44 protein-coding genes and 1 pseudogene (1 of these 45 cut by a window edge) are annotated in these 46,643 nt (G+C 64.1%); 21 read left to right on the top strand and 24 right to left on the bottom strand.

What is annotated here, in order from left to right:
• Nucleotides 1–242 precede the first annotated feature (242 nt).
• The 5 genes from AC0J5K_RS19240 (at nucleotide 243) to AC0J5K_RS19220 (ending at nucleotide 7,341) form a co-directional block, all read left to right on the top strand.
• Nucleotides 243–1,346, top strand: coding sequence for an ABC transporter ATP-binding protein (locus AC0J5K_RS19240; RefSeq protein WP_048532124.1), 1,104 nt, complete (start codon nucleotides 243–245; stop codon nucleotides 1,344–1,346).
• Nucleotides 1,347–1,489: 143 nt separating this feature from the next.
• Nucleotides 1,490–2,347 carry an ABC transporter permease gene (locus AC0J5K_RS19235; RefSeq protein WP_371398972.1) on the top strand — a complete coding sequence of 286 codons (858 nt, stop codon included), beginning with the start codon at nucleotides 1,490–1,492 and terminating at the stop codon, nucleotides 2,345–2,347.
• Between the two features lie 13 nt (nucleotides 2,348–2,360).
• Nucleotides 2,361–3,242: a carbohydrate ABC transporter permease gene (locus AC0J5K_RS19230; protein ID WP_420398591.1), complete on the top strand. Its 882-nt coding sequence runs from the start codon at nucleotides 2,361–2,363 to the stop codon at nucleotides 3,240–3,242.
• A gap of 111 nt (nucleotides 3,243–3,353) precedes the next feature.
• Nucleotides 3,354–4,925, top strand: coding sequence for an extracellular solute-binding protein (locus AC0J5K_RS19225; RefSeq protein ID WP_244526490.1), 1,572 nt, complete (start codon nucleotides 3,354–3,356; stop codon nucleotides 4,923–4,925).
• Between the two features lie 85 nt (nucleotides 4,926–5,010).
• Entirely contained in the window at nucleotides 5,011–7,341 is a 2,331-nt protein-coding gene (locus tag AC0J5K_RS19220) for a DUF4962 domain-containing protein (RefSeq protein ID WP_274565304.1), read from the top strand.
• 129 nt (nucleotides 7,342–7,470) lie between these two features.
• Here the strand turns inward: AC0J5K_RS19220 and nqrF are convergent, their stop codons facing one another.
• Genes nqrF through AC0J5K_RS19190 form a run of 6 tightly spaced genes read right to left on the bottom strand, consistent with a single transcriptional unit; the run spans nucleotide 7,471 to nucleotide 13,337 of the window.
• Nucleotides 7,471–8,694, bottom strand: coding sequence for an NADH:ubiquinone reductase (Na(+)-transporting) subunit F (gene nqrF, locus AC0J5K_RS19215; protein WP_048534285.1), 1,224 nt, complete (start codon nucleotides 8,692–8,694; stop codon nucleotides 7,471–7,473).
• Nucleotides 8,695–8,709: 15 nt separating this feature from the next.
• Nucleotides 8,710–9,318 carry an NADH:ubiquinone reductase (Na(+)-transporting) subunit E gene (gene nqrE / locus AC0J5K_RS19210; protein WP_048534283.1) on the bottom strand — a complete coding sequence of 203 codons (609 nt, stop codon included), beginning with the start codon at nucleotides 9,316–9,318 and terminating at the stop codon, nucleotides 8,710–8,712.
• A complete protein-coding gene (locus AC0J5K_RS19205) occupies nucleotides 9,318–9,971 on the bottom strand; it encodes an NADH:ubiquinone reductase (Na(+)-transporting) subunit D (protein WP_048534282.1) in 654 nt (217 codons plus the stop codon). Before AC0J5K_RS19205 ends, nqrE begins: the two co-directional genes overlap by 1 nt.
• Complete coding sequence (locus AC0J5K_RS19200) at nucleotides 9,971–10,783, bottom strand: Na(+)-translocating NADH-quinone reductase subunit C (protein ID WP_048534534.1); 813 nt, start codon at nucleotides 10,781–10,783, stop codon at nucleotides 9,971–9,973. Before AC0J5K_RS19200 ends, AC0J5K_RS19205 begins: the two co-directional genes overlap by 1 nt.
• A gap of 7 nt (nucleotides 10,784–10,790) precedes the next feature.
• Nucleotides 10,791–11,990 (bottom strand): NADH:ubiquinone reductase (Na(+)-transporting) subunit B, encoded by a 1,200-nt coding sequence (locus tag AC0J5K_RS19195; protein ID WP_074839691.1) that lies wholly within the window; start codon nucleotides 11,988–11,990, stop codon nucleotides 10,791–10,793.
• 3 nt (nucleotides 11,991–11,993) lie between these two features.
• Nucleotides 11,994–13,337, bottom strand: a complete 1,344-nt coding sequence (locus tag AC0J5K_RS19190) for a Na(+)-translocating NADH-quinone reductase subunit A (RefSeq protein ID WP_074839693.1) — start codon at nucleotides 13,335–13,337, stop codon at nucleotides 11,994–11,996.
• 165 nt (nucleotides 13,338–13,502) lie between these two features.
• On the opposite strand from AC0J5K_RS19190, the gene AC0J5K_RS19185 reads away from it, so the two are divergent.
• Together AC0J5K_RS19185 and nqrM are read left to right on the top strand one after the other, a co-directional pair.
• Nucleotides 13,503–14,522 carry an FAD:protein FMN transferase gene (locus tag AC0J5K_RS19185; RefSeq protein ID WP_274565914.1) on the top strand — a complete coding sequence of 340 codons (1,020 nt, stop codon included), beginning with the start codon at nucleotides 13,503–13,505 and terminating at the stop codon, nucleotides 14,520–14,522.
• A 9-nt stretch (nucleotides 14,523–14,531) separates the two neighbouring features.
• A complete protein-coding gene (gene nqrM / locus AC0J5K_RS19180) occupies nucleotides 14,532–14,780 on the top strand; it encodes a (Na+)-NQR maturation NqrM (protein ID WP_074839698.1) in 249 nt (82 codons plus the stop codon).
• 8 nt (nucleotides 14,781–14,788) lie between these two features.
• Here the strand turns inward: nqrM and AC0J5K_RS19175 are convergent, their stop codons facing one another.
• A complete protein-coding gene (locus tag AC0J5K_RS19175; protein WP_074839701.1) occupies nucleotides 14,789–14,968 on the bottom strand; it encodes a hypothetical protein in 180 nt (59 codons plus the stop codon).
• A gap of 86 nt (nucleotides 14,969–15,054) precedes the next feature.
• Here AC0J5K_RS19175 and AC0J5K_RS19170 point away from each other — a divergent pair, with 86 nt between their 5' ends.
• Complete coding sequence (locus tag AC0J5K_RS19170) at nucleotides 15,055–15,576, top strand: CBS domain-containing protein (RefSeq protein WP_274565913.1); 522 nt, start codon at nucleotides 15,055–15,057, stop codon at nucleotides 15,574–15,576.
• A gap of 19 nt (nucleotides 15,577–15,595) precedes the next feature.
• Here AC0J5K_RS19170 and AC0J5K_RS19165 read toward each other — a convergent pair whose 3' ends face one another.
• The 3 genes from AC0J5K_RS19165 to AC0J5K_RS19155 form a co-directional block, all read right to left on the bottom strand.
• A complete protein-coding gene (locus AC0J5K_RS19165; protein ID WP_274565912.1) occupies nucleotides 15,596–16,402 on the bottom strand; it encodes an SDR family NAD(P)-dependent oxidoreductase in 807 nt (268 codons plus the stop codon).
• A gap of 127 nt (nucleotides 16,403–16,529) precedes the next feature.
• Nucleotides 16,530–17,534, bottom strand: a complete 1,005-nt coding sequence (locus AC0J5K_RS19160) for a zinc-binding alcohol dehydrogenase family protein (protein WP_074839706.1) — start codon at nucleotides 17,532–17,534, stop codon at nucleotides 16,530–16,532.
• 115 nt (nucleotides 17,535–17,649) lie between these two features.
• A complete protein-coding gene (locus tag AC0J5K_RS19155; protein ID WP_074839709.1) occupies nucleotides 17,650–18,690 on the bottom strand; it encodes a LacI family DNA-binding transcriptional regulator in 1,041 nt (346 codons plus the stop codon).
• A gap of 294 nt (nucleotides 18,691–18,984) precedes the next feature.
• On the opposite strand from AC0J5K_RS19155, the gene AC0J5K_RS19150 reads away from it, so the two are divergent.
• The 6 genes from AC0J5K_RS19150 to AC0J5K_RS19125 all read left to right on the top strand — a co-directional run bounded on the left by AC0J5K_RS19150 (nucleotide 18,985) and on the right by AC0J5K_RS19125 (nucleotide 25,096).
• Entirely contained in the window at nucleotides 18,985–20,253 is a 1,269-nt protein-coding gene (locus AC0J5K_RS19150; RefSeq protein ID WP_274565911.1) for an ABC transporter substrate-binding protein, read from the top strand.
• A 112-nt stretch (nucleotides 20,254–20,365) separates the two neighbouring features.
• The gene (locus AC0J5K_RS19145; protein WP_048534266.1) at nucleotides 20,366–21,211 is read left to right on the top strand and encodes a carbohydrate ABC transporter permease; all 846 of its coding nucleotides are present in this window, start codon (nucleotides 20,366–20,368) and stop codon (nucleotides 21,209–21,211) included.
• Nucleotides 21,208–22,053 (top strand): carbohydrate ABC transporter permease, encoded by an 846-nt coding sequence (locus AC0J5K_RS19140; protein ID WP_048534265.1) that lies wholly within the window; start codon nucleotides 21,208–21,210, stop codon nucleotides 22,051–22,053. The genes AC0J5K_RS19145 and AC0J5K_RS19140 overlap by 4 nt, the downstream gene beginning before the upstream one ends.
• A 26-nt stretch (nucleotides 22,054–22,079) precedes the next feature.
• Nucleotides 22,080–23,123 (top strand): ABC transporter ATP-binding protein, encoded by a 1,044-nt coding sequence (locus AC0J5K_RS19135; protein WP_274565910.1) that lies wholly within the window; start codon nucleotides 22,080–22,082, stop codon nucleotides 23,121–23,123.
• 9 nt (nucleotides 23,124–23,132) lie between these two features.
• Entirely contained in the window at nucleotides 23,133–24,413 is a 1,281-nt protein-coding gene (locus AC0J5K_RS19130; protein ID WP_074839714.1) for an amylo-alpha-1,6-glucosidase, read from the top strand.
• Nucleotides 24,410–25,096, top strand: coding sequence for a D-lyxose/D-mannose family sugar isomerase (locus tag AC0J5K_RS19125; RefSeq protein WP_074839717.1), 687 nt, complete (start codon nucleotides 24,410–24,412; stop codon nucleotides 25,094–25,096). The genes AC0J5K_RS19130 and AC0J5K_RS19125 overlap by 4 nt, the downstream gene beginning before the upstream one ends.
• Nucleotides 25,097–25,144: 48 nt before the next feature.
• Here the strand turns inward: AC0J5K_RS19125 and AC0J5K_RS19120 are convergent, their stop codons facing one another.
• The 9 genes from AC0J5K_RS19120 to AC0J5K_RS19080 form a co-directional block, all read right to left on the bottom strand.
• Nucleotides 25,145–26,089 (bottom strand): formylglycine-generating enzyme family protein, encoded by a 945-nt coding sequence (locus AC0J5K_RS19120; RefSeq protein ID WP_274565909.1) that lies wholly within the window; start codon nucleotides 26,087–26,089, stop codon nucleotides 25,145–25,147.
• Nucleotides 26,090–26,278: 189 nt separating this feature from the next.
• Nucleotides 26,279–27,022, bottom strand: a complete 744-nt coding sequence (locus tag AC0J5K_RS19115; RefSeq protein ID WP_274565908.1) for an SDR family NAD(P)-dependent oxidoreductase — start codon at nucleotides 27,020–27,022, stop codon at nucleotides 26,279–26,281.
• Nucleotides 27,019–28,692 carry an SMP-30/gluconolactonase/LRE family protein gene (locus AC0J5K_RS19110; protein ID WP_274565907.1) on the bottom strand — a complete coding sequence of 558 codons (1,674 nt, stop codon included), beginning with the start codon at nucleotides 28,690–28,692 and terminating at the stop codon, nucleotides 27,019–27,021. The genes AC0J5K_RS19115 and AC0J5K_RS19110 overlap by 4 nt, the downstream gene beginning before the upstream one ends.
• Nucleotides 28,693–28,696: 4 nt before the next feature.
• Nucleotides 28,697–29,821 carry an ABC transporter ATP-binding protein gene (locus AC0J5K_RS19105; RefSeq protein WP_274565906.1) on the bottom strand — a complete coding sequence of 375 codons (1,125 nt, stop codon included), beginning with the start codon at nucleotides 29,819–29,821 and terminating at the stop codon, nucleotides 28,697–28,699.
• Between the two features lie 13 nt (nucleotides 29,822–29,834).
• Nucleotides 29,835–30,668, bottom strand: coding sequence for a carbohydrate ABC transporter permease (locus AC0J5K_RS19100; protein ID WP_048534253.1), 834 nt, complete (start codon nucleotides 30,666–30,668; stop codon nucleotides 29,835–29,837).
• Nucleotides 30,669–30,678: 10 nt separating this feature from the next.
• Nucleotides 30,679–31,626, bottom strand: a complete 948-nt coding sequence (locus AC0J5K_RS19095; RefSeq protein WP_244526597.1) for a carbohydrate ABC transporter permease — start codon at nucleotides 31,624–31,626, stop codon at nucleotides 30,679–30,681.
• 60 nt (nucleotides 31,627–31,686) lie between these two features.
• Nucleotides 31,687–32,949 carry an ABC transporter substrate-binding protein gene (locus AC0J5K_RS19090; protein WP_274565905.1) on the bottom strand — a complete coding sequence of 421 codons (1,263 nt, stop codon included), beginning with the start codon at nucleotides 32,947–32,949 and terminating at the stop codon, nucleotides 31,687–31,689.
• 27 nt (nucleotides 32,950–32,976) lie between these two features.
• Nucleotides 32,977–34,149, bottom strand: a complete 1,173-nt coding sequence (locus AC0J5K_RS19085; RefSeq protein WP_274565904.1) for a mandelate racemase/muconate lactonizing enzyme family protein — start codon at nucleotides 34,147–34,149, stop codon at nucleotides 32,977–32,979.
• The gene (locus AC0J5K_RS19080) at nucleotides 34,142–35,047 is read right to left on the bottom strand and encodes a dihydrodipicolinate synthase family protein (RefSeq protein WP_074839736.1); all 906 of its coding nucleotides are present in this window, start codon (nucleotides 35,045–35,047) and stop codon (nucleotides 34,142–34,144) included. Before AC0J5K_RS19080 ends, AC0J5K_RS19085 begins: the two co-directional genes overlap by 8 nt.
• A 101-nt stretch (nucleotides 35,048–35,148) precedes the next feature.
• On the opposite strand from AC0J5K_RS19080, the gene AC0J5K_RS19075 reads away from it, so the two are divergent.
• The 5 genes from AC0J5K_RS19075 to AC0J5K_RS19055 all read left to right on the top strand — a co-directional run bounded on the left by AC0J5K_RS19075 (nucleotide 35,149) and on the right by AC0J5K_RS19055 (nucleotide 39,268).
• On the top strand, nucleotides 35,149–36,057 hold the full coding sequence (locus AC0J5K_RS19075) for a 2-dehydro-3-deoxygalactonokinase (protein ID WP_274565903.1): 909 nt from the start codon (nucleotides 35,149–35,151) through the stop codon (nucleotides 36,055–36,057).
• Nucleotides 36,054–36,425, top strand: coding sequence for a VOC family protein (locus tag AC0J5K_RS19070; RefSeq protein WP_274565902.1), 372 nt, complete (start codon nucleotides 36,054–36,056; stop codon nucleotides 36,423–36,425). The genes AC0J5K_RS19075 and AC0J5K_RS19070 overlap by 4 nt, the downstream gene beginning before the upstream one ends.
• Complete coding sequence (locus AC0J5K_RS19065; RefSeq protein ID WP_083416177.1) at nucleotides 36,422–37,291, top strand: DMT family transporter; 870 nt, start codon at nucleotides 36,422–36,424, stop codon at nucleotides 37,289–37,291. Before AC0J5K_RS19070 ends, AC0J5K_RS19065 begins: the two co-directional genes overlap by 4 nt.
• Nucleotides 37,288–38,715, top strand: coding sequence for a sulfatase family protein (locus tag AC0J5K_RS19060; RefSeq protein WP_274565901.1), 1,428 nt, complete (start codon nucleotides 37,288–37,290; stop codon nucleotides 38,713–38,715). Before AC0J5K_RS19065 ends, AC0J5K_RS19060 begins: the two co-directional genes overlap by 4 nt.
• A gap of 304 nt (nucleotides 38,716–39,019) precedes the next feature.
• Nucleotides 39,020–39,268 carry a hypothetical protein gene (locus tag AC0J5K_RS19055; protein ID WP_274565900.1) on the top strand — a complete coding sequence of 83 codons (249 nt, stop codon included), beginning with the start codon at nucleotides 39,020–39,022 and terminating at the stop codon, nucleotides 39,266–39,268.
• Between the two features lie 389 nt (nucleotides 39,269–39,657).
• On the opposite strand, the gene repC is transcribed toward AC0J5K_RS19055, so the two are convergent.
• From repC to AC0J5K_RS19035, 4 genes and pseudogenes are all read right to left on the bottom strand, one after another.
• Nucleotides 39,658–40,737, bottom strand: coding sequence for a plasmid replication protein RepC (gene repC / locus AC0J5K_RS19050; RefSeq protein WP_274565899.1), 1,080 nt, complete (start codon nucleotides 40,735–40,737; stop codon nucleotides 39,658–39,660).
• Between the two features lie 231 nt (nucleotides 40,738–40,968).
• Nucleotides 40,969–41,934 carry a plasmid partitioning protein RepB gene (gene repB, locus AC0J5K_RS19045; RefSeq protein WP_074839759.1) on the bottom strand — a complete coding sequence of 322 codons (966 nt, stop codon included), beginning with the start codon at nucleotides 41,932–41,934 and terminating at the stop codon, nucleotides 40,969–40,971.
• Complete coding sequence (repA, locus tag AC0J5K_RS19040) at nucleotides 41,934–43,136, bottom strand: plasmid partitioning protein RepA (protein WP_048534232.1); 1,203 nt, start codon at nucleotides 43,134–43,136, stop codon at nucleotides 41,934–41,936. The genes repB and repA overlap by 1 nt, the downstream gene beginning before the upstream one ends.
• A 385-nt stretch (nucleotides 43,137–43,521) precedes the next feature.
• Nucleotides 43,522–43,710 (bottom strand): annotated as a pseudogene (locus tag AC0J5K_RS19035) (recombinase family protein); the annotation flags it as partial.
• Nucleotides 43,711–43,762: 52 nt separating this feature from the next.
• Between AC0J5K_RS19035 and AC0J5K_RS19030 the strand changes: the two are divergent.
• Together AC0J5K_RS19030 and AC0J5K_RS19025 are read left to right on the top strand one after the other, a co-directional pair.
• A complete protein-coding gene (locus AC0J5K_RS19030; RefSeq protein WP_274565897.1) occupies nucleotides 43,763–44,839 on the top strand; it encodes a hypothetical protein in 1,077 nt (358 codons plus the stop codon).
• 527 nt (nucleotides 44,840–45,366) lie between these two features.
• The gene (locus tag AC0J5K_RS19025) at nucleotides 45,367–46,101 is read left to right on the top strand and encodes a ferric reductase-like transmembrane domain-containing protein (RefSeq protein ID WP_053083403.1); all 735 of its coding nucleotides are present in this window, start codon (nucleotides 45,367–45,369) and stop codon (nucleotides 46,099–46,101) included.
• A 355-nt stretch (nucleotides 46,102–46,456) separates the two neighbouring features.
• Here the strand turns inward: AC0J5K_RS19025 and AC0J5K_RS19020 are convergent.
• Nucleotides 46,457–46,643, bottom strand: a protein-coding gene (locus AC0J5K_RS19020; protein ID WP_203277091.1) for an IS3 family transposase (it continues 973 nt past the right edge of the window). Within the gene, nucleotides 46,457–46,643 belong to an annotated coding region that runs on past the window's edge; the region does not span the whole gene.

The following is a 46,643-nucleotide window of genomic DNA, read 5'->3' as shown; positions in this document are numbered from 1 at the left end:
CCCTCGGGTCTCCCTGTGCGGGGCCGGCGGCTGCCCCCTGATGGCTGTGGCTGCGGCGCCGGCCCCCTGGGGGGTCTGGCGGGCGCCCTGCCGAACTTCATACTAGTATTCCAGATTTGTTACTAGTATACCAGTCTCAAGTTAGCCCCGAATCGCACCGCCATGCAACTGATTGGGGGCGGCATCCGCACAGGCGGGACCGGCGGGGGCCGGGCGCCGGCAACTTTAACGGAGGAGAGGACATGTCGGGAGTTCGTTTGGAGGGCATCGTCAAGGCCTATGGCGCGGTGCAGGTGGTGCATGGCATCGACCTCGAGGTGGCGGAGAAGGAGTTTGTCGTGCTGGTCGGGCCCTCGGGCTGCGGCAAGTCGACGACGCTGCGGATGATCGCCGGGCTGGAAGAGATCAGCGACGGCGATCTGACGATCGACGGCCGGCATGTGAACCGGGTGGCGCCGAAGGATCGCGACGTGGCGATGGTGTTCCAGAACTACGCGCTCTACCCGCATCTCAACGTCGCCGACAACATCGCCTTCGGGCTGCGCATCCGCAAGGAAAGCAAGGACCACATCGCCGCCTCGGTCGACGAGGTCGGCGGCATCCTCGGGCTCACGCCCTATCTCGAGCGGCGGCCGGCGGATCTCTCGGGCGGCCAGCGCCAGCGGGTCGCCATGGGCCGTGCCATCGTGCGCCGGCCCAAGGTCTTCCTGTTCGACGAGCCGCTGTCGAACCTCGACGCCAAGCTGCGCACCCAGATGCGGGCCGAGATCAAGCGGCTGCACAAGCGGCTCGGCGCGACCTCGATCTATGTCACCCACGACCAGGTCGAGGCGATGACCCTGGCCGATCGCATCGTGGTCATGCACGACGGGCGGATCGAGCAGATCGGCAGCCCGATGGAGCTCTTCCTGAACCCGGCCAACACCTTTGTCGCGGGCTTTCTCGGCTCGCCGCCGATGAACATGATCCGCGCGCAGGTGGTGGCCGGCGATCGCGGCCCGGTGGCCGAGTTCGACGGCCAGCGCATCCAGCTGCAACCGATCCCGTCGTTGCAGAACGCGGTCGGCCAGACGGTCATTCTCGGCATCCGGCCCGAGTTCGTCGCGGTCGCCGGTGCCTCCGACCCGACCCGGGTCGGCCTCGATGTCGATCTGGTCGAGACCCTGGGCTCGGAGGCGCTGATCCATGCCAGCCTGCAGGGCGAGCCCTTTGTCATCCGCACCGAGACGGTGGGCCAGATGCACATCCTCGACGGCATCTCGGGCTTCACCATCGCGCCGCATCTGATCAAGGTCTTCGACGCCGAGACCGGCCGGACGCTGCCCGGGCAGGTGCTGGAACAATGAGCAACGATCCCAACTTCACCGGCGCCGCCGGCCCGGCGACCGAAGAGCTGATCTTCGACGCCTCCGAGGCGCGGCGCGCGCGCCGGCCGAGCCGCATCCAGAGGGTGGGCGACCACCTGCGCCGGGAATGGCAGCTCTATGTCATGCTGATCCCGACCATCCTGTGGCTGGCGGTCTTTCTCTACAAGCCGATGTACGGGCTTCAGATCGCCTTCAAGGATTACTCGATCTTCCGCGGCGTGGCGGCCAGCCCCTGGATCGGCTTCGAGCACTTCCAGACGCTGTTCGGCAACGACCAGTTCCTGCGGGCGCTGAAGAACACCATCATCATCTCCTTCTACGGGCTGCTCTTCGGCTTTCCGATGCCGATCATCCTGGCGCTGATGTTCAACGAGATCCTCAAGCAGAGCTTCAAGAAGACGGCGCAGACCATCGTCTATCTGCCGCACTTCATCTCGAGCGTGATCATCGCCGGCATCGTGATCACCGCCTTCAGCCCCTCCGCGGGCATCGTCAACACCTTCCTCGGCTGGATCGGGGTGGAGCCGATCTACTTCCTGACCAAGCCCGAGTGGTTCCGGCCGATCTTTGTCGGCACCGGCATCTGGCAGGAGGCGGGCTTCCAGTCGATCGTCTATCTGGCGGCCATCGCCGGGGTCTCGCCGACGCTGTATGAATCGGCCGTGGTCGATGGTGCCAGCCGCTGGCAGATGATGTGGAAGATCACCATTCCCTCGATCCTGCCGACGATCATCATCATGCTGATCATCCGCATCGGCAACATGCTCGAGATCAGCTTCGAGATGATCATCCTGCTCTATCAGCCGGCGACCTACGAGACGGCGGATGTGGTCAATACCTTCATCTACCGCCAGGGCATCCAGGGCGGGCAATACGATCTGGCGGCGGCCGCGGGCCTGTTCAACGCGGTGGTGGCCTTCGTGCTGGTGATGACGGCGAACACGATCTCCAAGCGCTATTCGCGCACCTCGCTCTGGTAAGGGAGGACCGGACATGACCAACATGAACCTCTATTCGCGCGGCGACAGGCTCTTTGTCATCGTCAACATGGTGCTGATCGGCCTGTTCACCATCTCGACGCTCTATCCCTTCATCTACATCGCCTCGATGTCGATGAGCACCGGCTTCGAGGCCCGCGCCGGCAATGTCATCCTGACCCCGGTGGGCTTCACGCTGGAGGCCTACAAGCAGGTGCTCTCCGAGCCGCTGTTCTGGTCGTCTTACGCCAACACCTTCATCTACACCATCGGCGGCACGCTGATGAGCCTGGCCTTCATCATCCCCGGCGCCTATGCGCTGTCCAAGCCGCAGCTCTACGGCCGGCGGTTCTGGAACCTGGTGGTGGCCTTCACCATGTGGTTCAACGCCGGCCTCATTCCGTTCTTCCTGAACATGCGCGATCTGGGCCTGCTCGACAGCTACTTCGGCATCATCATCGGCTTTGCGGTCAACGGCTTCAACATCATCCTGCTGCGCAACTTCTTCGAGGGCATTCCGCGGAGCTTCGAAGAGGCCGCGCGGATGGACGGCGCCAACGAGTTCCAGGTGCTGTGGAAGGTCTATGTGCCGCTTTCCAAGCCGGCGATCGCCACCGTGGCGCTGTTCTGCATCGTGTCGCGCTGGAACGGCTTCTTCTGGGCCATGGTGCTGCTCCAGGACGAGGACAAGATCCCGCTCCAGGTCTATCTGCGCAAGGTGATCGTCGAGCTCTCGGACGACGAGGAGTTCGCCACCTCGCTGCTGACCGCGGCCTATTCGGTCGAGACCGTGACCGTGGCGATCATCGTCTGTTCGATCATCCCGATCCTGATGATCTACCCCTTCCTGCAGAAATACTTCTCCAAGGGCATCCTGCTCGGCGGGGTGAAGGAGTGAGCGGCGCCCGGACAGGGCTCCGGTGGAGCCCTGTCCGGGCGCGAACGCCCGAGGCCCTCCCGAGGGCCTGGCAACCGAATACCGAATGAATTCGCATAAAGGGAGGACACCATGCGAAACCTGTCACTGACCATGCTGGCGACGACGGCCTTGACGGCGGCCATCGCCGTGCCGGCGTCTGCCGAAAGCCATCTGCCGATCACCGAGGAGCCGCTCGAGCTGACGATCCACATGCATTGGCCGCGCGCCCAGGGCTATGGCCCCGGCGGCGACACCTCGAAGCTCTACCCGGTCGAGGAAGTGGCCCGCGAGAAAACCAATATCCACCTGATCGATCAGACCTCGGGCCGCAACACCAAGGACAACAACGAGGCGATGAACCTGCTGCTCGCCACCGGCGATCTGCCCGACATCGTCGGCGGCAACCTGATCAAGCAGCCGGTCAACCAGTACGGCCCCGAGGGCGCCTTCGTGCCGCTCAACGATCTGGTCGAGGACCATGCGCCCAACATCAAGGCCTGGTTCGACGACCATCCCGAGATCTGGGATGCGATCAAGGCCTATGACGGCAATGTCTATTACATCCCCTATCTGCCGGACGGCAAATACGCCCGCGCCTGGTTTGTCCGCCAGGACTGGCTCGACGCGCTGGGGCTGGAAGCGCCCGACAACGTGGAAGAACTCTACGACGTGCTGGTGGCCTTCCGCGATCAGGACCCCAACGGCAACGGCGTGCAGGACGAGATCCCCTTCTTCGTGCGCGACTGGGAAGAGGTGCTGCGGCTGCTGACGCTCTGGGATGCGCGTTCGACCGGGGCGGATGTCTATCACCAGTTCTACGTCAAGGACGGCCGCGTGGTGCATCCTTACGCCCAGGAGGCCTATCGCGACGGTCTGGCCAATATCGCGCAATGGTACGAGGAAGGCCTGATCGACCCCGAGGTCTTCACCCGCGGCTCCTCGGCGCGCGACTATCTGCTGGGCGAGAACCTGGGCGGCATGACGCACGACTGGTTCGCTTCCACCTCGGGTTACAACGTGGCGCTGGAAGACAAGGTCGAAGGCTTCAACTTCATCCCCTTCCTGCCGCCGAAATCGGTCTCGGGCGTGCGCATCGAGGAAAACCGCCGCATCCCGATGAAGCCCGACGGCTGGGCGATCTCCTATTCCAACGACCATCCGGTCGAGACCATCAAGTACTTCGACTACTGGTTCTCGGAAGAAGGGGCGCTGCTCGCCAACTTCGGCGTCGAGGGCAAGACCTGGGACATGATCGACGGCGCGCCGGTCTACAAGGACGAGGTGCTGAGCTCGGGCCAGCCGGTCAACAGCCAGATGTATCTCGAGGGCGCGCAGGTCTATCGCGGCTACCCGCAGGACTACCGCTACGAATGGCAATGGACCCGCGACAGCGCGCGCAAGGGCATCGAGCTCTATGACACCGAGGACCTGCTGATCGAGCAGTTCCTGGGCGTCGCCTTCAACAAGGAGGAGCAGGAGGTCTACGACCGGTACTTCCCCTCGATCCAGACCTACATGCTGGAGCGCCAGCAGGCCTGGATTCTCGGCTCCGGCGACATCCAGGAGGACTGGGACAGCTACATCGAGACCCTGAACAAGATGGGTTACGAGGAGGTGCTCGAGGTGATGAACTCGGCCTACGAGCGCCAGTACGGCGGCTAGGCCAGAGCCCCCCGGACAGACCCGCCTGCGGCCGTCGCCGGCCGCAGGCCCCCCGAATCTTCCCCGCAAGCAACAGGATATCCCGATGCCCGGCGCCACCGCCCCCACGCTCGACGAACCCAGAACCGGCCGCCTGACGATCCAGTATGCGCCCGACGCGGAGACCCCGATCGTCGAGAACCCGCCGCGCTTCACCTGGCTGCCGGTGATCGAGGACGAGGCGCTCTATCTGCTGCGCCTGTCGCAGGACCCGGCCTTTCCCGCCGCCGAGACCCGAACCCACGGGCCGGTGCCGCTCAACTTCTTCACCCCCGACCGGGTGCTCGAGCCCGGCACCTGGCACTGGGCCTATGCGGTCTGCGACGCCGAGGGCCAGCCGGTCACCGGCTGGAGCGCCACCCGGCAGTTCACCCTGGCCGAGGGCTTGCCGGAAACCCCGCTGCCCGGCCGCGCCAGCCGCTTTGCCGAGGCCCCCGAAAGCCACCCGCGGCTCTGGCTCGACGCCGCCCGGCTCGAGACCTTCCGCAAGGCGGTGAAGGCCGATCCCGACCATTGCACCTGGGCGCGCTTCTACGAGAAATCCGTCCTGCCCTGGATGGACCGCGAGATCACCCGCGAGCCGGCGGGCTATCCCGGCCACCAGCGCACCGCGCCGGTCTGGCGCCAGACCTACATCGAGTTGCAGGAGGTGATCTATGCCATCCGTCACCTCGCCATCGGCGGCCAGGTGACCGGCGACCAGGCGATGCTCGACCGCGCCAGGGACTGGCTGCTGGAGGTGGCTTCCTGGGATCCGATGGGGGTGACCAGCCGTGCCTATACCGACGAATGGGCCTACCGCGTCACCAATGCCCTGGCCTGGGGCTACGACTGGCTTTACGACCAGCTCTCCGACGACGAGCGCAGGCTGGTGCGCGACGCGCTGCACGAACGCACCCGCGACATTGCCGAACACGCCATCCTCAACGCCAAGATCCACCTCTTTCCCTATGACAGCCATGCCGTGCGCTCGGTCTCGCTGACCCTGGTGCCGGCCTGTATCGCGCTCTTGGGCGAGGACGAGGGCGAGAACGGCAGCGGCGAGGCCCGCGACTGGCTGAACTACTGCATCGAGTTCCTCGCCACGGTCTATTCGCCCTGGGGCGATGCCGATGGCGGCTGGGCCGAGGGCACCAACTACTGGATGATGGGCATGGCCTATCTGATCGAGGCCGCCAACCGGCTGAAGAGCTTTGCCGGCATCGACCTCTACCAGCGCCCCTTCTTCCGCAACACCGGCGACTTCCCGCTCTATTGCAAGGCGCCGAACACCCGCCGCGCCACCTTCGGCGACGACAGCACCCAGGGCGATCTGCCCTGCATCAAGACCGGCATCAACCTGCGGCAATACGCCGGCGTCACCGGCAATGGCGCCTATCAATGGTACCATGAGGAGCTCGCCCGGCTGAACCCCGGCACCGAGGGCGCCTTCTACAACTGGGGCTGGTGGGACACGCATTTTGACGAGCTGACCTATCTCACCGACTTCCCCCTTGTCGAAGCTACGGATCCGCCCTCGGGCATGCGCCACTTCAAGGGCATCGGCTGGGTCGGCATCCAGCACGAGATGGCCGACCCCGACCGCCATATCCAGTTCGTGTTCAAAAGCAGCACGTTCGGCTCGATCAGCCACAGCCACGGCGACCAGAACGCCTTTTGCCTGGCCGCCTTCGGCGAGGACCTGGCGGTGCAATCGGGCTATTACGTCGCCTTCAACTCCTCGATGCACCGCAACTGGCGGCGCCAGACCCGGTCGAAAAACGCCATCCTGATCAATGGCAAGGGCCAATATGCCGACAAGGACAAGGCCCGCGCCATGGCCGCCACCGGCACGATCCTCGCCGCCGAGCAGCGCGACGACCACATCTACATCCACGGCGACGCCACCGCCGCCTATCGGAGCCTCTCGCCCGAGGTCACCCGCGCCGGCCGCGAGGTCTACTTCGTGAACGGCAGCTACTTCGTCATCGTCGACAGCGTCGATGCCGACGCAGCCGTCACCATCGACTGGCTGCTGCATGCCAACCAGCCCTACGACCTCGGCCGGACCTCCTTCCGCATGACCGGCGAGACGGCGGGCTTCTACGGCCAGGTGGTCTGGTCCGAGGCCGGCAAGCCCGAACTCAGCCAGGTCACCGGCTTCCCCGGCGTCGACCCGGCCGATTACGCCGGCCTGCCCGAAAGCACCTGCCTGCACGCGACATACCCCGCCGCCAGACGCCATCGCATCGCCACCCTGCTGGTGCCCTACCGGCGCTCCGAACCCAGGCGCATCTTCAACTTCATGGACGACCAGGGCTACGACGCCGACCTCTACTTCACCGACCCGGACGAAAACACATTCAAAATTACCCTCAAAAAACTCGCAAAATCATGAGCCGAGCACGAGGGACCCCAACGACACGGAGATGAGACGGCGAAAAGCCGCGGGGGATGCCCGCGGCTTTTCGCTTTTCTGTCGGTATGCTGGGCCGGGACGGCCCGCCCCATGGGGCGGCGCCAGCGCTCAGCCGCCGAAATCGTCGAGCATGATGTCTTCGCGGTCGACGCCCAGCTCGAGGAGCATGTTGATCACCGACTGGTTCATGATCGGCGGACCGCACATGTAGTATTCGCAGTCTTCCGGCGCCGGGTGATCCTTGAGGTATTCCTCGTAAAGCACGTTGTGGATGAAGCCGGTGTAGCCCTTCCAGTCGTCCTCGGGCAGCGCATCCGACAGCGCGACATGCCATTCGAAGTTGGAAAATTCCTCGGCCAACTGGTCGAAATCCTCGACGAAGAACATCTCGCGCTTGGAGCGGGCCCCATACCAGAAGGTGATCTTGCGGTCGCGGTTCTCGAGGCGCTTGAGCTGGTCGAAGATATGGCTGCGCATCGGTGCCATGCCGGCACCGCCGCCGATGAAGACCATCTCTTTCTGGGTATCACGGGCAAAGAACTCGCCGAAGGGACCGGAGATGGTGACCTTGTCACCGGGTTTCAGGTTGAAGATGTAAGACGACATCTGGCCCGGCGGAATGCCCTCGGAGCCCGGCGGCGGCGAGGCCACCCGGACGTTGAGCATGATCAGCCCCTTTTCGTCGGGGTAATTGGCCATGGAATAGGCCCGTTCGATCGGCTCTTCGACGTGGGAGTCATACTGCCAGAGATCGAACTTGTCCCAATCCGGCCGATATTCTTCCTCGACGTCGAATTCCTTGTAGGACAGCTTGTGCGCCGGGGCTTCGATCTGGATGTAGCCGCCGGCGCGGAAGTTCACGTCCTCGCCCTCGGGCAGTTCCAGCACCAGGTTCTTGATGAAGGTGGCGACGTTTTCGTTGGAACGCACGGTGCATTCCCATTTCTTCACGCCGAAGACCTCTTCCGGAACCTCGATTTCCATGTCCTGCTTGACCGCTACCTGGCAGGACAGGCGGTCACCGCAGGATGCCTCGCGCTTGGTGATATGCGATTCCTCGGTCGGCAGGATCGAGCCGCCGCCGGAGTGGATGCGGACCCGGCATTGCGCACAGGTGCCGCCGCCGCCGCAGGCCGACGGGACAAAGAGTTTTTCCGCCGCCAGAGTCTGGAGCAGCTTGCCCCCGGCCGGCACCGAAATGGTCTTTTCGCCGTTGATGGTGATGTTGACGTCGCCCGAGCTGACGAGCTTTGACCGCGCCGCCATGATGATCATCACCAGCGCGGTGACGATCAGGGTAAAGAGAAGGACGCCAAGTCCGAAGGTTTCCATGGTCCGGGCCTCTCCTTACAGTTTGACGCCGCTGAAGGACATGAAGGCCATGGCCATCAGTCCGGCAGAGATGAATGTGATGCCGAGGCCCTGAAGTCCGTCGGGAATATCGGAATACTTGAGCTTTTCGCGCACCCCCGCCATGGCGGTGATGGCCAGCGCCCAGCCGAAGCCCGACGAGGCGCCATAGGTCAGCGCTTCGGGGAAATCGTAGCTGCGTTCGACCATGAAGAGCGAGCCGCCGAGGATGGCGCAGTTCACCGTGATCAGCGGCAGGAAGACCCCGAGCGCGTTGTAGAGCGGCGGGAAGTACTTATCGAGCACCATCTCGAGGATCTGCACGAGCGCCGCGATGACGCCGATATAGGAGATCAGCCCGAGGAAGGTCAGGTCGATGTCGGGGAAGCCGGCCCAGGCCAGCGCGCCGGGGGCGAGCAGATAGGTCAGGATCAGATTGTTGGCCGGCACGGTGATCGACTGCACCACCATGACCGAGATGCCGAGGCCGATGGCCGTCGAGATCTTTTTCGACACGGCGAGAAAGGTGCACATGCCGAGAAAGAATGCCAGGGCCAGGTTCTCGACAAAGATCGCCTTGACCGCGAGAGATACGAGACCTTCCATCAGTGTGCCTCCACCGCTTGAATGCGGTATTCCCGCTCTTCGACCTGCCCCGGTTTCCAGGTGCGGACCGCCCAGATCAGCAGACCGATCACGAAAAACGCCGAGGGCGGCAGCAGCAGAAGGCCGTTGGGCACATACCAGCCGCCATTGTTCACCGTCTCGAGGATGGTGACGCCGAACAGCGAGCCCGAGCCAAACAGTTCGCGGAAGAAGGACACCACCATCAGCAGCAGCCCGTAGCCCAGGCCGTTGCCGACACCGTCGATGAAGCTCGCCACCGGCGGGTTCTTCATCGCAAAGGCCTCGGCCCGGCCCATGACGATGCAGTTGGTGATGATCAGGCCGACAAAGACCGACAGCGTCTTGGAGATCTCGTAGGCATAGGCCTTGAGCACCTGATCGACGAGGATCACCAGCGAGGCGATGATCACCATCTGCACGATGATCCGAATCGAATTGGGGATCTGGTTGCGCAGCATCGAGATGAACAGCGACGAGAAGCCCGTCACCGCGATCACCGCCAGCGACATCACGAAGGCCACCTGCATCGAAGAGGTCACCGCCAGCGCCGAGCAGATGCCCAGCACCTGAAGGGTGATCGGGTTGTTGTCGACCAGCGGGTCGACGAGTTGCGAACGATAGGTCTGTGCCATCAGCCAACCTCTCCTGCTTTCAGCCGTTCAAGGAAGGTGCCGTAACCGGCCTCGCCCATCCAGAAACGCACCAGGTTGTCCACGCCCACCGAGGTCAGCGTCGCCCCGGCCAGTGCATCCACGAAATGTTCCGCGCCCTCGGGCGGCGGGGCCTTGGCGACGGTGATCGCCAGGTCGCCATCCTCGGCAAAGAGCTTCTTGCCGTTCCACAGCGCTTTCCAGCGCGGGTTGTCCACCTCGGCACCCAGGCCGGGGGTTTCGCCGTGCTGATAGAATTGCAGGCCATAGATGTCGTTGCCGTTCTCTTCCAGCGCGATGAAGCCGTAGAGCGTCGACCACAGACCATAGCCTTCGATCGGCAGGATCACCTTGTCGAGCGCCCCGGCCTCGTCACGCAGCAGATAGATCATCCGAAAGGCGTCCATCTGGCCGCCCAGACCGGCCGGGTCTTCGTCCAGCGCGCGCACGATCGCCGGGTCGTCGGCGGCGGCCAGGTCGTCGAAGGTCTCGATGTCGAACTGATCGGCATAGGTGCCGCTGTCGAGCTCGAGCACATGCGGCTCGAAGGCTGCGAAAGCCTCGTTCACCGGCACGGTCTCGTCATAGACGCCGGCGACCTGAAGGATGTTGACCCGCTTGTCGACCAGGCGGTTGGCTTCCTGCACCGGGCGCAGGGCCACGGCGGCGGCCGAAACCACCATCGAGGCGACCAGACAGAGCGCCACGGCGACAAAGACCGTCTTGCCCACGCTGTCGGGCGGCGCATCGAGAAAGCGGCGGATCGGGCCCTTGCGCCCGTTTTCGTCAGGCATGTTGTCCTCAGGCATGGCGCTTTGCCCTCCGTTTGATATTGGCCTGGATGACGAAATAATCGATCAGCGGCGCAAAGACGTTGCCGAACAGGATGGCAAGCATCATGCCTTCGGGGAAGGCCGGATTGATCACCCGGATCATCACCACCATGAAGCCGATGAGCGCGCCGTAGATGTAGCGACCCAGGTTAGTGTGGCTGGCCGAGACCGGCTCGGTCACCATGAAGACCAGGCCGAAGGCATAGCCGCCCACCACCAGATGCCAGTGCCAGGGCATGGCAAACAACGGGTTGGTGTCGGAACCGATCACGTTCAGCAGGGTCGAAAAGGCGATCATGCCCCCCAGACAGCCGACGATCAGCCGCCAGTTCGCGATCTTGGTGAACAGCAGAAAGCCCAGCCCGACCAAAATCATCAGCGTCGAGGTCTCGCCGAAAGAGCCCTGGATCGTACCGACAAAGGCATCCATCCAGGTAATGCCGTTCTCGGGCAGGACCTGATGGCCGTCGGCGGCCGAAATCGCCAGCGCGGTGGCGCCGGAAAAGCCGTCGACCGGGGTCCAGATGCTGTCACCGGACATATAGGCGGGATAGGCGAAATAGAGAAAGGCGCGGCCGACCAGCGCCGGGTTGAGGAAGTTCTTGCCGGTTCCGCCAAAGACCTCCTTGCCGATCACCACACCAAAGATGATGCCGAGCGCCACCTGCCAGAGCGGCGTCGAAGCCGGCAGGATCAGGGTGTAGAGCATCGAGGTGACAAGAAAGCCCTCATTGACCTCATGCTTGCGGACCACCGCAAAGATCACCTCGAAGATGCCGCCCGCGACCAGGGTGACGATATAGATCGGCAGGAAATACAGCAGCCCGTGGGCCATGTTGGCCAGCGGGTTGTTGAAGTTGAAGCCGATGCCCAGCGTCTCGATGATCGCCGCGCGCCAGCCCGAAGGGCCGAATTCGGCGATCGCCATGTTGGTCTGCAAGCCGGTGTTGTAGAGCCCGAAGAGCAACGTCGGGATCGTCGCCAGAACCACATAGGTCATGATCCGCTTCATGTCGATGTAGGAGCGGGCATGCGGGGCGACGGTGGTCACCGTGCGCGGGGTATAGATAAAGCTCTCGACCATCTCGTAGAGCGGGAAGTACTTTTCGTACTTGCCGCCCTTGACGAAGCTCGGCTCTATCCGGTCGAAGAATGCGCGAAGACCCATGGCCTACCCTTCCTTCTCGATCTTGGTGAGGCTGTCGCGAAGCGCGATGCCATATTCATACTTGGCGGGGCAGGCAAAGCCGCAGAGCGCGACGTCTTCCTCATCCAGTTCCAGAACGCCAAGCGCCTGGGCGCTGTCGGTGTCCATCACCAGCAGCGCGCGCAACAGTTGCGTCGGCAGGAAATCCTGCGGCATCAGCTGTTCAAAGGTGCCGATCGGCACCATGGCGCGGCGACCGCCGTTGAGGTTGGAGGTCAGGTTGTAGAGTTTCTTGCTCAGCGCCGATCCCAGCACCGGCTGAAAGGCGTATTTCGACGGCATCGGGCGAATCCAGCCCAGCGGGATCTGCTCGCGGTCTTCCTCGATCAGGGTGACCTGGCGGGCATAGCGGCCGAGATAGGCGGTCGGCCCGGCGCCGGCGCGTCCGCTGAGGATCGAACCGGAAATCACCCGAACCGGGGTGTCGGTCTGCAAATCCGCCTCGCAGAGCTCGAGCATCGAAGCGCCATCGATCGTGCGCACCAGACGCGGATTGCGGCACATCGGGCCGGTCAGCGCGACAATGCGGTCGGCGCTGATGCGGCCGTCGCGCAAAAGGCGGCCGATGGCGATCACGTCGTGATAGCCGATGGTCCAGACCATCTTGTCCTCGCGGGGCGGCTCGAGGAAATGCATGTGCGTCCCGGCCAGACCGGCGGGGTGCGGGCCCGAGAAGCCCGCCGGGGTCACGCCCGCCACATCGGCCCCGGGAATCTCGGCGCCGATCTCCTGGCAGAGATAGGTATTGCCCTCGGTCAGCAGCGCCACGGCGGCCAGGCCGCGGGCAAAGGCCTCGGCGTCGTCGTTGATGATGACGGCGGCATCGGGCGACAACGGCTCGCTGTCCATCGCGGTGACATAGATCGCCGCCGGTTTGCTGTCGGGATCGGGCACCTTGGAATAGGGACGGGTGCGGAACGCCGGCCAGAGCCCGGCGGCGCAGAGACGTTCTGTCACACCTTCAGGGGTGCTGACATCGCCCACCTGCGAGAAATCCACCGGTTCGGCAGCCGCGTGATCGACCTCGATCTCGACGCTGACCAGGACCCGTCGCGCACCGCGGTTGATTGCCTTGATTCGGCCCGAAACCGGTGCCGTGACCAGCACTCGAGGCGTATCCTTATGCGCCAGAATCGGCGCGCCAGCGGCGATAACATCGCCTTCCTGAACCGCGAGTCGAGGCTTCAGGCCGATGTAATCCTGGCCAAGAATTGCTGCGGTTCGGACGGGGGCGGCGTCATGGATCGTCATGTCCGGTGCGCCCAACACCGGCACGTCCAGACCTTTTTTCAACGGAAATTGCTGCACGTCTTTCGTCCTGTCTTCTGTCCCGCCGCCTTATGCGACACTGCGGCTGGGTTTTAAAGCCGGTTTAGGCGCGTTTTCGCGATTCCCAGTTGAACCCAGTCCCGATCTGTCACAGAAGCTCATCAAACGATCACCGGACCAGATTGCAGCCAGCGGAGCCGTCCCATGTCAGACCCTCTTCTTCTTACCCGCCGTAGCGTCTTTGCGATGCCGCTGTTTCTCATGGCGTGCAAGAAAGGCTGGTCGGTGCTGGAGCTGACCGGGCTGACCATGGGCACCGGCTATTCCATCATCGCCGTCGATCACAGCCGCAATGTCGACCAGGCCGAACTTCAGGCCGCCGTCGATGCCGCTCTGGACCGGGTCAACGTGCAGATGTCGAACTGGGACGCCGGCTCCGAGATCTCGCGCTTCAATGCAGCGGCACAGGGCGAAAGCCTGAATGTCTCGCCAGAGCTGGCGCAGGTGATGCAGGCGGCACAGGACGTCCATGCCGCCAGCGAAGGCGGCTTCGACGTGACCGTCGGCGCGCTGATCGATCTCTGGGGCTTCGGCGCCGGCCAGTCCCGTCGCGACATGCCCGCCGAATCCGAGATTGCCGAAGCCATGGCCTGCTGCGGCCAGGCGCGTTCGGTCGACCTGCAAGGCAGCCAGCTCACCAAGCTCACGCCGGGCGCCGAGGTCTACCTTTCGTCGATCGGCAAGGGCTTTGGCGTCGACCAGGTGGCCAAGGCAATGGCCGGATTCGGCATCACCGATTACATGGTCGAGATCGGCGGCGATCTCTATGCTTCCGGCCGCAACCCCGACGGCCAGCCCTGGCAGATCGGCATCGAGACGCCGCAGGCCTATGACCGCGGCATCAGCCAGGTTGTCGGCCTCTCCGGCATGGGCATGGCGACCTCGGGCGATTACCGCAATTATTTCGACGTCGATGGCCAGCGCTTCTCGCATATCATCGACGCCACCTCCGGCCGGCCGGTGACCCATGACACCGCCTCGGTCACCGTGCTGACCGACACCGCCATGCTGGCCGACGCCTGGGCCACCGCCCTGCTGGTGCTGGGCCGCGAACGCGGGCTGGAGATCGCCGAACGCGAAGGCATCGCCGCGCTGTTCATCGATCGCGGCGCCGACGGCTTTGTCACCACCGCCTCCAAGCGCTTTGCGACGGCCACCGCCTAAGAGGACGCCATGTCGACCTTTCTGCTCGCATTCGGACTGCTCTTGCTGGTCATGTTGGGGATGGCGCTTGGCGTCATCCTGAACGGCCGCACGATCAAGGGCAGCTGCGGCGGGTTGAATGCGATTTCCGACGCGGATCAATGCCTGGTCTGCAAGAAGGACATCGACCCCGACAGCCCCCTGCGCGAACGGCTGCAATGCCCGCGCGCACGCAAGATGCTCGATCAGATGCAGGCCGAGGAACGGCCGGCGGGCTGACCCCCGGATCAGCCACGCATCGGCACGAATCCCAGCACCAGAAGCGCCACCGCGGCGATCACCCCGTAAAGCCAGAGCCGGCTGCGGGGCCCTTCCGCCTTCCAGATATTCCGGTAGCGCATGCCGGCGAGGCAGGCGACGACAAAGAGCGCCGTCGCGGTGACGGGGGTGAGCGTGACATCAGGCAAGCGAGGCTCCTCTCTGCGTGTGTTGGAACCCATTTACACAGGCACGAATTCCTATAGCGTATAGTGTGAAACAGGGAGAATACACCATGGTGGCGTCGTACCAGCCCAAGACCCGCGACTCGGCAACGCACGAAAAGACGTCGAGCCAGTCGATCCAGACCAACATGTCGGCCGCGCAGGCCACCGTGGCGCATGTGCTGGAAAGCAAGAGCGACGACATGTTCTGGATCGCGCCCGAGGATACCGTCGGCCATGCCGTCGAAGTGCTGCGCGACAAGAAGATCGGCGCGCTGATGGTCAAAAATCCCCAAGGCGAGCTGGTGGGCATCCTGTCCGAGCGGGACGTGGTGCGCCGGCTGGCCGACACGCCCGGCCATACCCTGCCGCAGAAGGTCGCCGACCTGATGTCAACCGAGGTCAAGACCACCACGCCCAACGAATCCCTGGTTACGGTGCTGCGCCGGATGACCGATGGCCGCTTCCGCCACATGCCGGTGATGCAGGAGGGCCAGCTTGTCGGCCTGATCTCGATCGGCGACGTGGTGAACTATCGCCTGACGGCGCTGGAATACGAAGCCTTGCAGCTCAAGCAGCTGATCGTCGGCTAGGTGACGCCGACGGCCCGCGTCAGAGGTATTCCGCGATACGCTTTTCGATGGCCGCGACCACTGCCGCGGCCTTCGTCTTGTCCGCCGCTGCGGAATGCGGCGCCGCGAACCGCCCGCTGTCATTGTCGAAATAGAGGCCGGAAGCCTCCGCAAAATCCGCCGAGAGCGCGGCCCGGCTCAGAATTTCCGCGCCGATGCCGATATCATTTCCGGCGACGCCAAAACCCTGTTTGACCATCTTGGTCGCCAGCAGCGAGCCGGGGTTGACCGCAACCGTGACCGGCCCGTCCGGCCCCAGTTCCCGGGCCAGTGCCGCGCTCCACATGGTCAGCGCCAGCTTGCTCTGGGCATAGGCCTCCATCGCCTCGAGCGGACGCTCGCCGGCCATGGCCGCCAGGTCCACCGGCGCCTGGGCGGCCGAGGACAGATGCACCAGCCGCCCCTCCGCCGGGATCGCCGGCAGCAGCAGCCGGCTCAGCAGCGCGGGTGCGAAGGTGTTGACGACAAAACGGAGATCCTCGCCGCGGGCGGTGGTGGCCGGGTCTGCCTTGAGAACGCCGGCATTGTTGATCAGCACGTCGATCCCGCCCTGCTCGGCCAGCAGCCCCTCGGCCATCATTGCCACATCGTCGAGGTCCGAGAGATCGCCCCGCACCGTTCCGATCACCCCGACACCCGGCAGGGCGCGCAGCTCTTCGGCGGTGATGGCAAGTTTCTTGACGTTGCGCCCATGCAGCAGAAGGGCATGGCCTTGTTTCGCCAGATGGGTGGCAGTGGCATGTCCGAGGCCGTCTGTGGCGCCGGTGATCAGGATGGTCTTGGTCATGACAGGTCTCGCAATTCGGGGTCGCAAAGGTGCTTTGGTGACAAAGCGGTCGGCGTGGTCAAAGGCGCGGGGGCGCCAGGCCGGTGCAGATAGTGCGCAACCGGCCCGGTGCCACGGAAATTTCGGATCAGAACCCCGAAAGCACCTGCTTGCCGATCACCTTGCCGCTTTCCTGGCGGGCATGGGCGGCGCGCAGCGTCTCGACGCTCAGGGCCCCGGCGCGTTCGGTGACGGTCGAACGCAGCGTGCCGGTGTCGATCATCTGCGACACGCGGTTCAGCAGGTCGCGCTGCGCGGCAATGTCCTCGGTCGCGAACATCGGGCGCGAAAACATGAATTCCCAGTGAATGCTGAGCGCCTTGGGCTTGGCGGGCTTGATATCAAGCGCGGCGGGATCGTCGATCAGCGCGATCTGCCCACGCGGCGCGATCAGCTCGAGGATGGCGGGCCAGTGCTGATCGGTGGCGGTGAGCGCCGCGACATAGGCCGGCGCCTGACCGAGCGCCGCGACCTGTTCGACCAGGTTGCCACGATGGTCGACCACGTGATCGGCGCCCATGTCGCGCACCCAGTCCCGGGTTTCCTCGCGCGACGCGGTGGCGATCACCGTCAGGCCGGTGAGCGTCTTGGCAAGCTGGATCAAGATCGAGCCGACGCCGCCGGCCCCGCCGATCACCAGAAGGCTCTGGCCCGCGCCGCCGCCTTCCGTCAGACGGAAGGAATCGAACAGCATTTCCCAGGCGGTGATCGTGGTCAGCGGAAGGCCGGCGGCCTCGGTGAAATCGAGCCGCGAGGGTTTGCGCCCGACAAGCCGCGCATCAACCGCCTGAAGCTCGGCGTTGCTGCCGGCGCGGGTGACGTCACCCGCATAAAACACCTCGTCGCCGATGATGAAATCGCTGACCTCGGCGCCGGCCTCGACAACCACCCCCGCCGCGTCAAAGCCCAGCACCCGCGGCCCACCCTCGGGCTGCGCATTCTGGCGCAGTTTGACGTCGACCGGGTTGACCGACACGCCGCGCACATCGACGAGGAGATCCTGCGGCCCGATCTCGGGCCGGGGTGCGTCAAATGCCCGGAGCGCATCGGGCGCATCCACCGGTCCTGCCGTCTCGTAGCCAATCGCTTTCATCTCTTGCTCCAATCCAAGCGCTGTGTTGCGACCAGAGGTAACCTTGGCGCATATCCGAATAAACCGGAGATTTCGGATTTCATTATTCCGATTCGCAGGATAATCGCAGGTGTGTTCAGCGTGCCCGGGTCGAGGCCGCCGCATCGGAGGACTGGGGCGCCGGCCCGGTGGTTTCGCGAATCACCAGTTCGGCAAAAACCTCAGAGAGGCTCACCGGCATTTCCGGCTCGCGGATGCGGTTGAGCAGCACCTGCGCCAGCTTGCGCCCCAGCTTTTGCGGCGAAACCGCCATGGTCGTAAGCGGCGGCGTCGCCACGCTGGCATCCTCGATGTCGTCGAAGCCGATGACCGAGACGTCCTTGCCGGGCTGCAACCCGGCCTTGACCAGCCCGAGACAGGCGCCGAGCGCCACCATGTCGCCGTTGCAGACCACCGCCGTCACCTTCGGATGCGTCCGGTAAAGCTCCAGCATCGCCTCCATCCCGGCGCGCTTGGTGTCGATCGATGGCCAGACGATCGCCGGTCCGAGATCCTGCGCCGCCAGGGCCCGCTCATAGCCGGCGATGCGGCGGCGGCGCACCGCGGTCATCCCGGTCCCGCCGAGATAAGCGATGTGCCGGTGGCCAAGATCGACGAGATGACGGGTCGCAGCATCGGTGGCAACGGCATTGCGCACGCCGACATGGTCGAAATCATCGCCGGCCGGCCGCAGGAACGTCACCGTCGGAATGCCCTGCGCCCTCAGCAGTGCGACGGTCTCTTCCGGGGTGTCGAGCGCCGGCACCCACATCAGCCCGCCGCGCCCGTTGCGGATGAAGGCCTCGAGCTGGCGGCTCTGTCGGGCGGCATCGTCGCGGGTGTCGAGGATCGACACCAGGTAGCCTTCGCCATCGAGCAGATCGACCGCGCCAGACACGACCTCGGCGTTGAACGGGTTGGCGAACTGGTTGATGACAAACCCGATTTCCCGGTTCTCGCCAGACCGCATCGCCGCCGCCCGGCTGTCGGGCACATAGTGCAGCTTGCGCGCCGCCTCGAGCACCTTTTCGCGGGTCTGTTCGGAAATGCGGCCGGTGCCGCGCATGACCTGGCTGACCGTGGGAATCGAGACCCCGGCTTCCTGCGCGACACTCCTCAGGGTGGGTTTTCCGGCCATGCTCCTCACATCGAAGATATAACGATTAGCCGAAATATAGAAAGCAGCCGCGCGAAAAGATCAAGCATATTCAACAGAACCGCCGATTTAGGCGAAAGCGACGCGTAAAAAGGATTTGACAGTTGATATATCGTTACATCATGGTACTGCCATCGCCAAGGCGAGTCGTGCGCCGCATGATCCCGCCAACAGCGCGACGGCAGGCTGTCACAGGGTCAGGAGGCCCGGGCAGGCTGTGACCGGGCGGGGCAGGCCGAGAGGCTTTGCGTCCGTGTTTCAATTCGGGAGGAACTTATGTCACTTCACTTCAAACTCGCCGGCGCCGTGTCCGGTATCGCGCTGGCCCTGTCGGCGGGCGTGGCCCAGGCCGAAATCCTGTTCTGGTCGACCCAGGCCAAGCCGGTCGAAGAAGCGCAGGCCATGCGCGAACAGGTGCTTGCCGGCTTCGAAGATGCCGTCGACTATCAACCCAACGACGCCGGCCCCTGGCTGACGCGGCTGAGCGCGGAAATCCAGGCCGGCACGGGCACCATCGGTCTGCTGGGCGCGCTGCACGGCGATTTCTCGGCGATGGATCCCGGCACGCTGGTCGATCTGGGTGACACCGGCACGATGTCCGCTTCCGACACGTTCAACAGCCTTGCCAAGCTTGGCACCGACAGCATGCAGTACATGCCCTGGATGCAGGCCAGCTATATCATGGCGGCCAACCGCGAGGCGCTGCAATACCTGCCCGAAGGCGCCGACATCGATGCGCTGACCTACGACCAGTTGATCGCCTGGGCGGCCAATGTGCACGCGGCCGAGGGCGAACCCAAGTTCGGCTTTCCGGCCGGCCCCAAGGGCCTGAAACACCGCTTCTTTCAGGGGTATCTCTATCCCTCCTACACCGATGGCGTGGTTCGCACCTTCGCCTCGGACAAGGCGGTGACCGCCTGGGAAAAGTTCAAGGAGCTCTGGTCCCACACCAACCCCGGCTCGACCAATTTCTCCTTCATGCAAGAGCAGCTTTTGTCGGGTGACGCCTGGATCGTGTTCGACCACACCTCGCGCCTGGCCAATGCCTTCAACGAGCGGCCCGACGATTTTGTCGCTTTCCCGGCGCCGGCCGGCCCCGAGGGCCGTGGCTTCATGCCGGTCCTGGCCGGCATCGCCATCCCGGAAACCGCGCCTGACAAAGACACGGCCAAGGCGCTGATCGACTATCTGATGCAGCCGGAGACCCAGATCGCCACGCTCAAGGCGACAAATTTCTTCCCGGTGGTCGATATCGACCTGCCTGACGATCTGCCGCCTTCGGTCAAGGCCGCCGGTGATGCCGTGGCCAAGATGTCGGGCTCGGCCGATGCCAACCCGGGGCTTCTGCCCGCCGGGCTCGGCGACAAGGGCGGCGATTTCAACCGGGTCTTTGTCGACAGCTTCGAACGTATCGTGCTGGCCGGTCAGCCGATCGAAGCGGTGCTGCAAGATCAGAAAGGCCGGCTCGAGGCCATCATGAACGAAACCGGCGCGCCCTGCTGGGCCCCGGACGCCCCCTCGGACGGCGCCTGCCCGGTGGAATGATCCGCCGGGGTCAAAGCGCCCCTCCCCGTCCGGGCCTTCGGGCCCGGACATCCCCCTTGCCCCCAGATCCCACCCCAAGCGCGCGCGACGCGCCGGAACAAGGAGCGATTCCATGAACGCTCGACTTTTGCCTTATATGCTGATCCTGCCGGTGACGCTGTTTCTGTGCCTGTTCTTCCTCTACCCCTTCGTGCTGGTCGCGAAACAGGCCTTCACCACCGGCGCCGGCTTTACCCTCGACAACTTCCGCGAGGTGGTCAGCTACTGGAAATTCCCGATCTCGCTGAAAAACACGCTGCTGCTGGCCGCCGCCGTGGTGCCGATCCAGCTGGCGCTGTCGCTGCTGATGGCCACCATGGTGACCCGGATGGAAAAGGGCCGCGACCTCGTGCTCTATGTCTGGACCATTCCGCTGGGCATCTCGGATCTGGCGGCGGGGCTGATCTGGCTGGCGATCTTCGAGCAGTCGGGCTTTCTCAATTCGATGATGCACGGCATGGGTATCGTCGACAAACCGGCCAACCTGCTGACCTTCCAGAACCCCGGGCTGGTCTTCGTGGCCATCGCCCTGGCCGAGATCTGGCGCGCGACGGCGATCATGCTGGTGATCCTAGTCGCCGGCATCGGCCTGATCCCCAAGGAATATTACGAGGCGGCCGAAGTCTTTGGCGCCAGCCCCTGGAAACGTTTCGTCCGCATCACCCTGCCGATGCTGCGACCCAGCTTGCAGACCGCGCTGGTGCTGCGGGTGATCATGGCCTTCGAGGTCTTTGCCGTGGTGGCAGCGCTTGGCGGCACGCTCTTCCCGGTGCTGATGGGCGAGACCTATGCCTATCAGTTCGACCTTCTCAACAGCGGCGCCGCCGCGGCCATGGCGCTGGTCATCCTCGCCATCTCGATCGCCGCGACGCTTGTCATCCTGCGCGCCCTGCGCGTCCCGAAAGGAGCAACGATATGACCGATGCAACCGTTGCCGAAGCCCCCGCCGCGCCCTCGACCCGCAGCGCCGGCCGCTTCCTCTACATCTCCGGCGTGGTCCTTCTCTGCGCCTGGGTGCTGGTGCCGATCTACTTCCTGCTGGTGAACACCCTGTCCTCGCCGGATACCGTCAACAGCTTTCCCAAGCCGCTCTTCCCCGAATTCGACTTCGGCTCGCTGGCCTTTTTCGCGCAGTTCGCAGGGATGCTGACGGCGCTCAAGAACTCGGTGCTGACGGCGGGGATGACGATGATCATGTCAATCCTGATCGGCGCGCCGGCGGGCTATGCCCTGTCGCGCTTCGATTTCCGCGGCAAGGAGCTGTTCCGCCTGCTGATCCTGCTCACCCGCGCCTTTCCGCTGCCGCTGCTGGCGCTGCCGCTGGCGGTGATGTTCATCCAGACCGGGCTTGACGACACCACCTTCGGCCTCGCGCTGGTGCACACCACGCTGGCCATCCCCTTTGCGGTGCTGATCACCTTCTCACTGTTCTCGGGCATCCCGCTCGAACTGGAAGAGGCCGCCTGGACGCTGGGCTGCACAAGGCTCACCGCCTTTACCAAGGTGGTTCTGCCGCTGATCCTGCCTGGCATCACGGCGTCGGCGATCTTTGCCTTCGTGATCTCCTGGAACGAGGTCTTCGCGGCCGCCGTGCTGACCATCGAGAACCGGACGCTGACCGCCTTTCTGCTGCAAAACCTCGACACCTCGCCGCTGCACCTGAAGTTCGCCGGCGGCTTCATCCTCGTCGTGCCCGCGCTGATCTTTATCTTCGCGGTGCGCAAATACCTCTTCGCCATGTGGGGCATCGCCAACCGCTGAGGCGGTTCATGAAAGGAACCAGAAAAATGGCTGAAATTCAGATCAAGAACGTCGCCAAGAAATTCGGTGCCTATCAGGCGCTGCACGACATCAACCTGACCATCGCCGACCAGGAATTCATGGTCCTGCTCGGCGCCTCGGGCTGCGGCAAGACCACGCTGCTCAGGATCATCTGCGGCCTGGAAACCGCGACCGAGGGCGAAGTCTGGATCGGCGGGCGCCGGGTCGACCACCTCGCTCCCAAGGATCGCGGCATCGCCATGGTGTTTCAGAACTACGCCGTCTTTCCGCATCTGACGGTGTTCGAGAACATCGGCTTTGGCCTGCGGATGCAGAAGCTGCCCGATGACGAGGTCAGGCGCCGGGTCGAACGGGTGGCCTCGCTGATGCATATCGAGATGCTGCTCAAACGCTATTCCGGCGAGCTTTCCGGCGGCCAGCGCCAGCGGGTTGCCGTGGCCCGGGCGCTGGCAATGGAGCCCGATGTGATCCTGATGGACGAACCGCTTTCGAACCTAGACGCGCTCTTGCGGATGGAGATGCGGGCCGAACTGAAAGGCGTGCTGGCAGAGAGCAAGACCACCGCTGTCTATGTGACCCATGATCAGGTCGAAGCCATGTCGATGGCCGACCGCATCAGCGTCATGCACCAGGGCGAGATCGTGCAGGCCGCCTCGCCGATCGAGGTTTATCGCAACCCGGCGGCCGAATTCGTCGCCAGTTTCATCGGCAACCCGCCGATGAACTTCCTGCGCGCCGAGGCGGCGGGCGACGGCAAATGGAGTGTGGCTGGCAACGTGATCGACGGGCCGCGCTATGGCAAGTCGCCGCTGCAATTCGCCATCCGCCCGGAAGACATGCAGCCGGCCGGCGACGGGCTTGAGGCAAAGGTGAAGATCGTCGAACCGCTGGGCGCGCATCTCCTGGTGACCTGCGAGGTCAACGCCACGTTGTTCCGCGCGGTGCTCGACAGCGACATGGAGGTCAAGCGCGGCGATATGCTGACGCTGGCCCCGCAAACGGACCGGGTGCGCTGGTTCGATCCCGAAACAACCCTGGCCGTGGCGTGAGGCAGACCAATGAACCATGACGAAATGATCCGGCACGCCCGGCAAGTCCTGAGCGACAATGACCGTGGCGCCTATACGGTGCCGACCCACGGGCTCTATCCGTTCCAGTGGAACTGGGATTCCGCACTCAGCGCGCTGGGCTTTGCCCATTACGACGAGCCGCGCGCCTGGACCGAGATCGAAACCCTGCTCGATCATCAATGGGATGACGGGATGGTGCCGCATATCATCTTTCACGCACCCGACGACGGTTATTTTCCCGGCCCCGAGGTCTGGGGCACCGGCCGCGCCGTTCCGACCACCGGCATCACCCAGCCGCCGGTTGCGGGCTTTGCCGTGCGCCGCATCCATGACCGGGCCCGCGACAGCGCGCTGGCCGGCAGACAGGCGCGCGCGCTGCTGCCCAAGATCCACGCCTGGCACCAATGGTTCTACCGCTGCCGCGACCCAGAGGGCACCGGGCTGGTCGCGCTGCTGCATCCCTGGGAATCCGGCCGCGACAATTCCGTCGACTGGGATGATGCCTTTGACCGGGTGCCGATCGACGGCGTCGGCGAATTCACCCGGCGCGACACCGCCCACGCCAACCCGGCGCACCGGCCGACCGACGGCCAGTACAAGCGCTACATCTGGCTGGTGCAGAAGTTCAAAAGCCTCGGCTGGGACAACACCAAGCTGCACGATGCCTCACCCTTCAAGGTGGTCGATCCGGGCTTCAACGCCATCCTGATCCGCGCCTGCGAGGATGTGGCCGATCTCGCCGCGCGTCTGGGGATGGAGGAGATCGCCAAAGAATCCCGTGCCATGGCCGACAAGGGCGTCGCGGCGATGGAAAGCCTGTGGAGCGACGAACTGGGCCAGTACCTGTGTTACGACCGGGCCGAAGGCAAGCTGATCCCCAGCGCCTCGATCGGCGGCGTCCTGGCGGCCTTTGCCCCGATCCCGAAACACCGCATCACGGCACTGGTGCGGCGGATCGAAGAGTTGGGCGAGGTCTGCAACTACCTGATCCCCAGCCATGACCCCCGCGCGCCCGAATTCGACGGGCTGCGGTACTGGCGCGGTCCGGTCTGGCTGATCGTCAATTTCATGGTCGCCGACGGGCTGCAACGCGCCGGAGAACGCGAAATCATCGACCGGATCATGGGTGATTGCCTGCGACTGATTGAAACCAGCGGATTTGCGGAATATCACGACCCCGTTACAGCCGAACCTTGCGGCGGCGCGCATTTCACCTGGACCGCTGCAATGATCATCGAGATTCTTCACACCTTCGAGGTTGCCGCATGAAACGATCCCGCATCAACGACATCATGGCACAGGCGGACGATATGATCCGCAGCCATGGCTTTGCCCTGCCCCCCTTTGCCTATTGGACACCCGACGAATTCAAATCCCGCAAGGACGACGCCCGCGCGGTGATCGAGGCACGCTGTGGCTGGGACATCACCGATTACGGTGATGGCCGGTTCGACGAGATGGGGCTGTTTCTCTTTACCCTGCGCAATGGCCGGCTGGCCGATCTGCAACGGGGCGGCGGCATGTGTTACGCGGAAAAGCTGCTGATTTCGCGGCAGGATCAGCTTTCGCCGATGCACACCCATGTGATCAAGGCCGAGGACATCATCAATCGCGGCGGCGCCACCATGGTGATCGAGCTCTACGGCTCTGACGATCAGGGCAATTTCTCCGAGGACAAGGGCGGCACCGTCTGGTGTGACGGCATCCGCCGCGACTTTGCCCCCGGCGAAAAGTTGAAATTCGCCCCGGGCGAGAGCGTCACCCTGATGCCCGGCGACTGGCATGCCTTCTGGGGTGAGGGCGGCGATGTGCTGATTGGCGAGGTGTCGACGGTGAACGACGACGAGACCGACAATATCTTCCGCGAGCCGATCGGCCGCTTCGCCGAAATCGAGGAAGACACCGATCCCACGCATCTGCTGGTCAGCGACTACAGGTCCTGGCTGGCCTGAGACCTGCGCCGGGCCACCGCCGCGCGGTGGTGGCCCGCGATCGCCCCTTCAGCCCTTGACGTCATAGACCAGGCGAAACCCCTGGTGCGACGTGGTGCTGTCAGGGGTGGAGCCGGTGCGGGCGGCGATCCGGTAACGGTAACAATAGCTTGCGTGGCAAAGGAATGACCCGCCCTTGGCCAGCTTGTAGCCGACCTTGTCGGCATGGGCCTGCTGCACCGATTTCTTCAGCGATTTCACCTTGAAGGGCTGGGCGGTGTACTGCCAGATATTGCCCACCATATGATAAAGCCCATAGGCATTGGGTGCAAAAGAGCGCGCCGGCGCGGCGCCCCGGTGCCCGTCGAGCCCGAGATCGTGCCGGGGGAACTGACCCTGCCAGATATTGCAGGGAAAGTGATCGCTGTCGTTCGGCTCTGCGTCGCCCCAGGGAAAGCGCACATCACCTTGCCCGCCGCGCGCCGCATGTTCGTATTCCGCCTCGGTCGGCAGCCGCCCCTCGGCCCAGCGGGCAAAGACCTGGGCGTCGTTCCAGCTCACATGCACCACCGGATATTCGTCGGGACAGGCCTCGCCCGAGCCCGGCCCCAGCGGCTCGGCCCAGGAGGCACCATCCACCACCCGCCACCAGGGCACCGCCGCAACCGCCTGGGTCGGCGGGAAATCCGGCGGCAGCAGATTGGCGAAGACAAAGGAATTGCCGAGCCGCTCGGCGTCGGTGACATAGCCTGTCGCCGCGATGAAACGGCGGAACCGGGCGTTGGTGACGGTGGTCGCATCCATCGCGAAGGGCTTGATCCGGGTCTGGCGAAGCGGCGCTTCGCCATCGATCGGCAATTCCGGCCGGTCGGTCCCGATCAGCCCGCGGCCGCCGGGGATCTGCACCCGTTCGGGCGGATCGCTCTCGCGCGCCATCGGGTCTTGGGCTTGCGGTCTGGCGCTGTCGCCGCTTCGGGCGGGGGCGCAGCAGCTCTTGGCAATGGTATCGGACATCACCGGCCTCCCGGACGGCAGGGCGCGGGGATCGGTGGCACGGAACGAAACACTGGCATGGTCAAGAAACCCTCCTGCGCGCCTTTCTGCCGCAAACCTGCGCCAAGTTCCATGGCGATTGCCGGGCACAGGCAGCATAAGGCGGGTGATCCGGCCCGGAAAGGGCCACCGATCAGCGGCCCGCGCCGGTCAGACCACGCCGCCATCGACGACAATACATTGCCCGGTGATCATGCGCGCGGCATCCGAGGCCAGCCACAGGACGCAATCGGCGATGTCCGACGGTTGGATCAGCTCGGGGAGACATTGCAGCGCGTGTGTCTCGGCCACCCAATCGGCGCTCACCTGTCCCGCCACCCGCTCGGTCACCACGCGGCCCGGGGCGATGGCATTGGCGCGGATGCCCTGGGCGCCGAGATCGCGCGCCAGGCCGCGGGTCAGTCCGAGAATCCCGGCCTTGGCGGTGTGATAGGCGGTCAGATTGCCGGCCAGCTTCATCCAGGCGGTGGACGAAAGGTTGACGATGGCCCCGCCGCCCGCCGCCGCCATACCCGGCGCAACCTGCGCCGCCAGCAGGGCGTGATGGTCGAGGTTGGCGGCCAGCATCCAGCGCCAATCCGCTTCGGTCTGCTCGGCAAAGGCGATCCGCCGGTCGACACCGGCATTGTTGACCAGCACCCGGATCGCGCCGTGCCGCGCCTCTGCCTCGGCGCAGAGCGCATTCAGGGCCGCGCTGTCGGTCAGATCGCAGGTGGCGGGGGTGATCGCCTCGGTCGCAGCCGCCGTCTCGGCCAGCCCCTCGGCGTTGAGATCGACAGCCGTCACCCGCGCGCCCTGGGCGGCAAAGGCCAGCGCCGTCGCCCGGCCGATGCCCGCCGCCGCACCGGTGACCATCACGTGGCGGCCGGCAAATTCCGCATGGGTGGCGCTCATGCCCGGGCCTCCGTGGCCGGCTTGCCCGGCACATCCACATCGATGGCAAACAGCGCGCCGGACAGGGGCGCCTCGTCCAGCACGCTGGCCGGCAGGCGGATCGAGGCACTGGTGATGAACAGTCGTTTCATGTCGTTGCCGCCGAAACAGCAGCTTGTCGGGCGCGGCACCGGCATGTCGATCTCGCGTTTGAGCCTGCCGTCGGGGCCGTAGCAGGCCACCCGCCAGCCATCCCAGATGGCGATCCAGAGATTGCCCTCGCTGTCGGTGCAGAGCCCGTCGGACTTGCCCTCGGCCGGATCGAAGGTGAGAAAGCTGCGCCGGTTCGACAGGGTGCCGCCGGCGGCCTCGTAATCATAGGCAAAGACGATGCCGAGCGCGGTATCGGTGAAATAGAAGGTGCGGCCGTCCGGGCTCCAGTCGAGACCGTTCGACACCTGAAAGCCGCCGTCGACCGCCCGCGCCTCGCCCGGCCGGTCGAAACGGTAGAGCGATCCCGAGGGCATCGAGGCGTCGAGGCTCATCGAGCCGCTCCAGACCCGGCCCTGCGGATCGGTCTTGGCATCGTTGAAGCGGTTCGAGGGCAGATGCGCCTCGGGGTTGTGGATCGTCTCGAGCGCCTGGGTCACCGGATCATAGCGTTCGAGCCCGTTCTGGGTGAGCGCCAGCATACCGCCGCCCTCGGCCGGCAGAACTGCCGACACGATGTAAGGCGCCTGCGACATGCGGTTTTCGCCGCGTCTGGGATCGTAGACGTGAAAGGCGGGCGCGGCGACATCGACCCAGTGCAACACCCCTTCGCGGGCGTCCCAGACCGGGCCTTCGCCGACGATGGCCCCGGTCGCGGCGAGGCATTCGAGCCCTTCCTCGACATGGGCGGTGCGGCGCGGATTGGCGGTGATGCTCACAGGGGCGCTCCCGATATTGCCCATGACCCGGCGCGCGGCTTCCATCAGGTCGCGTCCGATCACATGGCGGCGTTCATAACTCAACCGGCTGGCAAGCGCGGTGACGACGATGGCACCATGGCCCATGCCGGGCGGGCCGTTGACCGGCACGGCGATTACCACCACGCCTTCAAGGGTGCGCGAATTGGCGATCGAATAGCCGCGCGCGCGGGCGATGGCGAAATCGGCCAGCAGGGCGGATTGCTCCTCTGCCGGCAGCGCGCCGATGATGCCGTTGACCCGGTGCGGCGGCTGCGCCGAGAGAATGGCATGGCCCGAGGCGCTTTCCAGCGCCGGCAGCTCGCGGCCGATCTCGACACCGATGGCCAGCGGGTTGGAGGGCCGGCGTACGTCGACATAGATCGTGCGCTCGCCTTCCAGCACCGCCAGGCTCACCGTCTCGTTCAGCTCTTTCGACAGCCGCAGCACCTCGGTCTCGGCCGCGGTGCGCAGATCGAAAGACGCCATCGACTTGCCCGCCAGCTCGATCAGCCGATGCCCCAGCGCATAGGTCTTGAGCCGGGGATCATGGCGGATGTAGCCAAAGGCGGTGAGCGCCCCGATCAACCGGTAGAGCGTGGCCTTGGGCAGGCCGGTCTGGGCCAGAAGCTCGGCCGAGGTGGCCGGCCGGCCGATCTGATCGAGGATCTCGATGATCTGGATTCCCTTGACCAGCGTGCCGGCGCCGGGAAACCGCTCTGCAATGTCGTCGAACCTGTTCAAGCGCTCATCCTGCCGCCGCCTCATGGGTGTCGGGATCGAATACATGAAGTTTCTCCACCGGGAAAGCGAGCGCGAGGGTCTCGGCCTCGCTGTAGCGCCGATCGTCGATCACCCGGATCAGCATGGTCTGGGCATCGCGCTCTTCATCGGCGCCGACCTGCGCGCGGTCCAGCTCGAGCACGTTTTCGCCCGGCGTGTGGAAATGCAGGATCTTTTCGGTGCCGAGGTTCTCGACCAGCGACAGCGCCACGCCGGGGCCGTCTTCGCCCACCCGGATATGCTCGGGACGGATGCCGAAGATCATGTCGCGCCCCGACATGCCGGCGCATTTTGCCGGCAATGGGATGTCGTGACCGCCGAACCGGGTCACCGGGCCCTGCGCGCCGCTTTCGACCTTGCCGTGAAAGAAGTTCATGCCGGGCGAGCCGATGAAGCCTGCGACAAAGACATTGACCGGGGCGTGAAACAGCTGTTCGGCGCTGCCCACCTGCTGGATCTCGCCGCCCTTCATCACCACGATCTTGTCGGCCATGGTCAGCGCCTCGGTCTGGTCGTGGGTGACATAGATCGTCGTCACCCCCAGCCGTCTTTGCAGCTTGACGATCTCGGAGCGGGTCTGCACCCGCAGCTTGGCATCGAGGTTCGACAGCGGCTCGTCCATCAGAAAGGCCGCCGGTTCGCGCACGATGGCCCGGCCCAGCGCCACCCGCTGGCGCTGTCCGCCAGAGAGCGCGCGGGGCTTGCGATCGAGATAGGGGGTCAGCTCCAGCACCCGCGCGGCCTCTTCGACCTTGGCGTTGATGTCGTTCGCCGGCAGGCCGTGCATCTTGAGGCCGAAGCCGATGTTCTTGCGCACCGACATATGCGGATAAAGCGCGTAGTTCTGGAACACCATGGCGATGTCGCGCTTGCCGGGGCCAAGCTCGGTCACGTCGCGACCGCCGATGCTGATGGTGCCGCCCGACGTGGCCTCGAGCCCGGCCAACATCTTGAGCGCGGTGGATTTGCCGCAGCCCGAGGGGCCGACGAAGACGCAGAATTCGCCGTCTTCGATATCGAGGTTGAAATCGCGGATCGCCTTGACGGCGCCATAGCTCTTGGTGATCTGATCGAATTGTACGGTTGCCATTGGTTTTGCTCCGTTACTTCTCGGATCCGGCGGCCAGGCCACCGACGAGGAAACGTTCAAGGAAAAGATAGACGATGATGATCGGGATCGAGGCCATGATCGACCCCGCCATGATGACATTCCATTCGGTCACGAACTCGCCCTTGAGTGAGGCGATGCCCATTTGCAGCGTCCAGCTTTCATCATTGGTGGTCAGGAAAGTGCGACCAAAGAGGAAATCCGACCAGCTGACGACAAAGGCGTAAAGCGCCGTCGCCGCCAGCCCCGGGGCCGCCACCGGCAACACGATGCGAAAGATCGTGCCCAGCGGCGAACAGCCATCGACCAGCGCCGCCTGCTCGAGTTCGGGCGGCATGGTGTCGAAATAGCCTTTCAGCATCCAGGTACAGAACGGCACGATCAGCGTCGCCTGGGCGATCACCACCGACCACAGCGACCCCACCAGCCCGGTCGAGCGGAAGATCGCAAAGAGCGGGATGATCAGCAGCGTCGCCGGCAGCATCTTGGAGGTCAGGATGAACAGGCCCAGGCCCTGCCCGCCGCGCAGCCGGAAGCGCGAGAGCGCATAGGCCGCCAAGATCGAGACCGCCAGCGAGATGGTCATCGTGGCAAAGGCGATCAGGATGGTGTTCGAGAACCACAGCATGAAGGGGTGTTTTGCCAGCAGGTCGGCAAAGACGTTCCATTGCGGATCGGCGGGCCAGAACTGCGGCGGATAGGCCCGCAGGTTCGACGCGGGTTGCAGCGCCGTCACCACCATCCAGTAGATCGGAAAGAGCAGCAGCCCGCAGGTCACGAGGACCGTGAGATAGAGGGCAATGGTGTTCAGCGGATGTCTCTGTTGCATCGTATCCCCCTCAGTGCACCGATTTCGCCATGCGCCCGACAAGCGCCCGGCTGATGATTGCGCAGAGCACCATGGTCAGCACGCCGACGGCGGCCCCCTGCCCCATGCGGAAGAATTCAAAGCTCTGTTCGAAGGTCAGGATCGACAGGGTCGTCGTCGCGCCCAGCGGACCGCCCTGGGTCAGCACGTGGATGATGGCAAAGTCGCGGAACACCCAGAGCGTGGTCATCACCATGGTGACACCGACCACCGGCAGCATGTTCGGCAAGGTGATGTACCAGAACCGTTGCCAGACTCCGGCGCCATCGACCTTGGCCGCCTGGTATTGCTCTTCCGGGATCGATTGCAGGCCGGCCAGAAGCATGATCGACATCAACGGATAGCCTTTCCAGATCATCACGAAACAGACGGCGGCAAAGGCGGCGGTCGGGTTCGAGCCGAAGGCGATCGGCTCGCTCACCAGGCCCGAGGTCAGCAAGACCCAGTTCACCAGGCCGAAAGAGCTGTCCAGCATCCAGGCCCAGATCACCGTGGCCACCACCTCGGGCACCGCCCAGGGCAGCGCCACAAAGAGGCGCGCCGCCGCCCGGCCGCGGAACTTCTGGTTCACCAGCATCGCCGTAGCAAAGCCGATGATGACCGAGAGACCGCCCACCACGGCCACAAGCTTGAACGTGACCCAGAGCGCGTGCCAGGTTTCGCCCGAGCCGAACAGCCATTGATAATTCTCCAGCGTCCAGGGTTCGCCGCTGTCGCCGATGCGCGCGATGCGCACATCCTGCATGCTGATGCTGACGGACAGCAGGATCGGATAGACGATGATCACGGCCATCAACAGCACGGCAGGCGCCAGCAGTAGATAGCCGAACTTGGCGCGGTGGCGCGGGGCGCTGAAATCGATGGTCGGGATCATCCAGCCTCCAGTTCTGCCGCGATGATGTGTGGTTGTGTCGGTCATGAATGTCTTGCCCTTGTGCGGCCGGGCCCCGGGCGGGGCGCCGGCCAGTTGGCTGAAAGGTCAGTCCTTGATGCGCGAGACCTGCTCTTGCAGGCGCTTGGCGGCCTCGGCCGGATCAAGATCCTGCAAGATCATCTGCTGGGCAACCTTGTAGAACACCTTGACGACCTCGTTGTTCTCGAGCTCCAGGCCCTTGGGCAAACGGTCGACATTGGCTGCCGCCGCATCCGCGGCCGCCTTGGCCAGCACCTCGAACGACGGGTTTTCGGCCATCAGCTCGGAGTAATCGAGGCCCGGGCGCGGTGCCGGCGTCTTGGCCCATTCGGCAAATCGCTGCTGGTATTTCTCGGATGCGGTCAGGGCGATGAAATCCCACACCAGCTCCTTTTTCTCGTCCGAGATATCCGACGGCATGCCCAGCACGTTCGAAGTGCCCCCCAACGGCGGCGAGAACGGCGACTGCGTGATCTTCAGGTGCTGCTGCACCTCGGGCGCGGCGCTGCGGAAGGTGTTGTTGATCCAGCCGCCATCGACCGTCATCGCCAGCCGCCCTTCCAGCAGCAATTGCCGGACATCGGCCGAAGACAGCTCTTTCGGCGTCAGGTTTTCGGTAAAGAGCTGCTTGTAGCGCGCCAGCCCCTCGACCACCTCGGGCCGGTCGAAGGCGGGCTCGCCGTCCAGGGTCCAGGCGCCGCCGGTGTCGAGCACGAAGTTCTGCGCCTCCTGCATGACGCTGGCCGGATCGTCGAACGGCAGCGCGATGCCGTATTGATCGAGGATGCCGTCGCCATCGGTGTCCTGGCGCAGTTCGCGTGCGGCATGCAGATAACTGTCCCAGTTGGTCGGCACCGGAATGCCGGCATCGGCAAAGATCTTTTCGTTATAGGCCAGCACGAAACCGGTGTAGAGCAGCATGATGCAGACCGTTTCGCCCTCCCATTCGCAGGTCGTCTGCCCGGCCCAATTACTCAGGTCGATGCGTTCCTCGGCAATGCGCGCGTCCAGCGGCTCCATCCAGCCCTCGTTGGCGAAAGGCTGAAATTCGAAGGCGGCAAGATGCACGATGTCGGGCGGGTTGCCACCGGCGAACATGGTGAACATCGTGTCGGCATATTCCGCCCGCGACACGCGGCTCATGTTGATGGTGGTGCCGGGATGGGTCTCTTCGAACTCGGCAATGATCTCATTCCACCAGTCGCCGTATCCCGGCTCGTCCTTCATCCAGCTGACAAAGGTCAGCGTTTCGGCGCTGGCGGGCAGCGCGGTCAGCATGGTGCTGGCGGCCAGCAGCGCGCCGATGGCGGTTTTTCTCAGGGTTGTCATAACGGGTCTCCTCCTCGTTGGTCTGTTCTAAAGGCTCAGTAGGGGTTTCAGATGCGCCATCCCCGCCGCGTTGGGGATGCTGCCGTGGCCGGCGCTGTCCGGGATCCTGAACGCCCCGTTTTCGCAATCTGCCGCTCCGTCGAGCAGAGCGGCATTCGCCGGATAGATGGTGTGCTGGAACTCATGCGCCTCGGCGCCGGTGGCCAGACCGGCGCGCAGGCTGGCATTGGCAAAGAGCCCCAGCCCGATGGTGGCATGCGGAATGACCTGCGCGCCGTCCTTGCGTGCGCGCGCGGCGATGCGGGCAAACTGGGTCACGCCGGTGTGGCCCATCTCGGGCTGCACGATCGCTGCGGCGCCGGCGCGCGGGTGATAATCCCATTCGCTGCGCCATTCCTCGCCAAGCGCCAGCGGGCAGGCGATGGACTTGCCCACCGCATGCTGCGCCGCGATGTCCTCGGAGGCGACCGGCGCCTCGAAGAACCAGGGATCGAAGGGGCGCAAGCTCTCTGCCATGGCGATGGCCTGATCTGCGGTGCAGGTCCAATGCACATCGACCGCGATCTTCTGATCGGCGCCCAGCCCGCTGCGCAGGCTGTCGAATTCGCCGGCGATGTCGCCATCGTCGCTGTGGCTCACCGGGATTTTCACCTTGTCGAAGCCGCGCGCCTGCCAGCTCTGCGCCAGTTCCAGCCGCGCCGCCCTGGTCGCCTCCGGCAGCCCCGAGACATAGGCCGGAAGAGCGCCGGCGCCGGGCCGGCCAAGCGCCGCTTGCAGGCTCTCTCCCCGGCTGCGCGCATAGAGATCCCAGAGCGCGATATCCAGCGCCGCCAGCGTGTCGGCCAGATAGCCGCCCCAATAACCCCGCACCCGCTGCAATTCGTAGAGCGCATCCCAGGTGGCATCCGGGCGAGCCGGATCCAGCATCATCAGATAGGGGCCGAGCAGATCCTCGATCAGTGCCGCCACCGCCTTGGGCGCCACCAGCCCATAGGTCTCGCCCCAGCCGATGGCGCCATCGGCATCGGTCAGCCGCACCACCACCGAACGGTCGAAGCGCGGATAGACCGTGCCATTGAAGCGCCGCACGATGTGGCTGTCGCCGAGAGCAAATTCGCCGTCTCCCAGATAGCCGAGATAGGCCGCCTTGCGGTTGCGCTCGAAGACACAGACGTCGATGCGTTCGATCCGCTTATGCATCGGCCAGCTCCCGCGTCAGGCTGGCGCGTTCATAAAGCTCCAGCACCAGCTCGGTCAGCTCGCCATCCATTTCGGGCAGCGGTTCGCGCACGTCGTCGCATTCGATCAGGCCGCGATGCTTGAGGATCAGCTTGGTCAGCCGCATCCGGTACGGCGCCTGGATCAGCAAGAGCGGCAGGCTGCGTTCGTAAAGGCGCAGCGCCTCGGCCCGGTCATGCGCCGCATAGGCGCGGTAGAGCGCGACATGCAGATCGAGCAGTTCGATCGCCGGCATGGTGGCCATCGCCCCCCGGTCGAGCTCTTCCAGCAGGTAGCGCGCGCCGCCGCCGCCGATCACCCCGTCGAGATCCGGGCCGCACCCGGCGACCAGCCGCGAAACCTTGGGTCCCGAGGGGATGCCTTCTTCCTTGACGTAGCGAATGGCCGGCACCTCGGCGGCCAGCGCCAGCATCTCGTCGGCACTCAGATCGGCGCCGCGCGGCTTGAACAGGTTTTGCAGGATGATCGGCCGGCCCTCGCCAAGCGCGGCGGCAATGCGGCCGAACCATGTGCCGCAATCGCCCTCCATGCCGGGTACGGCCATCGCCATGATGCCATCGGCGCCGGCCTCGACCGCCATGCGGGTGATCTCGACCATCTCGGCCGGATCGGAAGAATTGACACCGGCGATGACCGGCAGCCGGCCCCGGGCCACATCGGCCACGAGGCCCAGCGCGCGGCGGCGCTCTTCGGCGCTGAGGTAAAGATCTTCGCTGGCGACGCCGGGAAAGACCAGTGCCGCCGCGCCCGCCTCGATCGCATGAGCCGCGACTTTCCTGAGCGAGACCTCGTCGACCTCGCCGCTTTTGGCAAAGGGGGTCGGGACGATGGGCAGGACACCCTTCAGCGCAGCTTTCATCTTGTGAGTCTCACTATTTGCAATTGCCGTTTCATAGTTGAAACTTACCGAGGCCCATCGTAACCTGTCAATGCGTTTTTGCAGCACGAGGAGCATTCACCATGGCGCAGCCATCCTTCATCGCGGTCGATTGGGGCAGTTCGTCCTTTCGCGCTTGGGCCGTCAGCACAGCCGGCGAGGTGATCGCCGCGCGCAGCGGGCCGGACGGGCTCAAGTCCGTGAAAGACAGGGATTTCGAGGCGGTGATCCGCCGCCATTGCGGCGACTGGCTCGAGGCCGATCCGACCCTGCCGGTGCTGACGCAGGGCATGGTGGGCGCGCGCGGCGGCTGGCAGGAGGCGCCTTATGCCGCCTGCCCGGTGCGGTTTGCCGATCTTGCCGCCAATGCCGGCCGGTTTCACATCGGGGCGCATCCGGTGGTGATTCTGCCCGGCGCCTGCATGAAGACCGACACCGGCGGCGACGTCATGCGCGGCGAAGAGGTGCAGATCCTCGGTGCCGCCATACTTACTGGGCGCGACGAGGCGGTCATCTGCATCCCCGGCACCCACAGCAAATGGGCCCGGCTCGCGGCCGGCACGCTGAGCGGATTTCAGACCTTTGTCACCGGCGAGCTGTTCCAGCTCTTGTTGAACTCCAGCCTTGTCGGCGCGCTGGCCGAGGGCGACGAGATGCAGGAGGCGGCCTTTCGGCGCGGGCTCGACCGTGGCGCGGCGCTGCCGCTCTCACATGCGGTCTTTGCCGGTCGCGCCTCGGTGCTGACCGGGCAGATGCCCGGCACCGAGGTTGCGGCCTTTCTCTCGGGCGTGCTGATCGGGGCGGAATGCGCCGCCCAACCCGCCGATGACAGCCCGGTTCTGCTTCTGGCCAGCGGTGTGCTGGCCGACCGCTATGCCCGCGCGCTCGATCATTTCGGCCGTGCCCATCTGCCGGTGGACGCCGATGCCGCCAGCCTCGCCGGGCTGACCCGGGTGGCGCAGGATCTCTGGCCGAGACGGGTGGCCGCATGAGCACGCCCGCCGTCGCCCTCAATCATGTCGCCCTCGCCGCGCCCGATCCCGAAGCCAGCGCCGGCTTTTACCAGGCGTTCGGCTTTGTCTGGGGGTTCACCCGCCATGACGCCGCCGGCCGGATCGCGCTGCTCCAGATGCACCGGGCCGGCGGCTTTATCGAGCTTTTGGCCGATACCGAGGGAGTCGCGCCGGGCCATTTCGGCCTGCACACCGCCGAGATCGCCCCAATGCTCGAGCACCTTGCCGCCCAGGGCATTGCGCCACTGCATCCGCCGCGTCAGGGCGCCTCGAGCGTGATCTGGACCTTCTTTGCCGATCCCGCCGGCAACCGGGTCGAGCTTACCGCCCCCTGCCCGCGCGCATGAAACCGGGCCCCACAGCCTCGGGCCAATTGCTGGCCCTGGTGGCGCTGTTCAGCGGCGTCGCCTCGGGCGTGGTGCTCAAGGCGATCGGCGCCACGCCGCCGGGCGAGGCCATCGCGCTGCGCTCGGCCATGGCCTTTGCGGTGCTGGCGCTGGTGGTGCTGGCGCGGCGACGCGGCGAAGCGCGGCTGATCGGCCCGCGCGGCGGGCTGCGGGCCGTGCTCGACGCGGTGGCGGCACTGTGCTTTTCGCTGGCGATCTTCGAGATTCCGCTGGCGCTGCTTGCCGCGATCCACGCCACCCTGCCGATTGTCTCGGTGATCCTTTCGGGCGTTCTGCTGAAAGAGCGGTTGCGCGCGCTCAACTGGCTGGCGCTTGCCCTGGCCTGCGCCGGAACGCTGCTGATCCTGCAACCCGGCCTGGCGTTTTCGCCGCTGGGCATCGGGCTGGCCCTGATTTCGACCTTGGCCTATGCGCTGCGCGATATCGTTACCCGGCTGCTGCCACCCAGGACCGATACAATTCGCATCGCGCTGGTCTCGCTGGCGCTGGCCGGAAGCCTGGCCGCGCTCCTGCCGGGACAGGCCGGGTGGGTGATGCCGCCGGCGCGGGACCTCAGCCTGATCGCGGCCGCGGCGGCCGGGTTCATCGGCGCCAATGTATTGATCATCGCTGCCCTGCGGCGCACCGCACTCAGCCAGATCGCCCCGCTGCGCTATTCCAGCGTGCTCTGGTCGCTGGGGTTCGACGCCCTGCTCTGGGGCTACCTGCCCGATCTCGCCGGCTGGACCGGCATCGGCCTCATCCTGCTGGCCGGGGCGGTGCAGATCCGCGCCGGCCGCCCGACGTTTCACAAGGACCTGCCATGACCCGCAAACCCAACATCCTCTTTTTGCTGCCCGATCAGCTCCGCCACGACTTCCTGGGCTGCTATGGCGCCGGTTTCCTGCGCACCCCGGCGCTCGACAGTCTGGCTGCCGCCGGCACCCGGTATGAAACCGCAATCTCGCCGGCGCCGATCTGTGTGCCGGCGCGCGCCTCGATGCTGACCGGCCAGCCGGCGCATGAGACCGGCATCCTGCATAATCTCTGCTGGCTGCGCCCCGACCGCCGCGCCATGGGCATTGCCACCTGGCCCGAGTTGCTGGCCCGGGCCGGCTATCACACCGCCGCCATCGGCAAGATGCATTTCTATCCCTGGGACCGCGCCGAGGGGTTTCAGCACCGGGTGATTTCCGAGGACAAGCGCCATATCCATGTGCGCGACGATTACCACCACGCGCTGACCGCCGAGGGCCATGGCAAGCTGCACGGCCATCAGATGGCCGGCTATGCCGCGACCAAGGGCGCGGCGATCAATCCCCTGCCCGATCATCTGCAACCCGACCGCTGGGTGGCCCGACGCGCGGCCGCGCATCTGCGCGGCATGACCGGCGACCAGCCCTTTGCCATGATGGTAGGCTTTCCCGGTCCGCATTGCCCCTATGACCCGCCCGCCACGGCGCTGGACCGGGTTGATCCCGCCGGCCTGCCGCCCGCCCTGCCCCGCACCGAGGAAAGCGCGGTCCTGTTGCCCGAACTGGTGGCCGGCTATCGCCGCGACTGGGCCGAACTGGATTATTCCGAACTGACCGAGGCGCAGATCCGCACCATCCGCCACCATTACGCCGTGTCGGTCGAACGGCTGGATGAGGATGTGGCGCTGCTGATCGAGACCCTGCGCGAGACCGGCAAGCTCGACAATACCGTTGTCGTCTTCTCCTCTGACCACGGCGATTACCTCGGGGATTTCGGACTGATGGGCAAAGGCTTCTTTCACGAGCCTTCGATTCGCGTGCCGCTGATCGTGGCCGATTTCCGCCAGCCCGAGGCGAAGGTCGAAACCCCGCCGGTGACGCTGGTCGATCTCTTCCCGAGTTTCCTGGCCTGGGCGGCTCTGCCGCCGGCCCCGCAATCGCGCGGCGCTGTGCTTGGCACCGCGACGCCCGACCGCGCGATCTTTGGCGTCACCTCGCGCGGTGTGATGCTGCGGCAGGGGCGCTGGAAACTGGCCCGCTATCACGCCGGAAGCGAGGCGCTGTTTGAACTGGGCGCCGATCCCGGCGAGCAGGAGAACCTGATCGAGGCGCGCCCCGACATCCGCGCCCGGCTCGACGCCCTGCTCACCGCCGAAATGTTGCGCGGGATGACCGCCGGCCATGCTGACAAGACGGTGGCAGCGGCCAAATCGCCACCCGAAGGCGCCTTTCACGAGCGGTTCTGGCACCGCCCCTACCCTGCGCCCGCCGGTTGACGCGAACAATTTTCTCGCGATATTGCGGATTTCATGGCGTCAGGTGATGACCGCGGCGGCGCGTTGCGCTAGGATTTCAGTACTCGGCGCCTGGGTTGAGACTGGCTGATACCGGGATCGACGGCCGCCGGGCAGGGGCGCTTTCTGGCTGGTTCTTGCCACATAACCGCCCCTATCTACCTGCTCCAGCTACGTCCGATAACTCTGAAGTGTCAGATGGTGGCCTGTCGTGCTGCCTGCCGGTTCAGCCGGCCATGGAAACTTCCTTCGAAATGCAACTGTCCTGGTCTGGTAAGCGCCCGCCATGCCCGCCCCAGCCAAGGTGCTGGTGGGCGCAAAAGGCTTTCGGTTTCTCGGAGTAAACTTTGCCGAAACTGTCTGGGCCGACCACCGGTTCGCGGACAATTGGCGTGTCGAGGAGGTCGTCACCGCGATAAACGGGGAAAAGCTCTGGAGCGCTGGCGATGTCGAGGGGAATGTCCTCGGCGTCCGGTTCCAGAGGCACCGCCGCGCCAAGGCCGGCGAGTGGATTCTTACGGGCCTGATCGGGTGAAGCTCATGCATTCCCGCACCATTGCTCGCCGGTTTGGCAATACAACCCAAGCCGCACCAGCGCCGCCGTATTCTCAGCGACAAGATTGGGAAGGGCAGGGGCGACTGCGACAAGTCTTGGAGCGGCTCAACCAACCGGAGCGTCGCAAACACGAAAAGCGGATCGAGCGCGTGACATTCAGCGACCTGAACTCTGAACCGCGTTGCTTGCTGTAATGCCCCAGCCCAGAGCCCTGATGTGCGGATCGGCGTCAACGAACTGTTCTTTGAAAAAGTCCTGCCCGTGACTTCGGACAAAATTGTCCGCGGACAACGGCTGGGCTCCATCGCGCGATCATTGCGAAAACCGCGAGAGAAACTGGCGGGGTCGATGGCCCGAGATTGCCCAGGTCATGTCCGTGACAATCGGCGCACAAGTTGCTCCGGGACAAAGCCATCGCTGTTCTTTCCTGACGTTATCGAGCGAAAGTAGGCGCCGACCTTCTGGATTTTCTCATGGAATTGCATGACGGCCCAAACAGTCAGTGCCGCGCCTTCTATGCCCAGTCGCTCCTGAGCATCCTGGTAGTTTCGTGAATCGATCCCGAGCATTGGGGCAAGAGTTCGGGCATGGGAAACCACGTCGGACATGGTCTTCACTGGTGACAGTGAAAATTGCGCGGCTTCGGGGCAGGCGCTCAGGATTTCCTGAATGGTGATCTTTGGCGCTTCGGAACGTGATGGAGGCACTTTGGGTTGGCTCGGGTCTTTAATATCAATATTTTCTTTATTTGAGTTATGATGGTGCCGGACATTTTGGCCGTGGCTGTCGGACATTTTTTCTTCTCTGGTGTCGGTGCATTCGCACGGTTGTTCAATGTCCATGGCTTCGATGTCTAGGCTGGCCAACAGGTTTTGGCTTTCCTCCAGTGAAAGATTTCTGCGAAGCGCGCGGATAGCCATTGTGGCACCACTGTTGTCGGGATCGGATCGCAGGATTTCATTTGCGGCGGCGCGTATCTTGGCTTTGAGATAGGCGATCTGATCGTTCTTGCGAACGGCCTCGGCGGCAAGATCAACAAGCTCGCCAAAGCGCTGGAACAACGGTGACAGGTCGAATCCGAACCGAAGTGCGGTTCCCTCCGTCCTGTTCTGTCGGCAGAACCGTTTCCGATTGGAACTGTCGCGCCGGACGAGAAGGCCGCATTCCTGAAGGATGGCGGCATGGCGCCGAATGGTCCGGTCAGAGATTCCGTTCCGGCGGAAGGCAAGCGTGGCATTCGATGCGAAAACGGTGTTGTGGCGCCGCTTCGGGGGAAGACAAGACAGCATCGCGTCGAGCGTCGCAATGACCGACGCTTTCAGCCCCATCAAAGGGGCCGCCTGGCGCAGCGTGTCGATGACGATGTGCCGTTCGGGGCGGGCGTTGTCCGCGGACAACAGTTCCCGGTTCCGCTCTCCTACGGAGGCGGATGCTTGCGTAAATGCCATGAATTTTTCACGACAACCGGTCGGGAAAGGGCCCAGCCCCCCGTTTTCTTGAGAAAAGGCAACAAAAAACCGTTCAACCGAATCGGTTGTTGTTGACTGTTACGGAGAAGCTGGTAAATCTGAGGGTGCTAAGAACAGATTGGGCTCTCCAGGGGTGACCTTGGGGGCTCTTTCTTTTTTTGGCTGTGTGTCGTGCTCCTTGTGGTTTTTGTTGCTCTGCTCGCCTGTGTATCAGTCGGATTGCCTGTCCGACTTCCACGCCTCATAGAGACGCTTCAGCTCAATTTCGGCATTGTCCCGCATCCATTGAGTGAATTCCGGGGCGTCGACCTTGGACATCTTCACGGTCAGTGCGCGTGGGCTGTCCTTGATCTCAGCCAATGTTTTGCCGTCGTTCGCCATGACCTTTTGTGCCGCGGGTTTTGTGGCTTTGGCGGCCTTGGCGCTATTGGATACAGCGTCGCTGACACGCGCAAAGCGGTCGTCCGAGGCAGGGATCTTGTCGAGTGCCAAGTCCGAGGCCACTTGAATAAGGTCAGAATTGCTGCCCTTCACCTTGTCGGCGAGGTCTTCCCACCGGCGGCGACCGACACCATGCGCCGAGCCGATCATCTCGATCACCGGTTCGGGGATCGATCGCGCCACCTTGGTCATGCGCGACAGCATCGGTTTGTCGATGGCCAGGGCGTCGAGGATCACGGGCTGTTCATAGCCCGTGTCGCTGAGCTGTGCCGCGAAAAGAGCCTTTTCGATAAAACTCGGGTCCAGCCGATGTGAGTTTTCCTGGCCTTGCGCCAGGATCGCCTCTTCGTCGGAAAGCGTGCGCACCAGGGCTCTGGCCGCCAGTCCGATCGATTGCAGTGCCCGCAACCGGCGACGACCGTAAACGATCTTGTAGCGCCCGGGCTTTTCCGCAAGCGGACGCACCATGATCGGCACCTGCTGGCCGTGTTCCTTGATGCTTGCCGCAAGCGTGACCACGTCGGCGTCGGAAAAGGCAAGGCGGTCCTTTGGCCCGTCTTCCTCGATCAGGTCGACGGGAATTTCCCGGACCGCATTGCTGGAGAGATCCTTGAGCGTCGATTTTACGCCGCTCATCGCGCCCGTGTTCGGGAAGCGGGGCTTCGAATCCTCGGAGGAAACAGCAGCGGCGGCATCCGGCGGGGGCGGGGGCTGGAACAGGTTTCTACGTGCCATCAGTCGACGGTCCTCCCCCAGGATTGTTGGATTGTTTTCTCGAATTCGTCCGCGACGCCGTTCACACTTTCCATGATCCTGTCCAGGGTCTTCTTGACCACCTGGCTCGGTTCCAGCTCATAGATTGTCTGCTGCGTCATCCCGGCGTCGGAAATCGCGGTGGATTTCAGCATCGGCGTGGCAAGCACCTGGTCGAGCAGAATGGACCTGAGGAAACCCGCCATCTGCGATTGCGGCACGTCGGTCGGCTCGAACCTCGCAACGAGGTATTTGAGGAACGACCAGTCGATCGGCCCCGTCGCTTCCTCAAGGGTGCGAACAGTCTCTCCGGCCATCTCAAGGAATTGCGCCATCGAAGCAACATCGAGCATGCTGGGTACGACGGTTATCAAGAGACCTGTGGACGCCAGCAAGGCAGTCATTGTCGTGAAGCCCAGCTGAGGCGGACAATCGATAATCACCAGATCGTAATTGGCTTCGATTTCATCGAGTGCGATGGCCAGTCTTTGCGTAAAGGGCGGGTCGACCTTGTGCTGAAGTGCATAGGCGGTTTCGGTTTCATACTCGGACAGCAACAGCCCGGCAGGTGCCAGGTCGAGGTTGTGAAAGTAAGTCTTGCGCACCACCTGGCTCAACGGCACAGGGTCTTCGTACTTCAGCGCATCGTATATGGTTCCGCTCTCGGCAAACTCGATTTCCGGGCGATAGCCGAACATCGTCGTCAGACTGGCCTGGGGGTCCATGTCCACGGCCAGCACGCGATAGCCCCTGAGGGCGTATCGCTGGGCCAGGTGGATCGCGGTTGTCGTCTTGCTGGACCCGCCCTTGAAATTCACGATGGAGAGGATCTGAAGCGCGTCACCGTCCCGCCGACCTGGCAAGTAGGCGTCGCCGTTGCGACCGGTTTTTGCCATCACCTTGCGGATCTGGTCGATTTCTTCCGCAGTATAGAGGCGTCGGCCTCGGGAATCCGTCTCGACGTCGGGAAAGTCACCCTCCTGGTGGCGCGTTCGGAGGTTCGACATACTGATGCCTGTCAACTCGGAAACTTCGGCAGGGTGGAATTTGCGCAGGGTCTTTCTGCTTTCCGGTTGAAAGCTGTTGCGCATATGGTGGTTCAGGGCTTCCGAAAGTCGCGCCGCATCCGTGGAAATGGATCCTGCAATAGACTTTGTGCCGGGGAAATCCGCCTTGCTGTTCATGCTGCCCTCGTGACCTCTTGGTGGGTCGATTATGTTTCGTCGCTAAAGTGCGTGATTTTCGCGTTCTTGCGACTAGAGCACTCATCGCACGCAACTTATCCCCAGACAACAATTTTTTTAAGCTGGTGGATGGCGGAATTCCGATAGCGGTTGGGGGTGCAGTATGGTGGTATGGCGTAAGTATTTGGAAAATAATGATAACCTCTGCGAGAAGGGGCTGTTCGCGAATAAGTTGCCGTGTTGCCTTTGCCTGCCCCCGGGGGACACGGCAAGCTTTGTCTGCGAATCGTGGCACTTACGAAACGCATGACGGCAATCTGGGGCCCGCTCAGATAGGCCCAAGGCGCTTGGCCCGCGCCAGCAACATTCCGACCGAGGACGACTGTCAACGGGTGTGGCAATGCAGCGTGAATTCGTGCCTCGCCTCCGGCCGGCCGCAGATTGCTTGCAACGGAATGCCCGCGTCCGCGTCCTTGATCGCGGCGACATTGGCGGGCAGGCGATCGTCACGCACACAGGCTTTCACGGCGCGTAGCGGGCGGCTGTGCATCCCGTGTTGATCCTGGGGCAGGGGCATGGACGCAAAATCGCTTGGGTAATGTGCAAAAGCCACGTATTTTGCACATATGAAACCGCAAGAATCTACCTTTAATGACCTTTCCGACGATCCTCTCACCACCACCGAAGAGGATGAGGAGACTTCAGAAGAAGATCTCTGGTTCCTGCCGGGGCCGCTCGAAGAAGACCCGGATGATTTGCCTCCCGGGCCACGCGCGCAAACGTCCGAAAAGTCCGTCATCGACGACTGGGCAATGGCGGAAGGCGCCCAGGCTGCGCTTCTGGCAAGGGTGGCCGGGCGCATGGGGGCGCTGGATGACCGGCTGGAGCGCGGCCCGAAAGGCTGGCGGCACAGACTGGCTCTGATCGAGGCGGCGGACCTCAGCTGGTATGCGGGTGATCGGGTGAGCCCCGATCGTCTGGCACTGTGGACCTCCATGCGGCTGTCAGGTGTTCAGGATGATTCAAATGCCTTGGCCCGGATTGGGTGGGCTGTTCGTCGCCTGACCGGTGGCCCGGGCCCGATGACCGATCTGGCGGCCTTCCTGGACCGCCGTGATCCCGAGACCATCGAGGACACTGCCGAGCGGTTCGAAGATCGCGCGGGCGGATGGATAGACGTGATGACGGCAGCGGCCGATCTGCACCCGATCACGCGCGCCTGCATGGGCTTTCATCTCTGGAGCCTGGCGGGCCTCGGCCAACACGGCGACCAGATCGAGGCAACCGTCACAGCAGCTCGGATCGCGGCCGGTGACGGACGCGGTGCGATCTTCGCGCCAATCGCCAAGGGTGGGGCAGGCGGGCTGCGGGCCGCTGGCCTGCCGTTCGAGCGGTTGACCCGCTGGCTGGATGGGATGAACAACGCCATTCTGACGGCGATACGCCATCTGGACGACATCGAAGCCTGGGATGCACGGGCAGACGCCGCGATGGCTCGGCTCTCCGGGCGCACACCGGCCGGTCTCCGCTCTGTATTGACCGAATGGCCTTTGGTGTCGGCCCCAATGGCGGAAGCCTTGACCGGCGCAAGCCGCGCTGCTGTGCAGCGCAACCTGGCCTGGATGGAAGACCGGGGCCTGATTCAGGAAGTGACCGGGCACGGGCGCTACAGGATGTGGCGTATCGATATCCAGGTGAGTTGAAGGAAGCCGCGCCAATCTGTCTTCCGACAGACCTCCGCAACAGACGTTCTGCCCTCCGCCTGCCTGAAGCCGAACACCTTTTGTGCGTCCGGGAACTTCGATGCTTTGATGCGTTTCCGCTCCTCTCCCGGCCAAGGCCTCCATGCGGAAAACGCGATCCAGAAACGAGGGCTTTCCCGGGGATCATATCAGCCCGGTCCGCGGCCACACCCTGGTCTACACCGTGGTTCCTGCCTCGGTTCTCGTAGTGTTTTCTGACCTCAGCCGGTTCGCGTCGCTTGGCGCATTTTCATATCTTGTCATGGCCATGCCGGTGCATTGGGGTGCGTTTCACTGCATGCGACATGAGATCGGTGCAAAGGCCATCACTCTGTTGCGCCGGCCTCTGACGCGGTTGTTCCGGTGGCCTTCACGAAGATGCAACTGGGGTCGGATCCCATGATCGTGTTATATGCTTTTGTCGGGATTGGCGCGGTCTTTGCTTTCCAGCGCATCTAGATGTCCCGTTGATTGGGAGAAGTATGCGAATGACAGTATCGCCTCGCAGGAATGTGGCCGGGTTCAATCTGAAATCCTATCTGCTTTCATCATGGTGGGCGCGCCACTTGATCGTGATTTTGATCGGTGCGGCCGGGACATGGCTGTTCTTGTACAGCCGCATCGAGTGGTCGCCGATGCACCGCTGGAACAGGGCCGTTGGTGATATGTCGATTGTTCTGGTGGCAGCCGCCATGTCGCTTGGTCCCGTGTCGCGTCTGTGGCGCAGTACGGCGGTATTGTTACCCTACCGGCGCGAATTGGGCATATATGCGGTGTTGCTGGCATTCATACACGCCACGATCATCTTGATCGGCTGGGTGAACCTGGATCTCATGCGTCTTGTCGGCTTTGAATTTCACCCGGGACTGCAAAGATACGTCATGGTGCAGCACGGATTTGCGATTGCCAATCTGATTGGTGTCCTTGCATTGCTTTACGGTCTGATTTTGGCCGGTACGTCGAACGACCGAAGCCTCCGGTGGATGGGAAGTTCGGTTTGGAAATTTGTACAGCGGGGAACCTACGTGCTGTGGTGGCTGTCAGTTGTACATACCGGCTACTTTCTGTACCTTCACTTCCTCGATTTTCATCGGGCGACGCCCGAACCGAACTGGGTTCAATGGCCTTTTGCCGGTTTGGTCGGTACCGTCCTGGCCCTTCAGATCGTCGCGTCGTCCGCCACCCTGTACAAAGTACGCCGACGCGGTTCCGCGGCATCTTAGGATCCGTCGCCCGGGCCTTTTGAGAGTGACCCGACCGGTCGCTGCCGGAAATCGAATTCCGTTTGGCGCTGTGCAAGGCAGCCAGATGACGTGACTTTTCGTCTGTCGCGCGACTTTTGTGCCGGCTGTATTGGCGTCTGGCGATTTGCAGCCGTTCGCGAAACCGGCCCGGGCGGAGCTATTCAGATCCGGCGATCAGCGGCCTTTCCACCTGACGCAGGATCGATTTGCGGTGACCTGCCCCCCGCTGGTCCCTCGCTCATGACGAGAGTCTGCCGGTTTGATTTTGGTAGTCGTCGGTTTCGGGCTTGGCAAGCGTGGCAGGCGCGTGACCTGCCCCCCGCTGGTCCCTCGCTCATGACGAGAGTCTGCCGGTTTGATTTTGGTAGTCGTCGGTTTCGGGCTTGGCAAGCGTGGCAGGCGCGGAGCCCTCAAATAGCTCAAGCGCCTGCCGCGCTTGCTTTGGCGTTCTGTTCCCCAGCGAAGAGTGCGGCCTGACGTTGTTGTAATCGTAGCGCCACAGCGCCAGCTTGCGGCGGGCA

The organism is Marinovum sp. E3 (genome assembly GCF_055755275.1).
This window is presented reverse-complemented; position numbering and strand designations above follow the sequence as displayed.

Coding starts and splice junctions, on each gene's coding strand:
- nqrM (WP_074839698.1), top strand. CDS start 14,532: ATGTCGACCTTTCTGCTCGCATTCGGACTGCTCTTGCTGGTCATGTTG.
- nqrF (WP_048534285.1), bottom strand. CDS start 8,694: ATGGAAACCTTCGGACTTGGCGTCCTTCTCTTTACCCTGATCGTCACC.
- AC0J5K_RS19165 (WP_274565912.1), bottom strand. CDS start 16,402: ATGACCAAGACCATCCTGATCACCGGCGCCACAGACGGCCTCGGACAT.
- AC0J5K_RS19115 (WP_274565908.1), bottom strand. CDS start 27,022: ATGAGCGCCACCCATGCGGAATTTGCCGGCCGCCACGTGATGGTCACC.
- AC0J5K_RS19205 (WP_048534282.1), bottom strand. CDS start 9,971: ATGGCACAGACCTATCGTTCGCAACTCGTCGACCCGCTGGTCGACAAC.
- AC0J5K_RS19145 (WP_048534266.1), top strand. CDS start 20,366: ATGAACGCTCGACTTTTGCCTTATATGCTGATCCTGCCGGTGACGCTG.
- AC0J5K_RS19120 (WP_274565909.1), bottom strand. CDS start 26,089: ATGTCCGATACCATTGCCAAGAGCTGCTGCGCCCCCGCCCGAAGCGGC.
- AC0J5K_RS19135 (WP_274565910.1), top strand. CDS start 22,080: ATGGCTGAAATTCAGATCAAGAACGTCGCCAAGAAATTCGGTGCCTAT.
- nqrE (WP_048534283.1), bottom strand. CDS start 9,318: ATGGAAGGTCTCGTATCTCTCGCGGTCAAGGCGATCTTTGTCGAGAAC.
- AC0J5K_RS19100 (WP_048534253.1), bottom strand. CDS start 30,668: ATGCAACAGAGACATCCGCTGAACACCATTGCCCTCTATCTCACGGTC.
- AC0J5K_RS19240 (WP_048532124.1), top strand. CDS start 243: ATGTCGGGAGTTCGTTTGGAGGGCATCGTCAAGGCCTATGGCGCGGTG.
- AC0J5K_RS19200 (WP_048534534.1), bottom strand. CDS start 10,783: ATGCCTGACGAAAACGGGCGCAAGGGCCCGATCCGCCGCTTTCTCGAT.
- repA (WP_048534232.1), bottom strand. CDS start 43,136: ATGAACAGCAAGGCGGATTTCCCCGGCACAAAGTCTATTGCAGGATCC.
- AC0J5K_RS19065 (WP_083416177.1), top strand. CDS start 36,422: ATGAAACCGGGCCCCACAGCCTCGGGCCAATTGCTGGCCCTGGTGGCG.
- AC0J5K_RS19170 (WP_274565913.1), top strand. CDS start 15,055: ATGGTGGCGTCGTACCAGCCCAAGACCCGCGACTCGGCAACGCACGAA.
- AC0J5K_RS19030 (WP_274565897.1), top strand. CDS start 43,763: ATGAAACCGCAAGAATCTACCTTTAATGACCTTTCCGACGATCCTCTC.
- AC0J5K_RS19085 (WP_274565904.1), bottom strand. CDS start 34,149: ATGCATAAGCGGATCGAACGCATCGACGTCTGTGTCTTCGAGCGCAAC.
- AC0J5K_RS19220 (WP_274565304.1), top strand. CDS start 5,011: ATGCCCGGCGCCACCGCCCCCACGCTCGACGAACCCAGAACCGGCCGC.
- AC0J5K_RS19230 (WP_420398591.1), top strand. CDS start 2,361: ATGACCAACATGAACCTCTATTCGCGCGGCGACAGGCTCTTTGTCATC.
- AC0J5K_RS19105 (WP_274565906.1), bottom strand. CDS start 29,821: ATGGCAACCGTACAATTCGATCAGATCACCAAGAGCTATGGCGCCGTC.
- AC0J5K_RS19225 (WP_244526490.1), top strand. CDS start 3,354: ATGCGAAACCTGTCACTGACCATGCTGGCGACGACGGCCTTGACGGCG.
- AC0J5K_RS19195 (WP_074839691.1), bottom strand. CDS start 11,990: ATGGGTCTTCGCGCATTCTTCGACCGGATAGAGCCGAGCTTCGTCAAG.
- AC0J5K_RS19075 (WP_274565903.1), top strand. CDS start 35,149: ATGGCGCAGCCATCCTTCATCGCGGTCGATTGGGGCAGTTCGTCCTTT.
- AC0J5K_RS19130 (WP_074839714.1), top strand. CDS start 23,133: ATGAACCATGACGAAATGATCCGGCACGCCCGGCAAGTCCTGAGCGAC.
- AC0J5K_RS19060 (WP_274565901.1), top strand. CDS start 37,288: ATGACCCGCAAACCCAACATCCTCTTTTTGCTGCCCGATCAGCTCCGC.
- AC0J5K_RS19025 (WP_053083403.1), top strand. CDS start 45,367: ATGACAGTATCGCCTCGCAGGAATGTGGCCGGGTTCAATCTGAAATCC.
- AC0J5K_RS19055 (WP_274565900.1), top strand. CDS start 39,020: ATGCCCGCCCCAGCCAAGGTGCTGGTGGGCGCAAAAGGCTTTCGGTTT.
- AC0J5K_RS19160 (WP_074839706.1), bottom strand. CDS start 17,534: ATGAAAGCGATTGGCTACGAGACGGCAGGACCGGTGGATGCGCCCGAT.
- AC0J5K_RS19140 (WP_048534265.1), top strand. CDS start 21,208: ATGACCGATGCAACCGTTGCCGAAGCCCCCGCCGCGCCCTCGACCCGC.
- repC (WP_274565899.1), bottom strand. CDS start 40,737: ATGGCATTTACGCAAGCATCCGCCTCCGTAGGAGAGCGGAACCGGGAA.
- repB (WP_074839759.1), bottom strand. CDS start 41,934: ATGGCACGTAGAAACCTGTTCCAGCCCCCGCCCCCGCCGGATGCCGCC.
- AC0J5K_RS19095 (WP_244526597.1), bottom strand. CDS start 31,626: ATGACCGACACAACCACACATCATCGCGGCAGAACTGGAGGCTGGATG.
- AC0J5K_RS19235 (WP_371398972.1), top strand. CDS start 1,490: ATGCTGATCCCGACCATCCTGTGGCTGGCGGTCTTTCTCTACAAGCCG.
- AC0J5K_RS19090 (WP_274565905.1), bottom strand. CDS start 32,949: ATGACAACCCTGAGAAAAACCGCCATCGGCGCGCTGCTGGCCGCCAGC.
- AC0J5K_RS19155 (WP_074839709.1), bottom strand. CDS start 18,690: ATGGCCGGAAAACCCACCCTGAGGAGTGTCGCGCAGGAAGCCGGGGTC.
- AC0J5K_RS19150 (WP_274565911.1), top strand. CDS start 18,985: ATGTCACTTCACTTCAAACTCGCCGGCGCCGTGTCCGGTATCGCGCTG.
- AC0J5K_RS19125 (WP_074839717.1), top strand. CDS start 24,410: ATGAAACGATCCCGCATCAACGACATCATGGCACAGGCGGACGATATG.
- AC0J5K_RS19080 (WP_074839736.1), bottom strand. CDS start 35,047: ATGAAAGCTGCGCTGAAGGGTGTCCTGCCCATCGTCCCGACCCCCTTT.
- AC0J5K_RS19185 (WP_274565914.1), top strand. CDS start 13,503: ATGTCAGACCCTCTTCTTCTTACCCGCCGTAGCGTCTTTGCGATGCCG.
- AC0J5K_RS19070 (WP_274565902.1), top strand. CDS start 36,054: ATGAGCACGCCCGCCGTCGCCCTCAATCATGTCGCCCTCGCCGCGCCC.